General features: G+C 74.2%; 49 protein-coding genes (2 of these 49 cut by a window edge). 30 read left to right on the top strand and 19 right to left on the bottom strand.

Annotated features, from left to right (window positions below; genetic code table 11):
- The 5 genes from QOZ88_RS09460 to QOZ88_RS09440 all read left to right on the top strand — a co-directional run.
- Positions 1-339, top strand: partial view of an ABC transporter ATP-binding protein gene (locus QOZ88_RS09460; protein WP_305999531.1) — the end only. 564 nt of this gene lie to the left of the window's left edge; the window shows 339 of its 903 coding nt (coding positions 565-903); its start codon lies off the left edge, out of view; the stop codon is at positions 337-339.
- Positions 336-1,148: an ABC transporter permease gene (locus QOZ88_RS09455; RefSeq protein ID WP_305999530.1), complete on the top strand. Its 813-nt coding sequence runs from the start codon at positions 336-338 to the stop codon at positions 1,146-1,148. The genes QOZ88_RS09460 and QOZ88_RS09455 overlap by 4 nt, the downstream gene beginning before the upstream one ends.
- Before the next feature lie 504 nt (positions 1,149-1,652).
- A complete protein-coding gene (locus QOZ88_RS09450; protein ID WP_305999529.1) occupies positions 1,653-2,726 on the top strand; it encodes an adenosine deaminase in 1,074 nt (357 codons plus the stop codon).
- 3 nt (positions 2,727-2,729) lie between these two features.
- On the top strand, positions 2,730-3,422 hold the full coding sequence (locus QOZ88_RS09445; RefSeq protein ID WP_305999528.1) for an MgtC/SapB family protein: 693 nt from the start codon (positions 2,730-2,732) through the stop codon (positions 3,420-3,422).
- Positions 3,423-3,665: 243 nt separating this feature from the next.
- Positions 3,666-5,126 (top strand): DEAD/DEAH box helicase, encoded by a 1,461-nt coding sequence (locus tag QOZ88_RS09440; RefSeq protein WP_305999527.1) that lies wholly within the window; start codon positions 3,666-3,668, stop codon positions 5,124-5,126.
- A 109-nt stretch (positions 5,127-5,235) separates the two neighbouring features.
- Here the strand turns inward: QOZ88_RS09440 and QOZ88_RS09435 are convergent, their stop codons facing one another.
- From QOZ88_RS09435 to deoC, 5 genes are all read right to left on the bottom strand, one after another.
- Positions 5,236-6,582, bottom strand: coding sequence for a hypothetical protein (locus tag QOZ88_RS09435; RefSeq protein ID WP_305999526.1), 1,347 nt, complete (start codon positions 6,580-6,582; stop codon positions 5,236-5,238).
- Positions 6,583-6,637: 55 nt separating this feature from the next.
- Positions 6,638-8,044: a dihydrolipoyl dehydrogenase gene (gene lpdA, locus QOZ88_RS09430; RefSeq protein ID WP_305999525.1), complete on the bottom strand. Its 1,407-nt coding sequence runs from the start codon at positions 8,042-8,044 to the stop codon at positions 6,638-6,640.
- A 57-nt stretch (positions 8,045-8,101) separates the two neighbouring features.
- A complete protein-coding gene (locus tag QOZ88_RS09425; protein ID WP_305999524.1) occupies positions 8,102-8,974 on the bottom strand; it encodes an aldehyde dehydrogenase family protein in 873 nt (290 codons plus the stop codon).
- 73 nt (positions 8,975-9,047) lie between these two features.
- Entirely contained in the window at positions 9,048-10,448 is a 1,401-nt protein-coding gene (locus QOZ88_RS09420) for an aldehyde dehydrogenase family protein (protein WP_305999523.1), read from the bottom strand.
- 83 nt (positions 10,449-10,531) lie between these two features.
- The gene (deoC, locus tag QOZ88_RS09415) at positions 10,532-11,527 is read right to left on the bottom strand and encodes a deoxyribose-phosphate aldolase (protein WP_305999522.1); all 996 of its coding nucleotides are present in this window, start codon (positions 11,525-11,527) and stop codon (positions 10,532-10,534) included.
- A gap of 337 nt (positions 11,528-11,864) precedes the next feature.
- Between deoC and upp the strand changes: the two genes are divergently transcribed.
- Together upp and QOZ88_RS09405 are read left to right on the top strand one after the other, a co-directional pair.
- The gene (gene upp, locus QOZ88_RS09410) at positions 11,865-12,488 is read left to right on the top strand and encodes a uracil phosphoribosyltransferase (protein ID WP_091929166.1); all 624 of its coding nucleotides are present in this window, start codon (positions 11,865-11,867) and stop codon (positions 12,486-12,488) included.
- 2 nt (positions 12,489-12,490) lie between these two features.
- Entirely contained in the window at positions 12,491-13,381 is an 891-nt protein-coding gene (locus QOZ88_RS09405) for a Gfo/Idh/MocA family protein (RefSeq protein ID WP_305999521.1), read from the top strand.
- Between the two features lie 275 nt (positions 13,382-13,656).
- On the opposite strand, the gene QOZ88_RS09400 is transcribed toward QOZ88_RS09405, so the two are convergent.
- The 4 genes from QOZ88_RS09400 to QOZ88_RS09385 all read right to left on the bottom strand — a co-directional run bounded on the left by QOZ88_RS09400 (position 13,657) and on the right by QOZ88_RS09385 (position 17,542).
- The gene (locus QOZ88_RS09400; RefSeq protein ID WP_305999520.1) at positions 13,657-14,223 is read right to left on the bottom strand and encodes a dihydrofolate reductase family protein; all 567 of its coding nucleotides are present in this window, start codon (positions 14,221-14,223) and stop codon (positions 13,657-13,659) included.
- A gap of 66 nt (positions 14,224-14,289) precedes the next feature.
- A complete protein-coding gene (locus QOZ88_RS09395; RefSeq protein WP_305999519.1) occupies positions 14,290-15,921 on the bottom strand; it encodes a phospho-sugar mutase in 1,632 nt (543 codons plus the stop codon).
- Entirely contained in the window at positions 15,918-16,736 is an 819-nt protein-coding gene (locus QOZ88_RS09390; RefSeq protein ID WP_305999518.1) for an NAD-dependent epimerase/dehydratase family protein, read from the bottom strand. Before QOZ88_RS09390 ends, QOZ88_RS09395 begins: the two co-directional genes overlap by 4 nt.
- A complete protein-coding gene (locus QOZ88_RS09385; RefSeq protein ID WP_305999517.1) occupies positions 16,733-17,542 on the bottom strand; it encodes a purine-nucleoside phosphorylase in 810 nt (269 codons plus the stop codon). Before QOZ88_RS09385 ends, QOZ88_RS09390 begins: the two co-directional genes overlap by 4 nt.
- 123 nt (positions 17,543-17,665) lie before the next feature.
- Between QOZ88_RS09385 and QOZ88_RS09380 the strand changes: the two genes are divergently transcribed.
- Genes QOZ88_RS09380 through meaB form a run of 6 tightly spaced genes read left to right on the top strand, consistent with a single transcriptional unit; the run spans position 17,666 to position 26,870 of the window.
- Positions 17,666-19,162, top strand: coding sequence for a peptidase M16 family protein (locus tag QOZ88_RS09380; RefSeq protein ID WP_305999516.1), 1,497 nt, complete (start codon positions 17,666-17,668; stop codon positions 19,160-19,162).
- Between the two features lie 48 nt (positions 19,163-19,210).
- The gene (locus QOZ88_RS09375; protein ID WP_305999515.1) at positions 19,211-20,416 is read left to right on the top strand and encodes a glutamate--cysteine ligase; all 1,206 of its coding nucleotides are present in this window, start codon (positions 19,211-19,213) and stop codon (positions 20,414-20,416) included.
- Positions 20,413-21,756: an amidohydrolase gene (locus tag QOZ88_RS09370; RefSeq protein WP_305999514.1), complete on the top strand. Its 1,344-nt coding sequence runs from the start codon at positions 20,413-20,415 to the stop codon at positions 21,754-21,756. The genes QOZ88_RS09375 and QOZ88_RS09370 overlap by 4 nt, the downstream gene beginning before the upstream one ends.
- Positions 21,704-23,668, top strand: coding sequence for a methylmalonyl-CoA mutase family protein (locus QOZ88_RS09365; protein WP_305999513.1), 1,965 nt, complete (start codon positions 21,704-21,706; stop codon positions 23,666-23,668). The genes QOZ88_RS09370 and QOZ88_RS09365 overlap by 53 nt, the downstream gene beginning before the upstream one ends.
- Positions 23,665-25,872 carry a methylmalonyl-CoA mutase gene (gene scpA / locus QOZ88_RS09360; protein ID WP_305999512.1) on the top strand — a complete coding sequence of 736 codons (2,208 nt, stop codon included), beginning with the start codon at positions 23,665-23,667 and terminating at the stop codon, positions 25,870-25,872. Before QOZ88_RS09365 ends, scpA begins: the two co-directional genes overlap by 4 nt.
- Positions 25,872-26,870: a methylmalonyl Co-A mutase-associated GTPase MeaB gene (meaB, locus tag QOZ88_RS09355; RefSeq protein ID WP_305999511.1), complete on the top strand. Its 999-nt coding sequence runs from the start codon at positions 25,872-25,874 to the stop codon at positions 26,868-26,870. Before scpA ends, meaB begins: the two co-directional genes overlap by 1 nt.
- Positions 26,871-26,966: 96 nt before the next feature.
- Here meaB and QOZ88_RS09350 read toward each other — a convergent pair whose 3' ends face one another.
- Both QOZ88_RS09350 and QOZ88_RS09345 read right to left on the bottom strand, forming a co-directional pair.
- A complete protein-coding gene (locus tag QOZ88_RS09350) occupies positions 26,967-28,154 on the bottom strand; it encodes a hypothetical protein (RefSeq protein ID WP_305999510.1) in 1,188 nt (395 codons plus the stop codon).
- 62 nt (positions 28,155-28,216) lie between these two features.
- On the bottom strand, positions 28,217-28,675 hold the full coding sequence (locus QOZ88_RS09345) for a gamma-glutamylcyclotransferase family protein (protein ID WP_305999509.1): 459 nt from the start codon (positions 28,673-28,675) through the stop codon (positions 28,217-28,219).
- 114 nt (positions 28,676-28,789) lie between these two features.
- Here QOZ88_RS09345 and QOZ88_RS09340 point away from each other — a divergent pair, with 114 nt between their 5' ends.
- From QOZ88_RS09340 to QOZ88_RS09330, 3 genes are all read left to right on the top strand, one after another.
- Positions 28,790-30,193 (top strand): NAD(P)H-quinone dehydrogenase, encoded by a 1,404-nt coding sequence (locus QOZ88_RS09340; protein ID WP_305999508.1) that lies wholly within the window; start codon positions 28,790-28,792, stop codon positions 30,191-30,193.
- Positions 30,194-30,302: 109 nt separating this feature from the next.
- Complete coding sequence (locus tag QOZ88_RS09335; RefSeq protein WP_305999507.1) at positions 30,303-32,018, top strand: reprolysin-like metallopeptidase; 1,716 nt, start codon at positions 30,303-30,305, stop codon at positions 32,016-32,018.
- A gap of 141 nt (positions 32,019-32,159) precedes the next feature.
- Positions 32,160-34,829: a M66 family metalloprotease gene (locus tag QOZ88_RS09330; RefSeq protein WP_305999506.1), complete on the top strand. Its 2,670-nt coding sequence runs from the start codon at positions 32,160-32,162 to the stop codon at positions 34,827-34,829.
- Positions 34,830-34,859: 30 nt separating this feature from the next.
- On the opposite strand, the gene QOZ88_RS09325 is transcribed toward QOZ88_RS09330, so the two are convergent.
- The 4 genes from QOZ88_RS09325 to QOZ88_RS09310 all read right to left on the bottom strand — a co-directional run bounded on the left by QOZ88_RS09325 (position 34,860) and on the right by QOZ88_RS09310 (position 39,283).
- Positions 34,860-36,620 (bottom strand): acetyl/propionyl/methylcrotonyl-CoA carboxylase subunit alpha, encoded by a 1,761-nt coding sequence (locus QOZ88_RS09325; RefSeq protein WP_305999505.1) that lies wholly within the window; start codon positions 36,618-36,620, stop codon positions 34,860-34,862.
- Between the two features lie 82 nt (positions 36,621-36,702).
- Positions 36,703-37,311 (bottom strand): Maf family protein, encoded by a 609-nt coding sequence (locus QOZ88_RS09320; RefSeq protein ID WP_305999504.1) that lies wholly within the window; start codon positions 37,309-37,311, stop codon positions 36,703-36,705.
- On the bottom strand, positions 37,308-37,514 hold the full coding sequence (locus tag QOZ88_RS09315; protein ID WP_305999503.1) for an acyl-CoA carboxylase subunit epsilon: 207 nt from the start codon (positions 37,512-37,514) through the stop codon (positions 37,308-37,310). The genes QOZ88_RS09320 and QOZ88_RS09315 overlap by 4 nt, the downstream gene beginning before the upstream one ends.
- 140 nt (positions 37,515-37,654) lie before the next feature.
- Positions 37,655-39,283 carry an acyl-CoA carboxylase subunit beta gene (locus QOZ88_RS09310; protein WP_305999502.1) on the bottom strand — a complete coding sequence of 543 codons (1,629 nt, stop codon included), beginning with the start codon at positions 39,281-39,283 and terminating at the stop codon, positions 37,655-37,657.
- A gap of 184 nt (positions 39,284-39,467) precedes the next feature.
- Between QOZ88_RS09310 and QOZ88_RS09305 the strand changes: the two genes are divergently transcribed.
- The 5 genes from QOZ88_RS09305 to QOZ88_RS09285 all read left to right on the top strand — a co-directional run bounded on the left by QOZ88_RS09305 (position 39,468) and on the right by QOZ88_RS09285 (position 46,431).
- Positions 39,468-40,373 (top strand): biotin--[acetyl-CoA-carboxylase] ligase, encoded by a 906-nt coding sequence (locus tag QOZ88_RS09305; RefSeq protein WP_305999501.1) that lies wholly within the window; start codon positions 39,468-39,470, stop codon positions 40,371-40,373.
- Between the two features lie 73 nt (positions 40,374-40,446).
- Positions 40,447-41,640 (top strand): acyltransferase family protein, encoded by a 1,194-nt coding sequence (locus QOZ88_RS09300; protein ID WP_305999500.1) that lies wholly within the window; start codon positions 40,447-40,449, stop codon positions 41,638-41,640.
- A 31-nt stretch (positions 41,641-41,671) separates the two neighbouring features.
- A complete protein-coding gene (locus QOZ88_RS09295) occupies positions 41,672-42,247 on the top strand; it encodes a PH domain-containing protein (protein WP_305999499.1) in 576 nt (191 codons plus the stop codon).
- A gap of 78 nt (positions 42,248-42,325) precedes the next feature.
- Positions 42,326-43,474 (top strand): exonuclease SbcCD subunit D, encoded by a 1,149-nt coding sequence (locus QOZ88_RS09290; RefSeq protein WP_305999498.1) that lies wholly within the window; start codon positions 42,326-42,328, stop codon positions 43,472-43,474.
- On the top strand, positions 43,471-46,431 hold the full coding sequence (locus QOZ88_RS09285) for an SMC family ATPase (RefSeq protein WP_305999497.1): 2,961 nt from the start codon (positions 43,471-43,473) through the stop codon (positions 46,429-46,431). The genes QOZ88_RS09290 and QOZ88_RS09285 overlap by 4 nt, the downstream gene beginning before the upstream one ends.
- Positions 46,432-46,438: 7 nt before the next feature.
- Here the strand turns inward: QOZ88_RS09285 and QOZ88_RS09280 are convergent, their stop codons facing one another.
- The gene (locus tag QOZ88_RS09280; RefSeq protein ID WP_305999496.1) at positions 46,439-46,933 is read right to left on the bottom strand and encodes a hypothetical protein; all 495 of its coding nucleotides are present in this window, start codon (positions 46,931-46,933) and stop codon (positions 46,439-46,441) included.
- A 30-nt stretch (positions 46,934-46,963) separates the two neighbouring features.
- Positions 46,964-47,629, bottom strand: a complete 666-nt coding sequence (locus tag QOZ88_RS09275) for a hypothetical protein (RefSeq protein ID WP_305999495.1) — start codon at positions 47,627-47,629, stop codon at positions 46,964-46,966.
- 176 nt (positions 47,630-47,805) lie between these two features.
- On the opposite strand from QOZ88_RS09275, the gene QOZ88_RS09270 reads away from it, so the two are divergent.
- A complete protein-coding gene (locus tag QOZ88_RS09270) occupies positions 47,806-48,855 on the top strand; it encodes an N-acetylneuraminate synthase family protein (RefSeq protein ID WP_305999494.1) in 1,050 nt (349 codons plus the stop codon).
- A complete protein-coding gene (gene neuC / locus QOZ88_RS09265) occupies positions 48,852-49,991 on the top strand; it encodes a UDP-N-acetylglucosamine 2-epimerase (protein ID WP_305999493.1) in 1,140 nt (379 codons plus the stop codon). Before QOZ88_RS09270 ends, neuC begins: the two co-directional genes overlap by 4 nt.
- 7 nt (positions 49,992-49,998) lie before the next feature.
- Here the strand turns inward: neuC and QOZ88_RS09260 are convergent, their stop codons facing one another.
- The gene (locus QOZ88_RS09260) at positions 49,999-50,703 is read right to left on the bottom strand and encodes an acylneuraminate cytidylyltransferase family protein (RefSeq protein ID WP_305999492.1); all 705 of its coding nucleotides are present in this window, start codon (positions 50,701-50,703) and stop codon (positions 49,999-50,001) included.
- Positions 50,700-51,188, bottom strand: a complete 489-nt coding sequence (locus tag QOZ88_RS09255) for a GtrA family protein (RefSeq protein ID WP_305999491.1) — start codon at positions 51,186-51,188, stop codon at positions 50,700-50,702. Before QOZ88_RS09255 ends, QOZ88_RS09260 begins: the two co-directional genes overlap by 4 nt.
- Before the next feature lie 71 nt (positions 51,189-51,259).
- On the opposite strand from QOZ88_RS09255, the gene QOZ88_RS09250 reads away from it, so the two are divergent.
- From QOZ88_RS09250 to QOZ88_RS09220, 7 genes are all read left to right on the top strand, one after another.
- Positions 51,260-52,471, top strand: a complete 1,212-nt coding sequence (locus tag QOZ88_RS09250) for a 5-(carboxyamino)imidazole ribonucleotide synthase (protein ID WP_305999490.1) — start codon at positions 51,260-51,262, stop codon at positions 52,469-52,471.
- Between the two features lie 10 nt (positions 52,472-52,481).
- Positions 52,482-52,988 (top strand): 5-(carboxyamino)imidazole ribonucleotide mutase, encoded by a 507-nt coding sequence (gene purE / locus QOZ88_RS09245; RefSeq protein WP_305999489.1) that lies wholly within the window; start codon positions 52,482-52,484, stop codon positions 52,986-52,988.
- A gap of 23 nt (positions 52,989-53,011) precedes the next feature.
- Positions 53,012-53,665: an LbetaH domain-containing protein gene (locus QOZ88_RS09240; protein ID WP_305999488.1), complete on the top strand. Its 654-nt coding sequence runs from the start codon at positions 53,012-53,014 to the stop codon at positions 53,663-53,665.
- Between the two features lie 35 nt (positions 53,666-53,700).
- A complete protein-coding gene (locus tag QOZ88_RS09235) occupies positions 53,701-53,832 on the top strand; it encodes a hypothetical protein (protein ID WP_305999487.1) in 132 nt (43 codons plus the stop codon).
- A 65-nt stretch (positions 53,833-53,897) separates the two neighbouring features.
- Entirely contained in the window at positions 53,898-55,052 is a 1,155-nt protein-coding gene (locus tag QOZ88_RS09230) for an acyl-CoA dehydrogenase family protein (RefSeq protein WP_305999486.1), read from the top strand.
- Positions 55,053-55,300: 248 nt separating this feature from the next.
- Entirely contained in the window at positions 55,301-55,894 is a 594-nt protein-coding gene (locus QOZ88_RS09225; protein ID WP_305999485.1) for a hypothetical protein, read from the top strand.
- On the top strand, positions 55,891-57,671 hold the 5' portion of the coding sequence (locus QOZ88_RS09220) for a hypothetical protein (RefSeq protein ID WP_305999484.1). It continues 952 nt past the right edge of the window; only the first 1,781 of its 2,733 coding nucleotides appear in the window; the start codon lies at positions 55,891-55,893; its stop codon lies off the right edge, out of view. The genes QOZ88_RS09225 and QOZ88_RS09220 overlap by 4 nt, the downstream gene beginning before the upstream one ends.

Below are 57,671 nucleotides of genomic sequence, written 5' to 3'. Positions count from 1 at the left end.
TTCTGGTCGCTGATCCGGTCGCTGCGCGAGCTGGGCACCACCATGCTGCTCACCACCCACTACCTCGACGAGGCGGAGGAGCTGGCCGACCGGGTCGGCGTCCTCGCCCACGGCCAGCTCGCCGAGGTCGCCGTCCCGACCGCGATCGGCGGCCGCGGCACCGCGCCCGCCGTCGTCAGCTGGACCGAGGACGGCGCCCGCCGCACCGCCGAGACCGCCACGCCCACCGCCTTCGTCGCCGAGCTCGCCGCCCGCTTCCCCGGCGAGGTGCCCGACCTCGCCGTCAGCCGGCCCACCCTCGAGGACGTCTACCTCAAGATGATCGGGGACCGCTCGTGAGCACCACCTCACCCGAGCGGGCCGCCCTGCCTTCGGTCACCCGGGTCTCCCGCACGCGGGCGGGGGTGGAGCTCAAGGAGTTCTTCCGCCAGCGCGAGTCGGTCGTCTTCACGCTCGTCTTCCCGGTCATCCTGCTGCTCGGGCTGGGCGCGGTCCTGGACTACGACCTGGGCTCCGGCGTGGACTTCCCGCAGTACTTCATGGCGGGGGTCATCGCTGCCGGCATCGTGGGCGCGAGCCTGCAGAACATGGCGATCCACATCGCCGGTGAGCGCTCCGACGGCACGCTCAAGGCGCTGGCCGGCAGCCCGATGCCCAAGACCGCCTACTTCGTCGGCAAGGTCGCCCAGGTCGTCGCGGTGACGATCGCGACGATCGTGCTCCTGCTGATCGTCGGCGTGCTCGTGTTCGGCATCGACCTGCCCACGGGTGCGGGCTGGCTGACCTTCGCCTGGGTGACCGTGCTGGGGGCGGCGGCCTGCACGTTGCTCGGCATCACGGTCTCCTCCCTGGCCCGCAACTCCCGGTCGGCCTCGGCGACGATCACGCCGATCGCGCTCGTGCTCGAGTTCATCTCCGGCGTCTTCATGCCCTTCGACCAGGTGCCCGGGTGGCTGCAGGACGTCGCCGCCGTCTTCCCGGTGAAGTGGCTGGCCCAGGGCCTGCGCTCGGTGTTCCTGCCCGACGCGCTCGCCGCCCGCGAGCCGGCGGGCTCCTGGGAGCTCGGCACGGTGGCGGTCGTCCTCGGCGTCTGGTGCGTGCTGGGCCTGCTGCTCTGCGTCCGCACCTTCCGCTGGCAGGACAGATGACCGGTGACACTGCGGTCCTCCGGACCGCACCGCGGCCAACGGCCGTCCCCCCCCGTTGCGCTGAGCCCTTCCCTCGTCCCTGCGCGGAGACCTCCGGCCCCCACTCGGCACGACACCGCGGCCAACGGGCCGTCCCCCCGTTGCGCTGAGCCCTTCCGTCGTCCCTGCGCGGAGACCTCCGGCCCCCGCTCGGCACGACACCGCGACCAACGGCCGTCCCCCAGTACGGCAACAGGTGGGCGGACCGGTTGCCCTCACCGACCAACGGAGTGCGCTGACGTCCAGATCTGGTCCTTGAAAGCGAGCGTCATCGCACATCGTCCCGTGCCCGATCTCATGAGGAGGCGCACAGGTCAGACGGCTGGTTCGAGCGTCGGCTCGGTCCGGATGTCCCACATCCACGTGTTGCCGCACAGGCCCCCCGCGCTGCTCCACGTCGTTCCTCGGGGGACCTCCGGACCCCGCTCGGCACGACGCCGATCGGTGGGTCGGTAGCTTTCCCATGTGCCTGCACCGCTGAACCCCGAGAACGTCCGTCGCGCCCCGAAGGTCCTGCTGCACGACCACCTGGACGGCGGGTTGCGGCCGCAGACGGTGCTCGACCTGGCCGACGAGGCCGGCTACCGGGAGCTCCCGGCGTCGGACGCCGCGTCGCTCGGGCGCTGGTTCCGCGAGGCGGCGGCCTCCGGCTCCCTCGTGCAGTACCTGGAGACGTTCGCGCACACCGTCGCCGTGATGCAGACCCCTGACGCCGTCGCACGCGTGGCCCGGGAGTGCGCGCTCGACCTCGCCGCCGACGGCGTCGTGTACGCCGAGGTGCGCATGGCCCCCGAGCTGCTCACCGGCGGGATGCCGATGGAGGCGGCGGTCGAGGCAATGCTCGACGGCTACGCGCAGGGCAGCCGGGACGCCGCCGCCTCGGGCACCCCCATCCGCATCGGCACGCTGCTGTGCGCCATGCGGCAGGATGACCGCTGGGAGGAGGTCGCCGACCTCGTGGTCCGCTACCGCGACGCCGGCGTCGTCGGCTTCGACCTGGCCGGCCCGGAGGACGGGTTCCCGCCGGACCGCATCCCCGCCGCGCTCGCCCTGCTGGACCGCGCGGGGGCGCACCGGACCGTGCACGCGGGGGAGGCAGCCGGCATCGCCAGCATCGTCGCCGCGCTCGACGGCGCCGGAGCCGAGCGGCTCGGCCACGGCGTGCGGATCGCCGACGAGGTCGCCGCGGACGGCACGCTCGGCCCGGTCGCGCAGCGGGTCCGCGACGGGCAGGTCACTCTCGAGGTGGCGCCGTCGTCCAACGTGCAGACCGGGGCCTACCCCTCGCTGGCCGAGCACCCGGTGGACCGCCTGCACCGGCTCGGCTTCGCCGTCACGCTCAACACCGACAACCGGCTGATGAGCGGGGTGTCGGTGACCAGCGAGGTCACCGACGTCGCGACGACGTCCGGCTGGACCTGGGACGACGTGCAGACGGTGACGGAGCGTGCGCTGGCGGGCGCCTTCCTGACGGACGACGAACGCCGGCGGCTGCTGGACGACGTCGTCCGCCCCGGGTACGCCGCGCTGCGGGGCTGACCCGTGGAGGTCCTGCTCGCCGAGGCGACCGGGCAGTCCTGGGACCGGCTGGCCGACCTCGGGGTGGCCTTCGCGCTCTCCGCGCTCATCGGGTTCGAGCGCGAGCTGCGGCACAAGGCGGCCGGTCTTCGCACGCTCACCATCGTGGGGTTCGCCGCGGCGCTGTTCATGGTGATCAGCCGCGCGGAGTTCGGCGACTCCCGCATCGCCGCCCAGGTGGTGTCCGGGCTGGGCTTCATCGGCGGCGGCCTGATCTTCGTGCGGCGCGACGCCGTCCGCGGGTTGACCACCGCGGCCGTCGTCTGGCTCACCGCGGCGGTCGGGATGGCCGCGGGGGCCGGGCTGTGGGCGTATGCCGCCGTCGCCACCGCCGGCCACCTGCTGATCGCCTACGCCTTCACCCCGCTGGCCCGGCGGCTCTCGGGGCGCGCGGCGCAGGCCTACCCGCTGGTGCTCACCTACCGGGACGGGGAGGGCGTGCTGCGCCGGGCCCTCGCCGAGTGCACGCAGCAGGACTTCACGGTTCGGGACCTGGCGACCTCCCTCGAGACCGAGCAGCGCAGCGGTGTCCCGCAGGCCACCGTGCGGCTGACGCTGGAGGGGGCGGGCCCGGTCACGGCGCTCGCCGCGCGGCTCGCCGACCTCGACGGGGTGCTGGCGGTCTCGGCCGGGCAGCAGGACGAGGACGCCGACTGACCCACCCGCGGGTGGGAGCCGTCACGCCCGTTCGCGGGAATGGCGCCGTGATCTCCGCTGCTACGGTAGAGGCACCGGCACAAGGCCGGTCATCCTCCCGGACGGTCGGTCCGGGAACGAGCGCATCCGTGCAGATCCCGCGCCCCTCGGGCGCAGCTGATCGCCAAGTAGGACGCCGGCACTCGCCGGGGCTCCTCCTCTTCCACGGGACGCGCTCCGAGCAGTATCGGAGCCCCACCCCGCATGACGTTGATCCACCCTGCCCCGATCGAGTCGAACGAGGCCGAGACCACCCCTGTCGCGGCGCCCGAGGCGCCGGCCGGCCCCACCTTCGGCCAGCTGGGTCTGCCCCAGCAGCTGGTGACCGCGCTCGAGCGGCGCGACATCCGCCGTCCCTTCGCCATCCAGACCTCGGCCCTGCCCGACGCGCTCGCCGGGCGCGACGTGCTCGGCAAGGCCGCCACCGGCTCGGGCAAGACCCTGGCCTTCGGGCTGCCGCTGCTCGCGCGCCTCGGCGCCGAGGTGAAGCACGGCCGCCGCGCTCCGCGCGGGCTGGTCCTCGTGCCCACGCGCGAGCTCGCCCAGCAGGTGCACGACAACCTGGCCCCCCTCGGCCAGGCGACCGGCGTGCAGCTCGCCACCGTCTACGGCGGCGCGCCCATGTACCGCCAGATCCAGCAGCTCCGCCGCGGCGTGGACGTCATCATCGCCACCCCCGGCCGGCTGCAGGACCTGATCAGCCAGGGCGAGGCCACCCTCGCCGAGGTCGTCATCACCGTCCTCGACGAGGCCGACTTCATGGCCGACCTGGGCTTCCTGCCGGTCGTCAAGGAGCTGCTCGACCAGACCGCGGCCGACGCCCAGCGCCTGCTGTTCTCCGCCACGCTCGACGGCGAGGTCGACGCCCTGGTGCGCCGCTACCTCAAGGACCCGGCGCGGCACGAGGTCAAGCGCCCCGGGGACGACGCCCCGCCGGCCGAGCACCGCGCGTACACGCTGGCCTTCCGCGACAAGGTCGGGCTGGCCAAGGAGCTGGCCCGCCGGCCGGGCCGGACGCTGATCTTCGTCCGCACCCAGCTGGGCGCCGACCGCCTCACCGAGCACCTGCTCGAGGCGGGCGTCAAGGCGGCGGCCATCCACGGCGGTCTCCCGCAGTCCGCCCGCAAGCGCGCGCTCGAGGCGTTCACCGACGCCCGGTCGCCGGTGCTGGTGGCCACCGACGTCGCCGCCCGCGGCATCCACGTCGACGACGTCTCGCTGGTCGTGCACTACGACCCGCCGGCGGACTCGAAGACCTACCTGCACCGGTCGGGCCGCACCGCCCGCGCGGGTGCCGCCGGTGTGGTCGTGTCGCTGCTGCTGCCCGACCAGGTCGGCCAGTCCAAGCGGCGCTTCCGCCAGGCCAAGGTCGACCCGGCGCTGCGCCGGGTGACCCCGGGTGACCAGGAGATCGCCGAGCTCGTCGCCAGCGGCGTGCACGTCGAGCCGGTCGAGCGCCCGGTCCGCGACTCGCGTCGCGCCGGTGGTCCCGGTGGCCGTCCGCGCCGCGAAGGCGACCGGCCGGGTGGCGGTTCCCGCGGGGGCCCGCGCCGCTCGTACGGCGACCGCAACCGCTCCGGCGGTGAGCGGTCCGGCCGCCCCGGCGGCGGTGACCGCCGGTTCGGCGGCGAGCGCTCGGGTCGCCCCCCGCGCACCCGCGACTGACGCGCTCGCACCGTCCTGGCTCAGCTCACGGGGTCCTGGCTCACTGTCGATCGTGAGCCAGGACCCTTGTTGATCAGGCGACCTGATCAACAAGGCGGAGGGGGCGGGTTCAGTCGCGGTGGACCAGCGCGCCGTCGACCGCCGCCACGACCTCGTCCCAGTCGGTGCGCAGCCGAGCGGCCTCGCCGGCGTCCAGGGGCTGTTCGGGCTGCCGGTCGGCGCGGGTCAGCGCCCGGCCGAGCGGCGCCGTCGGGGCGAGCAGCTCCTCCACCCGGGTCAGCCCGGCGTACTCGGCCAGGTCGCGCACGCCCTCCGCGGGCTGCACGAGCGCCCGGTGGGGGACCAGCCCGGCGGCGCCGTCGGCGACCTCGGCCAGCACCTCCGAGAGCTCGGTGAGGTCGTAGCGGTCCTGCTCGGCGGGCAGCGGTGGCGTGTCGGTGTCGGCGACCTCGGGCCAGGAGGCGATCTCGACCAGGTCGTGCCGCTCGTTGCCGGCGCAGAAGCGCGCCAGGTCGGCGGGGGTGTCGAACAGGAACACCTGGCCGTCGCGGCCGAGGAAGCGGGCGACGTCGTCGACGTAGCAGCGGAGGGTCACCCCCGAGCCCTCGGGGACGACGATCTCCACCGGCAGGATGCCGACGGCCTCCCAGAACTCCGCGGCGGCGGCGACCGCGGCAGGCGAGGCGGTCACCCGGCTGCCGCGCGCGATGGTGCTGACGCCCGGGCCGCCGGACACCGACGCGGCGGTCGCACCGGCGGGCTCGGCGACGTCGACCCGCCCGGCCGGCTCGTCGTCGTCGGCGGCCATCTCGTCGTCGCCGGCCTCGGAGGCCGACGGGTACTCCTCGACCGTGGCCGTCCCACCGCCGGTCCAGTCGAAGTGGTCGGAGAGCTCCTCGACCACGTCCTCCCACAGCTCGTCGAAGACGCTGCCGACACCGATCCAGGCGTCCTCGCCGGAGCGCCCGGCGAACGCCTCCACGCCGAGGCCCAGCGAGCCGATCTCGGGCTTGGCGGCGAACTCGGCGACGGCCTCGAACTGCTCCTCGTCGTCGTCCTCGTCGGTGGTGTCCAGGCACTCGGCCAGCCGGCTGACGATGTCGACGGTCGCGGCGAGCTCCTCCACCGCCCACCGGTCGGGGTTCTCGGCGGCGATGTCGTACACCCCGTCGAGGTCGTAGCGGTGGTCCTCGTCCGGGGTCAGGTCGGCCGCCGCCAGCCCCGCGACGACCGGCCACACCGGGTGGTCGGCGAGGTCGTGGTCGGTGCGCGTGCGGCAGAAGGCGGCGAGCTTCGCCGGCGTCGGGAAGAGGTGGACGGTCGCCGTGTCGTCCTCGGTGGTCCCGAGGAACGCCTGCCACTCCTCGCCGTCCTCCTCCCACGGCGGAGCCCACAGGGTGTACCCCGTGCGGTCGTCGAGGGTCAGTGCGATGGGGACGATGCTGGGCCTGGCCACCCGCCCATCCTGCCCTGTCGGCCCGGAGGCGCACCTCCGGGCCGCGCCGCGGTCCTCAGAGGTTGATCATGTGGCCCGCGAGGCCGTGGATCGCCTCCTGCAACCCCTCGCTGAGCGTGGGGTGGGCGTGCACGTTGCGGGCGAGCTCGGTGGCGGTGAGGTCCCACTTCTGCGCGAGCGTCAGCTCCGGGAGCAGCTCGGTGACCTCGGGGCCGACCAGGTGCCCGCCGAGCAGCTCGCCGTAGGTCTCGTCGGCGATCAGCTTGACGAAGCCGCCCGGCTCGGCGAGGCCCTGCGCCTTGCCGTTGGCGGTGAACGGGAACTGGGCGATCTTGATCTTCCAGCCGCGCTCGTCGGCCAGCTCGCGGGCCTGGGCCTCGGTGTAGCCGAAGCTGGCGACCTGCGGCGAGCAGAAGGTGGCCCGCGGCATCATCACGTAGTCCAGCTCCATCGTCTCCGCGCCGGCGATGGTCTCCGCGGCGACGACGCCCTGGGCCTCGGCCACGTGGGCGAGCATGAGCTTGGCGGTGACGTCGCCGATGGCGTAGACGTGCGGCACGTTGGTGCGCATACGGTCGTCGATGGCGATCGCGCGGACGCGGTCGGTCAGCTCGACGCCCAGCTTCTCCAGGCCGTAGCCCTCGACGCGGGGGGTGAACCCGATCGCCTGCATGACCTTGTCCGCGTGCAGCTCGCGGGTGCCCTTGGCGTCGGAGACGGTGACCGTGACCTGGTCGCCCGTGTCGTCGATCCGCTCGACCCTGGTGGAGGTGAGCACCTCGACGCCGAGCTTGCGGTAGGCCTTGGCCAGCTCCTTGGAGACGGCGGCGTCCTCCAGCGGCAGCACCCGGTCGGCGTACTCGACGAGGGTGACCTGGACGCCGTAGTTGCGGAGCACGAAGGCGAACTCCACGCCGATCGCGCCGGCGCCGGCGATCACGATGCTCTCCGGCAGGTCGCGGCTGAGGATCTGCTCCTCGTAGGTGACCACCCGCTCGGAGAGCTCCGTGCCCGGCAGGAACCGGGTGTGCGCCCCGGTCGCGATGATCACCGCGTCGAAGGTGACGGTCTCCTCGCCACCGGCGTTGAGCGCGACCTGCAGGGTGTGCGGGTCGGTGAAAGTGCCCCAGCCGTCGAACTCGGTGATCCCGTTCTTCTTCATCAGGAAGTGCACGCCCTTGACCCGGCCGTCGGCGACCGTGCGGCTGCGGTCGAAGGCGGCGCCGAAGTCGAAGGAGACGTCGCCGGAGATGCCGAACGTCTTCGCCCCGTCGCGCACCAGGTGGGCGAGCTCGGCGTTGCGCAGCAGCGCCTTGGACGGGATGCAGCCCACGTTCAGGCAGACCCCGCCCCAGTACTGCGACTCGACCACCGCCACGCTCTTGCCGAGCTGGGCGGCGCGGATGGCGGCGACGTACCCACCGGGGCCGGCACCGAGGACGACGACGTCGAAATGAGGCACGGGCAGAGGGTAGTGCGACCGCGGCCGGTGCCCTCCGCGGAGGGCACCGGCCACCGATCAGACACCCATCGGATGCCAGACCGTCTTGGTCTCGAGGAACGGCGTCATGCGGGAGAGGCCGGGGTCGGCGGTCCAGTCGGGCTCGGTGACCGGCGGCCGGACGACCCGCTTGATGGTGCCGGCGGCCTCCCGCTCGAACTCCATCGCGCGGCCGGCCGGGGCGCCGGTGAGGTCGATGGCGTCGACGTCGGCGTGCTCGGCCAGCCACGGGCCCAGCTCCTCGGCGTCGCCGGTGAGCAGGTTGACCACGCCACCGGGGACGTCGCTGGTCGCCAGCACCTCGCCGAGGGTGACGGCCGGGAGCGGCCGCTCCTTCGAGGTGACGACGACGGCGGTGCAGCCGGTGGCGAGCACCGGCGCGAGCACGCTGACCAGGCCGAGCAGGCTCGACTGCTGCGGCGCCAGGACGGCGACCACACCGGTCGGCTCGGGCAGGCTGAAGTCGAAGTAGGGGCCGGCGACCGGGTTGGCTCCGCCGAGGACGGAGGCGAGCTTGTCGGTCCACCCGGCGTACCAGACCCAGCGGTCGATGGCGGCGTCGACGGCGGCGCGGGCCTTGGACGACGACAGCCCCTCGCCGGCCGCGACCTCCTCGCAGAACTGGACGTGCCGGCCCTCCATCACCTCGGCCACCCGGTAGAGCACCTGGCCGCGGTTGTAGGCGGTGGCGCCCGACCACTTCGGGAAGGCGCCGCGAGCGGCGACCACGGCGTCGCGGGCGTCCTTGCGGGAGGCCCAGGAGGCGTTGGCGAGGAAGTGGCCCTTGGCGTCGGTGACCTCGTAGGTGCGGCCGCTCTCCGAACGCGGGAACGCGCCCCCCACGTAGAGCTTGTAGGTCTTCCGGACGGCGAGCCGGTCATTCCCGATCACTTGCTGTCAGCTCCTCTACCCACGGGTCGCTTCCGCGCGCGCTCCGCTCCTCGCTCGTTCCTCGCTGCGATGCTCACTTGCTGTCAGCTCCCGTCAGGTACGCGGCGAGCCCGTGCCGGCCGCCCTCGCGGCCGTAGCCGGACTGCTTGTAGCCGCCGAAGGGCGACGTCGGGTCGAACTTGTTGAAGGTGTTGGCCCACACCACGCCGGCGCGCAGCTGGTCGGCGATCTTGAGGATCCGCGACCCCTTCTCGCTCCAGATGCCCGCCGACAGCCCGTAGGTCGAGTTGTTCGCCTTGGCGACCGCCTCGTCGGGCGTGCGGAAGGTGAGCACGCTCAGCACCGGCCCGAACACCTCATCGCGGGCGATGCGGTGGGCGGGGGAGACGTCGGTGAAGACCGTCGGCGGGAACCAGTAGCCGCGCTCGGGCAGCTCGCAGGCCGGCTGCCAGCGCTGCGCCCCCTCGGCCTCGCCGATGTCCGACAGCTCCCGGATGCGGGCGAGCTGCTCGGCCGAGTTGATCGCGCCGATGTCGGTGTTCTTGTCCAGTGGGTCGCCGACGCGCAGCGTGCCGATCCGGCGCTGCAGGCTGGCGATCACCTCGTCGTGGACCGACTCCTGCACGAGCAGGCGGGAGCCGGCGCAGCAGACGTGCCCCTGGTTGAAGAAGATGCCCTGGACGATGCCCTCGACGGCCTGGTCGATCGGGGCGTCGTCGAACACGATGTTCGCCGCCTTGCCGCCGAGCTCGAGGGTCAGCTTCTTGCGGGTACCCGCGACCGCACGGGCGATGGATCGGCCCACCTCGGTGGAGCCGGTGAACGCGACCTTGTCGACGTCATCGTGCTCGACGACCGCCCGGCCGGTGTCCCCGGCGCCGGTGACGATGTTGACCACGCCGGCCGGGAGGTCGGCCTGGCGGCAGATCTCGGCGAACAGCAGCGCGGTGAGCGGGGTGGTCTCGGCCGGCTTGAGGACGACGGTGTTGCCGGTCGCGAGCGCCGGGGCGACCTTCCACGCCAGCATGAGCAGCGGGAAGTTCCACGGGATGACCTGGCCGGCCACGCCGAGCGGCTTGGGTGCCGGACCGAGGCCCGCGTGCTCGAGCTTGTCCGCCCAGCCCGCGTGGTAGAAGAAGTGCGCCGCCGCCAGGGGGACGTCGACGTCGCGGGACTCCCGGATCGGCTTGCCGTTGTCCAGCGACTCCAGGACGGCGAACTCCCGGGCCCGCTCCTGCAGCAGCCGGGCGATGCGGAACAGGTACTTGCCGCGGTCGGCGGGGCGCATCGGGCCCCAGGTCTTCTCGAAGGCCCTGCGGGCGGCGCGGACGGCGCGGTCGACGTCGGCCTCGCTGGCGGCGGAGACCTCGGTGAGCGCCTCCTCGGTGGCCGGGTTGACCGTCTTGAAGGGCTCGCCGGTGCCGTCGACGAACTCGCCGTCGACGAACAGCCCGTAGGAGGGGGCGATGTTCACGATCGAGCGTGACTCGGGGGCGGGGGCGTACTCGAATACGGACGTGGGCTGGGCCGGGCTGGGCGGGGAAGTAGGCATTGCGGTCAGTCCACCGTGACGTAGTCGGGGCCGGAGTAGTGGCCGGTGCGCAGCTTCTGCCGCTGCAGCAGGAGGTCGTTGAGCAGGCTGGACGCGCCGAAGCGGAACCAGTCGGGGTCCAGCCAGTCGGGGCCGGCCGTCTCGTTGATCATCACGAGGTGCTTGACGGCGTCCTTCGTCGTCCGGATCCCGCCGGCGGGCTTGAAGCCGACCTGGCGGCCGGTGGCGATGCGGAAGTCGCGGACCGCTTCGAGCATCACCAGGCCCACCGGCAGCGTCGCCGCCGGGTTCACCTTGCCGGTGGAGGTCTTGATGAAGTCCCCGCCGGCGAGCATGGCGATCCAGCTGGCGCGGCGGACGTTGTCCAGCGTCGTCAGCTCGCCGGTCTCGAGGATGACCTTGAGGTGCGCCTCCCCGCACGCCTCCTTGACCGCGACGATCTCCTCGTAGACGTCGAGGTAGCGGCCGCGGAGGAACGCGCCGCGGTCGATGACCATGTCGATCTCGTCGGCGCCGTTCTCCACGGCGTCCCGGACGTCGGCGAGCTTGACCGCGCGGCTGGCCCGGCCGCTGGGGAAGGCGGTGGCGACGGCGGCGACGTGGATGCCGGTGCCCTCGAGCGCCTCCCGGGCCACGCCGGCGAGGTCGCCGTAGACGCAGACGGCCGCGACCTTCGGGCAGCTCGGGTCACCCGGGTCGGGCTGGCGGGCCTTCGCGGCGAGGCTGCGTACCTTCCCCGGGGTGTCGGCGCCCTCCAGGGTGGTCAGGTCGACCATCGAGATGGCGGTGTCGATCGCCCAGGCCTTCGAGGTGGTCTTGATCGACCGGGTGCCCAGCTGCGCCGCGCGCGCCTCGGCGCCGACCTGGTCCACGCCGGGCAGGCCGTGCAGGAAGGCGCGGAACGCCGCGTCGGAGCGGGTCACGTCGTCGTACGGCGGCAACGGCGCGTGCACCGCGGGGGTCGCCCCGGGCAGCGCGTCGGGGTCGAGCACGTGGGTCATGGTGGCCATTCTCCACTGGCGGTGGCCCTCGACCGACCCCGCTCACCCGGCAGGAGGGCGCGGCGCACCGGGCGTCGTCCCGCCGGCGGACATCCGGGGCGGCGGGATGTCCGTGCGGGGGACACCGCCTCCCGCCATCGGGGGTGGGGCAGGGGCGCACCGCACCCGCACCGGGCGTCGTCCCTCCAGCGGACATTGGGGGCGGCGGGATGTCCGCGCGGGGGACACCGCCTCCGGCCGGCAGGGGTGCACCCGCGCAGTCCGGGGGCGTCGCGTCCGGGCGGCCGGTCCGGGCGGGAGCCCGTCCTGCCCCGCCGGTGCCGATACGGTGTCCGGCGTGCAGCTCACCGTCGTCGACCACCCGCTGGCCCGTGCCCGTCTGTCCCGGATGCGGGACGAGCGCACGGACAACGCCATGTTCCGCGCCGCGCTCCGCGAGCTGACGCAGATGCTGGTCTACGAGGCCACCCGCGACCTCGCCATCGCCGAGGAGCCGATCACCACCCCGGTCACCACGACCACCGGGTACCGGCTGGCCGCCCCGCCGCTGATCGTCCCCGTGCTGCGGGCCGGCCTCGGGATGGCCGACACCGCGCACGGGATGCTGCCGGAGTCGCAGATGGGCTTCGTCGGGCTCGCCCGCAACGAGGAGACCTTCCAGCCCGAGGCCTACATGGCCTCGCTGCCCGAGACCCTGGTCGGCCGCGACGTCTTCGTCCTCGACCCGATGCTCGCCACCGGCGGGTCGCTCGTGCACTGCTGCGAGCTGCTCACCGCCCGCGGCACGACGTCGATCACCGTGCTCTGCGCCCTCGCCGCGCCCGACGGGCTCCGCCGTCTCGAGGAGAGCGGCCTGCCGCTGCGGGTCTTCACCGCGAGCGTCGACGAGGGGCTCAACGACAAGGCCTACATCGTCCCGGGCCTCGGCGACGCCGGCGACCGCCAGTTCGGCGCGGTCTGACCGTGCGCTTCGGGGTCCTCGGCACCGGCCACTGGGCCAGGGCCGTGCACGCCACGGCGCTGGCCGCCCACCCGGCGGCCGAGCTGGCCGGGGTGTGGGGCCGCGACGCCGGGCGGGCGGAGGCGCTGGCGGCGGAGTTCGAGGTCCCCGGCTACGCGGACGTCGACGCGCTGCTGGCCGACGTGGACGCCGTCGCCGTCGCGCTGCCGCCGCACGTCCAGGCGCCGCTCGCGGTGCGCGCGGCCGAGGCGGGCAAGCACCTGCTCCTGGAGAAGCCGATCGCGCTGGACGTGGCCGCGGCCGACCGGGTGGTCGACGCGGTGCGCGCGGCCGGTGTCGCCTCCGTCGTCTTCTTCACCTTCCGCTTCCAGACGGCGACCTCCACCTGGCTCACCCAGGCCGCGCGCACCCGCCTCGCCGGGGGAGCGGGCTCCTGGCTCTCCTCGCTCGCCGGCACCCCCTTCGCGGCCTCGCCCTGGCGGCAGGAGCACGGGGCGCTGTGGGACATCGGCCCGCACGCGCTGTCGGTGCTGGTGCCCGCGCTCGGGCCGGTCGTCTCCGTCCAGGCCGGGGCCGGGCTGCTCGACACCGTCCACCTGGTGCTCACCCACGAGTCGGGGACGGCCTCGACGGTGACGCTGTCGCACACGGTGGCGCCCATGTCGGCCGGCATCGAGTTCTACGTGCACGGCGACGCCGGCCGGCTGGTCCTGCTGCCCGACCTCGAGGCCCCGGTCGAGGCGTTCACCGTCGCCGTCGACGAGCTGACCGCCGCCGCCGTCGCCGGTGGCATCCACCCGTGCGACGTGGGCTTCGGCCGGGACGTCGTCGCCGTCCTCGCGACGGCCGCCCGCGCGCTGGACTCCGGCCGCCGCGAGCCCGTCGGCGCCTGACGGGCCGCCGTCAGGGGCGGGTGAGTTCGGCAGCAAGGTGACTCTCCGGTGGGAAAGTCGGCCGACGGTCGCTCCGTGGGCCGGCAGCACCTGTTGCCACGCGGGTTGAGCCGCTCCACCGACCGTTGAGCCGCGCCCTGACGCGGCCTATCGGTCGGTGGAGCGGCTCAACGTTGCCTTCGTGCGCACCAAACGGCCCTGTCAGTGCCTTCAAAGAAGTGGCCTCGACCTCACTGGAGGTCGTTTCCCACCCTGACGTCACCTTGCTGCCGAACTCAGCGGCGGGTCACCCCGTGGCGGAGCATGACGGTCCCGTTGCCGAACCGGCGCGTCTCGAGCAGCTCCAGGGCCGTGAGGGCGTCGGCCTCCCCGAAGAGCCGCCGGCCGCGGCCGAGCAGGACCGGCGCCACGAAGAGCCGGTACTCGTCGACGAGGTCCAGCCGGCGGAAGGTCGCGGTGAGGTCCGGGCCGCCGAGCACCATGTCGCCGCCGGGGAGCTGCTGGAGCGCCCGGATCCCGTCCGGGTCGACCTCCCGCCGGACCTCGGTGGCCCACGGCACCTCGTCGCGGGTGCGGGAGAACACGATCTTCGGCATGGCCCGCCAGATGCCGGCGAACTCCTTCTCCGGCGCCGAGGCGGCCGGGTCCTCGTCGGCCGTCGGCCAGTGCGCGGCCATCAGCTCCTGGGTGACCCGGCCCTCGAGGAAGGCGCTCGCCGTCGCCAGCTGCGCGTTCATGTGGCTGTGCAGCTCCTCGTCGACGGAGTGCCAGCTGATGTCGTGGTCAGGGCCCTCGAAGAAGCCGTCGAGGGACACCGACAGGTGGACGACGATCTTCCGCATGCTTCCTCCGCTCGTGGCCGGACCAGGCAGGGAGGAGACCGCCCACGTGGGCGGAACTCATCGGTGTCAGAGCCCGAGCGCCGCCGACATCTCCGCGCGCAGCTGGTCGAGCTCGTCGGCACCGCGGCCGCGGGCGGCGATCAGCCCGGCGTCGTCGTGCACGGGGACGACCGTCTCCAGGTAGGCCTTGAGCTTGGGCTCGGTGCCGCTGGGCCGGACGATCACCCGCACGCCGTCGCCCAGCAGCCGGACGGCGTCCACCGGCGGCGTCCCGAGCGCCAGGTCGGCGGACTCCACGGGGCGGCCGAGCAGCGTCGCCGGCGGGGCCGAGCGCAGCCGGACCATCGCCCCGGAGATGACCGAGAGGTCCTCCACCCGCACCGACAGCTGCCCGGTGGCGAACAGCCCGTGCTCCCGGGCCAGCTCGTCCAGCCGGTCGAGCAGCGTGCGGCCGTCGGCCTCGAGCTCCGCGGCCAGCAGCGCGATGGCGAGCGCGGCGGAGATGCCGTCCTTGTCCCGCACCACCGACGGCGCCACCGAGTAGCCCAGCGCCTCCTCGTAGCCGTACACCAGCGGCGCCGCATCCGAGCCGGCCCGCATGATCCACTTGAAGCCGGTCGGGGTCTCCTCCGACGGCACCCCGTGCGACTCGGCGACGACGTGCATCAGCGAGCCGCTCACCAGCGACGACGCGTACGTCCCGCGCACCCCGCGGCGCAGCAGCCAGTCGGCCAGCAGCGCCCCCACCTCGTCGCCGGTCAGCTGCCGGCCACCGACCACCACCGAGCAGCGGTCGGCGTCGGGGTCCTGTGCGATCGCGACGTCGGCACCGGACCGCTCGGCCAGCGCGGTGAGCAGGTCCACCGCCCCGGGCTCCTCCGGGTTCGGAAGGGCGACCGTCGGGAACGCCGGGTCGGGGCGGTCCTGCTCGGGCACGCCGGCCGGTTCCGCGAACCCCGCCGCGGCGAACACCAGCCGGGTCGTCGACGCGCCCACCCCGTGCATGGCGGTGTAGGCCACGCGCAGCGCCGCCCGGTCGGCGGCCGGCACCCGCTCCGGGTCGAGCGCCCGCACCACCGCGGCCACGTACCCGGTGAGGACGTCGTCGCCCAGGACCCCGTGCCCGCCGGCCAGCGGGATCTCCCGCGCCGGGCCGACGGCGGCGATGGCGGCCTCGATCTCCCGGTCGGCCGGCGGCACCAGCTGGGCGCCGCCCTCCAGGTAGAGCTTGTAGCCGTTGTCCTCGGGCGGGTTGTGGCTGGCGGTGACCATCACGCCGGCCACCGCGCCGAGGTGGCGGACGGCGAAGGCCAGCACCGGGGTGGGCAGCGGCCGCGGCATCAACTGCACCCGGAAGCCCAGGGCCGAGAACACCTGGGCCGAGAGGGAGGCGAACTCGTCCGACCGCCGCCGGGCGTCGAAGCCGATCGCGACCGTCCCGCCGCCGTGGCCGGTGTCCAGCAGGTACCGGCCCACCCCGGCCGCGGCGCGCAGCACCACGGCGGCGTTCATCCCGGCCGGCCCGGCCCGCAGCGGGCCGCGGAGCCCCGCCGTCCCGAAGGTCAGCGGGCCGGCGAACCGGCGGGCGAGCTCCGCGGTGTCCCCGGCGTCGACCAGCGCCAGGATCTCGGCGCGGTCGTCCTCGTGCGGGTCGGCCCCGGCCCAGGCGCGGGCGGTCTCGAGCAGGTCCTGCATCATGCCGTGAAGTGCTCCGCGTCGAAGTCGGCGGTCGTGTACTCGCCCCCGACCCGGCGGTGCACCGGGTCGGCGAGGTCGGGCTCGCCGTGGGCGGCCACCAGTGCGGCGGCGTACCCCTCGGCGTCGTCGGTGGACCGGTAGCCCAGCGCCTCGGCGGCGGAGAGGTCCCACCAGCGGCGGGCGTTGTCCGACACCCCCCACACCACGCGGAAACCCGGCGACGGCGCCCGCAGCGCGGCGTCGACCAGCGCGACGGTGTCGGAGGGGGAGAGCCAGGTGGAGAGCTGGCGGGTGGTGGTCGGCTCGGCGAAGGCGCTGCCGATCCGCAGGCAGACGACGTCCAGGCCGTAGCGGTCGGCGTACAGCGAGCCCAGCGCCTCCATCGCGACCTTCGAGACCCCGTAGTAGGTGTCCGGGCGCGGGGGCGCGTCCTCCTCGCGGAGCAGGCCGTCGTCGGGACGCTCGGTCCAGCCCGACGCGTGGTTGCTGCTGGCCAGCACGACGCGCGGGACGCCGGCCTGCCGGGCGGCCTCCAGCGCGCAGTAGGTGCCCTCGATGTTGGCGTGCGAGATCGCCGCCCAGGTCGACTCCCCGGAGATGCCGGCGAGGTGGACGACGGCGGACGCGCCGCGGGCGGCGCCGGTCATCGCGGCCAGGTCGGTGGCGTCGGCGACGAGGTGCTCCTCGCCGGGCCGGGGCTCGGGCACCGCGACGACGTCGAGGCTGCGCACCGCCCAGCCGCGCTCGGGGAGCCCGCCGCGCAGCACCGTGCCGATCCGCCCGGCCGCGCCGGTGACCAGGACCGGACCGGTCACGGCAGCCGCCCGATGAGCTCCACGAGGAACTGCCCGAGCCGTCCCGCGGCCGCCCGGCCGGCGGTGATGACCTCGTCGGCGTCCAGCTTCTCGCCGGTGACCCCCGCGGCGGCGTTGGTGACCAGCGAGAGGCCGAAGACCTCCAGGCCGGCGGCGTGCGCGGCGATCGCCTCCAGCGCGGTGGACATGCCGACCAGGTCCGCGCCGAGCGTGCGCAGCATCCGGATCTCGGCCGGCGTCTCGTAGTGCGGCCCGGGCAGCGCGGCGTAGACGCCCTCGGTCAGGCCCGGGTCGAGCTCCCTGGCGATCGCGCGCAACCGCGAGGAGTAGAGGTCGGTGAGGTCGACGAAGTGCGCGCCCACGAGCGGGGAGCGGGCGGTCAGGTTCAGGTGGTCGGAGATGACGACCGCCTGGCCCACCCGGTGCTCGGGGGCCAGCCCGCCGGCCGCGTTGGTGAGGACGACCGTCTTCACGCCCGCGGCGGCCGCCGTCCGCACGCCGTGGACGACCGGCTCCACGCCGCGGCCCTCGTAGAAGTGGGTGCGGCCGAGGAAGAGCAGGACCTTGCGGTCGCCCACGCGCACCGAACGGACCTGGCCGCCGTGCCCGACCGCGGTGGGGGCGGCGAACCCGGGCAGGTCGCCGATCGCCACGGCGGCGGCCGCCTCGCCGAAGGCGTCGGCCGCGGGGGCCCAGCCGGAGCCCATGACGACGGCGACGTCGTGCGGGCCGCCGAGCGCGGTGGTCAGGGCGTCGGCCGCCTGCGCGGCCAGGGCGGTGGGGTCGGTTCCGGGGAGCTCGCTCACGCGGGGACGCTAGCGCAGCGGGCCCTGGGCCGCCGTGGCACTCGTGCCCCACCGGTCCCTGCCGGAGAGCAGCAGCCGCGTGTCGGTTCCTCGCCGCACCACCGGATCAGCAGCATGTCGCCCGTGCAGCGCATCGACATCGACGGAGTCCCCGTGTTCGCCGCGCCCGGGCCCCAGCGGGTGACGGCCGCCCTGGCCTTCGGGGTGGGCGTCCGCGACGAGACCTACGCGACCCTGGGCGTCACCCATCTGGTCGAGCACCTGGTCATGGGGTCGCTGCCCAAGTCGCACCTCGAGTGCAACGCGATGGTCGACACCGAGATGACCGTCTTCCACGCCACCGGGCGCCCGCAGGCGGTGCTGGCCTTCCTCGCCGGCATCTGCGCCGCGCTCGCCGACCTGCCGGTGCACCGCATCGCCCAGGAGGTGGGCGTGCTGGAGGCCGAGAACTGCGCCGGCGCCCACCCGACGGCCGCCGCGCTCTGGGCCGCCCGCTTCCGGCTGACCGGCCCGGGGATCGCGCTCGCCGGCGGTGGCGTGCCGGTCGGGCTCGGCGAGGACGTCGTCCGGGCGCATGCCCGGCGCTGGTTCGTGCGCGGCAACGCCGCGCTGGTGTGGCACGGCGAGCTGCCGGCGGAGCTGCGGCTCCCGCTGCCCGAGGGCCCGCGGCCCCAGCGGCCGGAGCCGGTGCGGCGCGAGCAGGCGGGCCCGGTCTGGATGCGCGGTCCGGTCGCCGGGGTCGGGCTCCTGGTGACCGCCGGCGACCAACGGGACGCCGCCGTCGGCGCCGGGCTGGACGTGCTCGTCCAGCGGCTGCGCGACGTCGCGCGGCACGAGCGCGGGCTGAGCTACCACGCCGACCTCGAGATCGCCGACATCGCCCCCGGTCAGCGCGAGGTCGCCGTGCTCGTGGACGCCCGCGAGGGCGAGGAGGGCACCGTGGCGCGGGTGCTCTGGGAGCAGTTCCTCGACCTCGTCGGGCACGGCCCGTCGGCGGCGGAGCTGGCGCACGCCGTCGAGGGGTACGCCGAGGACCTCGACAAGGGCGACGAGACGGTGCTGGGCGAGCTGACCAGGGAGGCCTTCTGCAGCCTCTTCGACCTGCCCTTCCGGTCCGGCGCCGACGGGCTCGCCGCCTGGCGCGAGGTCACGCCGCAGCAGGTGTCGGAGGTGCTGGGCCGCGCGGTGCCGACGGCGGTGCTCGTGCTGCCCGAGGGCGCGGACCCGGGCCCGCTCGCCGGGGGGATCGAGCCCCGCACCCTCTGCAACCACGTCCCCGAGCTCCCGAAGGGCACCACCTTCCGGCCCCCCCTGCTGGTCCGGGCGCTCACCAGGGAGGCGCGGCTGCGGCTGGTGGTCGGGGACGACTTCCTCGCGCACGGCGACTCCGACGGCGACGGGCACGTCATCCCCTGGGCGCAGGTGGAGGCGGCGGTGCCGGCGGCCGAGGGGGAGGGCGTGTTCGTCGTCGGGCGCAACCTCTGCGGGATCGACGTCCACGAGAACCTCTACGGCCGCAAGGCGGTCGACCTGGTCCGCGCCCGGCTGCCGCGTTCCGCGTGGGTCGTGCCGGCGCCGCGGGCCGGCGAACCCGGCAACGCCGTCCTCGCCGGGAGGTGAGGGGGCGCCGCCGGGTGGGCGAGCGTGGTCGTCCCTAGACTTCCGGAGGTGGAGATCCCCTTCCGTAGTTCGGGCCGCGCCAGCCTCGGCGTGGAGTGGGAGCTGCAGCTCGTCGACCGGGAGACCCGCGAGCTCGCCCCCGGCGCCGTCGAGATCCTGGAGGCGCTGCGCCCCGAGGGAGCCGAGGAGCACCCGAAGGCCAAGCACGAGCTCCTGCAGTCGACCATCGAGATCATCACCGGCGTCTGCACCACGGTGCGCGAGGCCAAGGCCGACCTGGCGGGCACCCTCGCCGAGGTCGTCGCCCAGGCCGACCGGCGGGGGCTCGGGCTGCTCTGCGCGGGGACCCACCCGTTCACCGACTGGCAGACGCAGGAGATCTCGCCGAAGCAGCGCTACCAGGAGCTGGTGGAGCGCATGCAGTGGCTGGCCCGCCGCCTGCAGATCTTCGGGGTGCACGTGCACGTGGGTGTCCGCGCACCGGAGAAGGTCATCCCGATCGTCAACGCGCTGTGCCAGTACGTGCCGCACCTGCTGGCGCTCTCCTCGTCCTCCCCGTTCTGGGTCGGCTGCGACACCGGCCTGGCGTCGGCCCGCACCAAGATCTTCGAGGGCATGCCCACCGCCGGGCTGCCCTTCCAGCTCGACGGCTGGGGCGAGTTCGAGGAGTACATGGAGACGCTGATCTCCACGAAGAGCATCGAGAGCGTGCGCGAGGTCTGGTGGGACATCCGGCCGCACCCCGACTTCGGCACCGTGGAGCTGCGCATCTGCGACGGCCTGCCCACCCTCGACGAGATCGGCGCCGTCGCCGCCCTGGCCCAGTGCCTGGTCGAGCAGTTCGACACCCAGCTCGACCGCGGCTACACCCTGCCCCGCCCGGAGGAGTGGGTCGTGCGGGAGAACAAGTGGCGGGCGAGCCGCTACGGCCTGGACGCCGAGATCATCGTCGACGAGCAGTACGCCGTCCGGCCGGTGCGCGAGGCGATCACCGAGCTGGTCGAGGAGCTGATGCCCACGGCCAAGCGGCTGGACTGCGAGGCCGAGCTCTCCGACGTGCTGCGCATCCTCGAGGTCGGCGCCTCCTACCAGCGGCAGCGGGCGGTGGCGCGGGAGCACGACGGCGAGCTGGCGCCGGTCGTGGACGGCCTGCTGGCCGAGCTGCGCGACGGCCTGCCCTCCTCGGGCCCCGCGGGCCGGCCCGACGGCCCGGTGCCCGGTCCGGCCGAGTGCGCGGGCGGGCACGCCGCATGACCCCGGTCGTCGAGAAGCTCGCTGCGGCGGTCGACGAGTGGGTCGCCGCCAACGGGTCCGCGCTGTCGGCCACCCGGCGGCACCTGCACGCCCACCCCGAACTCGGCTACGCGGAGTTCGAGACGACGTCCTTCCTCGAGGAACGGCTGCGCCACCACGGGCTGGCCCCGCGCCGGCTGCCCACCGGCACCGGGCTCACCGTCGACGTCGGGGCGGGTGGGGGGCCGGTGGTCGTCCTGCGGGCCGACATCGACGCGCTGCCGCTCAAGGACCTCAAGGACGTGCCGTACGCCTCCACCCGCGAGGGCCTGGCCCACGCCTGCGGTCACGACGTGCACACCACCGTGGTGCTCGGCGTCGCCGTCGCGCTCGCCTCCCTCGACGGGCTGCCCGGCTCGGTCCGCTGCGTCTTCCAGCCGGCCGAGGAGACGGTGCCGGGCGGGGCCACCGAGGTCGTCGCCTCGGGCGTCCTCGACGGGGCGTCGCGTGCCTTCGCGCTGCACTGCGACCCGTCCATCCCGGCCGGGAGGATCGGGCTGCGCACCGGCCCCATCACCGCGGCCTGCGACCGGATGGACGTCACGCTCACCGGGCCGGGCGGGCACACCGCCCGGCCGCAGATGACCGTCGACCTCGTCGATGCGCTCGGGCGGATCATCACCGACGTGCCGGGGCTGCTCTCCCGCCAGGTCGACCCGCGAACCGGGATGTCGCTCGTCTGGGGCGCGGTCAACGCCGGCGTCGCGGCCAACGCCATCCCGCAGCGGGGCACGCTGCGGGGGACCGTCCGGGTGCTGGACCGGGAGGCGTGGAAGGACGCCGAGGAGCTGATGCGCTCGCTCGTGGGGCGGGTCGCCGCCACCACCGGCGCCGACGTCGACGTCGACTACATCCGCGGGGTCCCGCCGGTGGTCAACGACCCCCGCGCCGTGGCGCTGCTGCGCTCGGCCGCGCTGGCCACCGTGGGTGCGGAGAACCTGGTGCTCTCGCCGCAGAGCATGGGCGGGGAGGACTTCGGCTGGTTCGCCGACGTCATGCCGATCGCGCTGGCCCGGCTCGGCACCCACGGCGGGGGCGCCCCCCTCGACCTGCACCGGGGCACCTTCGACGTCGACGAGCGCGCCATCGGCGTGGGTGTGCGACTGCTGGCCCGCACCGCGCTGCTCGCGCTGGAGGCCGACGCCGAGCCCGCCGCGACCGGCGCCCAGGCACCCGCGCGCACGCGCCGACCCGCGCCCGGAGACACTTCTGCCCGACGAGCCCTGGACGAGAGGCGGGAACCAGAGGATGAGTTCCACCGACCACCGGACCAGCAGCGGTCCGGGGAGCGCACCGGCTGACGCCGACGTGCCGGCCGAGCACGCGGTCCCCGAGGACCTCGTGCTCGCGGGCGAGTTCGACGCGGTGACCCGCGATCAGTGGCGGGAGCTGGTCGCGGGCGTGCTGCGCAAGACCGGGCGCGAGGAGCCTCCCGACCCGGCCGAGGACGCGCTGCGCCGGCCGGTGGCGCCGGGCGTGACGGTGGCCCCCCTCTACACCGCCGAGGACGCCGGCGACCTGCCCGCGGGCGTGGGCGTACCGGGCCTGCCGCCGTTCGTGCGCGGGGCGCGCCCGGCAGGCGGGCCGGCCGGCTCGCCCGAGGTGACCGCGTCCGGGGGCGCCGAGGGCGGTGCGTCCGGCGGATGGGACATCCGGCAGCGGCACGCGCACCCCGACGTCGCCACCACCAGGGAGGCGATCGCCGCCGACCTGGAGAACGGCGTCACCTCGCTGTGGCTGGTCCTCGGCGAGGGGGCGATCCCGGTCGACGCGCTCGGCGACGTGCTCGCCGACGTCTACCTCGACCTCGCGCCGGTGACCGTGCAGGGCGGCTTCGACGCGGCCGAGGCGTTCCTCGCGCTGGTGGAGGGTCGCACCGACCTCGCACCCGGCGGCTCGCTCGGGCTCGACCCGCTGGGCGTGGAGGCGGCCTCGGGGGAGCGGCAGGACCTCTCCGGCCTCGCCGACGTCGCCCGCCGCGCGGCGGCCCACGGTGCTGGTCGGCCCGGCCCCGCCCTGCGGACCGTCGTCGTCGACGGCACGGTCTTCCACGACGCCGGCGCGTCCGTGGTCGAGGAGCTCGGCTGCTCGCTGGCGGCGGGGGTCGCGTACCTGCGCGCGCTGACCGACGGCGGGCTCACCGTGGACGAGGCCGTCGCCCAGATCGAGTTCCGCTACGCCGCCTCGGCCGACCAGTTCACGACCATCGCCGCGCTGCGCGCCGCCCGCCGGCTGTGGGACCGCGTCGGCGAGGTCAGCGGCGCCTCGGCCGAGGCCCGTGCCCAGCGGCAGCACGCCGTGACCTCGTCGGTGATGACGACGAAGCGCGACCCGTGGGTCAACATGCTGCGCACCACGGTGGCCTGCTTCGCCGCGGGCGTGGGCGGCGCGGACGCGGTGACCGTGCAGCCGTTCGACGCCGCGCTGGGGCTGCCGGACTCCTTCTCCCGCCGCATCGCGCGCAACACCCAGAACCTGCTCGTCGAGGAGGGGCACCTGGGCCGCGTGCTCGACCCGGCCGGCGGCTCCTGGTACGTGGAGTCGCTCAGCGACGAGCTCGCCCGCGCGGCGTGGGAGTGGTTCACCGAGATCGAGCGGGCCGGCGGGCTCTCCGCGGCGCTGGCCTCGGGCCTCGTGCGGGACCGGATCGGGCAGGCCTGGGACGCGCGGGCGGAGCGGCTGGCCACCCGCGCCGACGCGATCACCGGCGTCAGCGAGTTCCCCAACCTCACCGAGAAGCTGCCCGCCCGGCAGCCGGCCGCGGAGGTGCTGCCGGCCACCGGCGGGCTGCCGCGGGTGCGCGCCGCGCAGGAGTTCGAGGCGCTGCGCGACGCCGCCGACGCGACCGCGACCCGGCCCGCGGTCTACCTGGCGACCCTCGGACCGATCGCCCGGCACACCGCCCGGGCGACCTTCGCGGCCAACCTGTTCCAGGCCGGTGGCCTGGCCACCCCGTCCGGCGACGACGCCGCCGGGCTGGCCGACGCGGGCACGGCCGTGGCCTGCATCTGCGGCACCGACAAGGACTACGCCGAACACGCGGCCGGGCTGGCGGCGGAGCTCAAGGCAGCCGGCGCGACCTCCGTGTGGCTGGCCGGCAAGCCCGACCTCGCCGTCGAGGGTGTCGACGGGTACGTCTTCGCCGGGTGCGACGCCCTCGCGGCGCTGCGCACGGTGCACGCCGAGCTGGGTCTCGAAGGAGTGACGGAATGAGCGGCATCCCCGACTTCGGATCCGTCGAGCTGGGCGCCCCCTCCGCGGGTGCCTCGGCCGATGACTGGGCCAAGGCGTTCGAGGAGGCGACCGGGCGCGGCGTCGAGGAGGCGGCCTGGGAGACGCCGGAGGGCATCGCCGTCCCGCCGCTGTACACCCCGGCCGACCTGGAGGGGCTGGACTTCCTCGGGACCCTGCCCGGGCTGCCGCCGTTCCTGCGCGGCCCCTACCCGACGATGTACACGACGCAGCCCTGGACGGTCCGCCAGTACGCGGGCTTCTCCACGGCAGCTGCGTCCAACGCGTTCTACCGGCGCAACCTCGCCGCCGGGCAGAAGGGCCTGTCGATCGCCTTCGACCTGCCCACCCACCGCGGCTACGACTCCGACCACCCCCGCGTGCCCGGCGACGTCGGCATGGCGGGTGTCGCGATCGACTCGATCCTGGACATGCGGCAGCTGTTCGACGGCATCCCGCTGGACCGGATGAGCGTGTCGATGACGATGAACGGCGCCGTGCTGCCGGTGCTCGCGCTCTACATCGTGGCGGCCGAGGAGCAGGGGGTGGAGCCGGGTCAGCTGACCGGCACCATCCAGAACGACATCCTCAAAGAGTTCATGGTGCGGAACACCTACATCTACCCGCCCAAGCCCTCGATGCAGATCATCAGCGACATCTTCGCGTTCACCTCGCAGCGGATGCCGAAGTTCAACTCGATCTCGATCTCGGGCTACCACATCCAGGAGGCCGGGGCGACGGCCGACCTGGAGCTGGCCTACACGCTCGCCGACGGCGTCGAGTACCTGAGGGCCGGCCAGGCCGCCGGGATGGACGTCGACGCGTTCGCGCCGCGGCTCTCCTTCTTCTGGGCCATCGGCATGAACTTCTTCATGGAGGTCGCCAAGCTGCGGGCCGGGCGCCTGCTGTGGGCGAAGCTGGTGAAGGAGGCGGGCGCGCAGAACCCCAAGTCGCTGTCGCTGCGCACCCACTCGCAGACCTCGGGCTGGTCGCTGACCGCGCAGGACGTCTACAACAACGTCGTCCGCACCTGCCTGGAGGCGATGGCCGCCACGCAGGGCCACACCCAGTCGCTGCACACCAACGCCCTGGACGAGGCGCTCGCGCTGCCGACGGACTTCTCCGCCCGCATCGCCCGCAACACCCAGCTGCTGCTGCAGCAGGAGTCGGGCACCACCCGCGTCGTCGACCCGTGGGGCGGCTCGGCGTACGTGGAGAAGCTCACCTACGACCTGGCCCGCCGGGCGTGGGCGCACATCCAGGAGGTCGCCGAGCACGGCGGCATGGCGCAGGCCATCGACGACGGCATCCCGAAGCTGCGCATCGAGGAGGCGGCGGCCCGCACCCAGGCCCGCATCGACTCGGGCCGCCAGCCGGTGATCGGCGTGAACAAGTACCGGGTCGACGCCGACGAGGCGATCGAGGTGCTCCGCGTCGACAACGCCGACGTGCTCGCCCAGCAGAAGGCCAAGCTGCAGGAGCTCCGGGCGTCCCGGGACGACGGTGCGGTGACCGAGGCGCTCGGCCGGCTGACCGAGGCCGCGCGGGCCGCCGCCGAGGGCCGCCGCGGCAACGACCTCGACGCCAACCTGCTGAAGCTCGCCGTCGACGCCGCGCGGGCCAAGGCCACCGTCGGGGAGATCTCCGATGCGCTGGAGGTCGTCTACGGACGGCACGCCGGGCAGGTGCGCACCATCTCCGGCGTCTACCGCGACGAGGCAGGAGCATCCGGGCCGATGGAGGAGACGCGCCGGCTGGCCGAGGAGTTCGCCGAGGCCGAGGGCCGCCGGCCGCGCATCCTGGTGGCCAAGATGGGCCAGGACGGGCACGACCGCGGGCAGAAGGTCATCGCCACCGCGTTCGCCGACCTCGGCTTCGACGTCGACGTGGGCCCGCTGTTCCAGACCCCCGACGAGGTCGCGCGGCAGGCGGTCGAGGCCGACGTGCACGTCGTCGGCGTCTCCTCGCTCGCCGCCGGCCACCTCACGCTGGTGCCCGCGCTGCGCGACGCGCTGGCCGGGCTCGGTGCCGACGACGTGCTGATCGTCGTCGGCGGCGTCATCCCGCCCGACGACGTCCCGACGCTGAAGGAGATGGGCGCCGCGGCGGTCTTCCCGCCCGGCACGGTCATCGCCGAGGCGGCGCAGGAGCTGCTGCGGACGCTGTCCGGGCGTCTGGGGCACTGATGCCGCGGGACGTCGACGTCCCGGCGCTGGTCGAGGGGGTGCTCGCCGGGGACCGCCGGGTGGTGGCGCGCGCCATCACGCTGGTCGAGTCGCGGCGTGGCGACCACCGGGAGAAGGCGCAGGAGCTGCTGGTCGAGCTGCTTCCGCACGCCGGGGGCGCGCGCCGCGTGGGCATCAGCGGCGTCCCCGGCGTGGGGAAGTCGACCTTCATCGACCAGCTCGGGGTGGATCTCACGGCGGCCGGGTCGAAGGTCGCGGTGCTCGCCGTCGACCCGTCGTCGGCCCGTTCGGGCGGCTCGATCCTCGGGGACAAGACCCGGATGGCGCGGCTGGCGGTCGACCCGCACGCGTTCATCCGGCCCTCCCCGACGTCGGGCACGCTCGGCGGGGTGGCTCAGGCGACCCGCGAGTCGATGGTCGTCGTCGAGGCGGCGGGCTACGACGTCGTCCTGGTGGAGACCGTCGGCGTCGGCCAGTCGGAGATCACCGTCGCCGAGATGGTCGACTCGTTCCTCTTCCTGACCATCGCGCGCACCGGCGACCAGTTGCAGGGCATCAAGCGCGGCATCCTCGAGATCGCCGACGTCATCGCCGTCAACAAGGCCGACGGGCCGGCCGCCGCCGACGCCCGGAAGGCCGCACGGGAGCTGTCGCAGGCGATCCGGCTGCTGCGCGGGCGCGGGAACGGGTGGGACGTCCCGGTGCTCACCTGCGCCGGGCTCACCGGTGAGGGCCTGGACGAGGTGTGGGCCAAGCTGGTCGAGCACCAGGAGCGGGCGAAGGTCTCAGGGGAGTTCGACGAGCGGCGCCGCGCCCAGCAGGTGCGCTGGACCTGGCAGCTGGTGCGCGACGGCCTGGAACACCAGCTCCGGGCGCACCCCGGCGTGCGGGCCGCCGTCCCCGACCTGGAGAAGGCGGTGCTGGCCGGGGAGCTCACCCCCGCGCTCGCCGCTAGGCGACTGCTGGATGCGTTTCTCGGGGAGCCCGGCCACAGGTAGCAACCGAAGGCGTCGAGACTGCGAGGTATCGACGAGACAGTTGAAGCACCTCCCTCCGCCACGGTGGCGGCCGCTGAGTTGACAGGGGTGCGCCTGTCAGGCGCCGCTCATCGCGTCGAACCAACGACGTACTCGGTTGCCGGCAGGTGTAGGCGGAGGCGCGTCCACGTCGGTCAGGCGATCAGTCAGACGCTCGATGGCCTTCTCGAGGTGTCTCTGGACCGTTGCGTGCACGGCACAGCTGAACGTCACCTGCGGGAGCACGATCGACGCATGGTGGATGCCAGGCAGGCTGAGCAGGGGAGGGGCGAGGAAGATCAGGGCGGTCCAGATCGAAAGTATCCATCTCGCAGAGGTCTCCATGGAGGAATCAGCGGCGAACTGAACGACCGCGTAGATCCCGAAGCCCAACCAGGCCGCCAGGTAGACCACGTGCAAGCTCGCGCTCACCAGGCTCCGGTCGACGAAGTCGTTGATGCAGAAGCACACCAGTGCGACGCCTACCGAGCTCACGGCCAGTCCGACACCGACCACAGCCAGGCAACCCAGCGCTCGGGACAGGATCGGCGCATCGCCCAGCACGAAGGCGACGCCTGCCAGCGCCGTCAAGGCAGTGGTCATGGCGAGCGCGGGCAGGAGCCACCGCCGCCCCAGGCCGGGGATGGGTGGTGGCTCAGTGCTTTCCGGGGAGCCTGCCCAGCGTCTCTGCGCGCTGCGGTAGCGCAGCAGCTCCCGGTTGAGCGATGCAAAACGTCTCGTCCGCTCGACGTGCGAGAAGTTGAAGTCGGTCGACGATGCGCTGACGGCCAGCACGAGCAGGGTTCCACTCAGGACGACGAACGGAATCCGGGCGAGCACCTGCGTCGCTGTCATGCCGGCCAGGAGTCCTATCCCCACGAGCGCGCACAGTGCTGCAGCAACCTCGTTGAGCTGGCGCCACAGCCGCTCGCGGGCGTACAGCCTGGCGTCGATCGCGTTGTTCAGAACCAGGCTTCGACCGGTGAGGCTGATGGCGATGATGACGCCGGCCAGCGCTGCGAGAGCGTTCGCCCCTTCGCCGATGCCGATCGAAAGGGGTATCGCCGCGAGTTGCTGGAAGTTCCTGCTTTCGAGGAAGCGCTCTTCCAGATAGGCGACCGAGCGAAGCCCGAGGAACAGGCTGTAGGCGAAGACGGCGGCACTGGCGACTCGCCGAGAGCCGCGCCATTGAGCTCGCTCGTGACGGAGGATCTCCTCAGCGGGAGGCGAGGTCGGTATGAGCGTCGGCGGGTTCGGCGGTGGCACTGCGGCATGACAACAGCCCAGCGCGCGGGCCGACCCCCGCCACGCCGGACTGGCCTCCGACGCTAGACGCCGGTGGAACGGCACTCCCGGGTGCGCAGCTCCCGGACGTAGTCGTCGGGAGCGCCGGCCGCCTCGGCGGCGTCGGCCATGGCACCCAGGTGCCGGGCCGAGGGCAGCCCGCCCTCGAAGGCGTCGAGCACGTAGACGTAGGCGACGACGTCGCCGCCCAGGGTGTGCACCCGCAGGTGCACCCGGCGATAGAGGCCGGAGTCGGCGCCCTCCCAGGCGTCCAGAGCCCGTTCGTCTGCCTCGGTGAGGTCGTAGAGGGCGACGAACACACCAGGCGAGTCGTCCTCCGCCGGGACGAGCGTGGCCAGGGCGCCCTCCCAGCCGAGCTCCTCGCCGCCGAACGTCAGCCGCCAGCCGCGGATCCAGCCGGTGCCGGAGTGCGGGGACGACGGACACCGGCGCAGCATCTGAGCCGGGTCCATGTTCGACCCGTAGGCGGCGTAGAGGCCCATCCCGGCGAGCCTAACCACGCGGCCCGGCCGGCCGGGAACGGGCGGTGACGCCGATCCGGGCCGCGCCGGGGACAATGGCGGTTGACCGACCGCTCGGCAACGGAAGATGGAGCCATGACCCGCATCGTCATCATCGGTGGTGGCCCGGCCGGCTACGAGGCCGCGCTGGTCGCCGCGCAGCTCGGTGCGCAGGTCACCGTCATCGAGCGCGACGGCATCGGCGGCGCCAGCGTGCTCACCGACTGCGTGCCCTCCAAGGCCCTGATCGCGGCGGCCGGCGCCATGACGTCGGTGCGCGACTCCGCCGTCCTCGGCGTGCACGGGGCGGAGCTCGCGACCGTGAGCCTGGACCTGCCGGCGGCCAACCAGCGGGTGAAGAACCTGTCGATGGCGCAGTCGGCCGACATCCACGCACGGCTGGACGCCGAGGGCGTGCGGATCGTCGCCGGGCGAGGCAGGCTCGCCGACGACGAGCCGGGCCTGGCTGCCCACGAGGTGGAGATCCTCGACGACGACGGCAACGTCCTCGATGAGATCGAGGGCGACGTCGTCCTCATCGCCACCGGCGCCGACCCGCGGGTGCTGCCCGGGGCCGAGCCCGACGGCGAGCGGATCCTCGACTGGCGCGACGTCTACGACCTGCAGGAGGCGCCGGAGCACCTCGTGGTCGTCGGCTCGGGCGTCACGGGCGCGGAGTTCGCCTCCGGCTACCTGGAAGCCGGCGTGCCGGTCACCCTCGTCTCCTCCCGCGAACGCGTGCTGCCGGGCGAGGACTCCGATGCCGCCGAGGTGCTCGAGCAGGTCTTCCAGTCACGCGGTGGCCGTCTGGAGCGCGGCCGGGCCGCCGGCGTCAAGCGCACCGAGAAGGGGATCGCCGTCGAGCTCACCGACGGGCGCTGCGTCGAGGGTTCCCACGCCCTGATGACCGTCGGCACCGTGCCCAACACCGCCGGGCTCAACCTGGAGGAGCACGGGGTGCAGGTCACCGAGTCGGGGCACGTCGTCGTCGACCGGGTCTCCCGCACCTCGGTCCCGGGCATCTACGCCGCCGGCGACGTCACCGGCGTCTTCCAGCTCGCCTCCGTGGCCGCGATGCAGGGTCGGATCGCCATGTGGCACGCCCTGGGCGAGGCGGTCGCGCCGATCAAGCTCAAGACGGTGGCCGCCAACGTCTTCACCCACCCCGAGATCGCGACCGTCGGCGTGCAGGAGAAGTCGCTCGCCGAGAACGCCGACGTCGAGGCGGTGCGGCTGCCGCTGGCGACCAACGCCCGCGCCAAGATGAGCGACCTGCACGACGGCTTCGTGAAGCTCTTCGCGCGGCGCTCCACCGGCGTCATCGTGGGCGGCGTCGTCGTCTCCCCGGGGGCCTCGGAGCTCGTCCTGCCGATCGCGCTCGCCGTCACCAAGGGGCTGACGGTCGACGACCTCGCGCAGACCTTCGCCATCTACCCGTCGCTGTCGGGGTCGATCACCGAGGCGGGGCGACGCCTGATGGGTGCCGACGACCTGGCTTGAGGTGATGCCCCGGGGAGGTCCGGGGCGGCTGCGGCGGGTGTGACGGGAGTTCGGCTCAACATCGCCGATCCGGTGCCGACGGAGCGCGGGGCCGCCGATCCAGGAGTTGATGTCTCCTGACCACGACCTCCGTCGTCCTCGCGGCCGCCGTCGTCCCGCCCGTCCGCTCGGGCTGACCGGCGCGGTCCTCGCCGCCGCGCTCGGCGTCGTCGCGGTTCCCGCCGTGGCCGCCGCGGACAGCGGGACGACGGACACGGTCCGGGGCGAGCTCGTGCACGTCTGGGCGGAGGGCTCCGAGGGGCACCGCGCCGAGGGGGATGACGCCACCCGGCTGAGCTGGGTGGCCACGGACGACGGCGCGGTGCGCGTCCCGGCCGAGCAGGTCGCCGACGTCCCGGCCGGTGCCACGGTGGAGCTCACCGTCGGGCGGGCGGTCGAGGACGAGGCGAGCGCCGACGGGCACGACCCCGCCCGCACGGTGCTGGAGAGCGACGTCCTCTCCCCGCCGCCGGACACCACGCCGGAGCCGCTGCCCGCGCCGCGGGGCGGCCTGACCAACGAGGTCACCGTGGTCCTGGTGGCGCCGGCGGGGACGGAGCCGGACGGCACGCGGCTGCGCGACGTCGTCACGACCGTCGACGGGGCGGTCGCCCGGTTCTGGTCCGAGCAGACCGGTGGTGCCGTCGCCCTCGGCGTCACCGGCCGGCACGACTGGATGCGGACGACGGCCGGCTGCGCGGACCCGCAGGCGCTCTGGGACGAGGTCGCCGTGGAGGTCGGGTTCGTCGCCGGCCCCGGCAAGCACCTGATGCTCCGGCTGAGCGGCGAGACCGCCGGCCAGCCGGCCTGCTCCTACGCGCTGGCCCAGGTCGGCGCCTCACCGGCGTCCGGCGGGCGTCTCTACGTGCGCGACGGCGGCGCCACCGTCATCGCCCACGAGCTCGGCCACAACTTCGGCCTCGGCCACTCCTCGGGGGAGCAGTGCGACGGCGCGGTCGAGGGCGGCTCCTGCCGCACCGCGGGCTACCGCGACTACTACGACGTGATGGGTGCCTCCTGGGCGCAGCTGGGTTCGCTCAACGCCGTCCAGGCCGCCGCGCTCGGCGTCCTCCCCGGTGATGCGCAGCGGACCGTCTCGGTGGGGGAGGGCGCCACGAGCGTCACCCTGGCGCCGCTGGCCGGCGGCACGGGTCTGCGGGCGCTCCGGCTCGTGGACGCCGAAGGGGTCGCCTACTGGCTCGAGTTCCGCTCCGCCACCGGGCGCGACGCCTGGCTCGGCACGCGGGACAACGTCTACCGCCTCGACGCCGGGGTGCTGCTGCGGCGGACGGGGCAGTTCCCCGACACCTCGCTGCTGCTGGACGGCACGCCCGGCCCGGCCGGTCGCTGGGAGGCCGATCTCCAGTTCGCCCTGCCGGCCGGGGTCGCGGTCCCGCTGTCCGGGGGGGACTTCACGCTGACGGTGCGCGGCGCGGACGCCGGCGGAGCGGTGGTGGAGGTGGTCCCGGCGGCCCGGCCCGCGACCGCGGCCGCCGCGGTGCCGGCACAGCCGGCGCAGGGCAGCAGCGCCGGGCGCGTTGCGGCCACCCCGGCCGGGAACGCAGAGCCGGCCGCGGGAGCCACCTCCGAGGGAACGGCGCAGGCACCGCTGCCGTGGGCGCCGGCGATCGAGCTCTCGGTGCCGCGGCCCGGCGTCCCGCTGGAGCCGGTCGCCGACAGCTCCAGCTCTTCCGGCGGGCTGCTCCTGCCGGGTGCGGGGGCGGTGCTCGGCGGATCCGTGCTGCTGGTGCACGTGACGCGCCGGCGTCGCCTGCGTCAGGGCTGAGGCCGCGGCGGTCGACGCCTCGACGGCTGTCGCCGAGTTCCACCGGCCGGCACGGTTCAGTTGTGCCCCGCACATGCCGATGCAGGCAGAGTCCCTTCGTCCTGGAGTCCTGCCGTGCGCACTGCCCTTGGGGCCTGGTCCATGCGACCGCTCGTAGTCATCACCGTCGGGATCGTGCTGCTCGGTGTGGCAGGCGTCCCGTCGTCGCGGGCGGAGGAGCAGCCGACGGCGGCCGGCGACGTCGTGGTCGGGGAGTTGATCCAGGCCTGGGCCGACCCCGAGCACGACGGCCCTGCTGCGGAGCAGCACGCCGAGCACCCCGATGACGGACTGCTGAGCTGGATCGACGTCGCCGGCGGCGACACGGTCCGCGTCTCCACCGGCGATGTCGACGACATCGAGGTGGGCGCGACGGTCGAGGTGACGGTCGGGGCCGAGGTCCGTGACGAGGCCACGGTGGAGCACGGCCTGGAGCCCGCGCGCGAGGTCGTGACCGCAGAGGTGGTGGCTCCGGCGGAACCCGCCGCCGCCACGGCCCCGCACACCAACGGCGTGACGGTGGTGATGGTGCAGCCAGGCGGCGCGCCGCGCGACGGCAAGCAGCTGTCCGACGTCGTCACCGCGGTCGACGGTGCCGTCCGGCAGTTCTGGCACGAGCAGAGCGACGGTGCCATCACCGTGGCGGTCACCGGGAGCCACGACTGGCTCAGCACGACGGCCGGCTGCAGCACGCCGTTCCAGCTGTGGGACGAGGTCGCGACCGCGGTCGGCTGGACCGGTGGACCGGGGCGCCACCTGCTGCTCTACGTCCCCTACGGCACCCCCGGCTGTTCGTACGGGCTCGGCACGATCGGCTCGGGCGTCGGCAGCGGCGGCCAGGTCTACGTGCAGGACACGGCCACGTCGGTGCTCGCCCACGAGCTGGGCCACAACTTCGGGCTCGGTCACTCCTCGGCGGTCCAGTGCGATGCCACGCCCGAGACGGCGCCCTGCCGGACGGTGTCGTACCAGGACATGTACGACGTCATGGGCATCTCCTGGGACCAGGTCGGCTCGCTCAACGCCCCGCACGCCGCCCGGCTCGGCTTCCTGCCGTCGGCTGCGCAGCGGTCGGTGTCCTCGACCGGCACCGGTGGCACCCACACGCTGAGCCCGATGGGGAGCCGCAGCGGGCTACGGGTGCTCGCGCTGACCGCGGGGACCACGCGCTACTGGGTGGAGTACCGCGCCGCCACCGGCCGCGACACCTGGCTGTCGGATCCTGCCGCCGCGAGCTACGGGTTGCAGCCCGGCGTCCTCGTCCGTCGTGACGGTCCCGGACCCATCAGCGACACCTCGCTGCTGCTCGACGGCACCCCGGCAGGCCAGGCGGCCTGGGACCAGGATCAGCAGACCGTCCTGCCTGCCGGGAACCGGATGCTGCTCGAGCAGGGGCTCACCGTCAGCGTCGTCAGCACCTCGTCGACCGGGGCGACGGTGAACGTGCGCACGGCGGCGGACGGACCTGTGGACGACAGCCCGATCGCACGTCTCTACTCGTCGCTGGGCGGCAGCAACGGCCCGCTCGGGGCACCCCTGGCCGCTGAGCGGTGCGGACTGCGCGACGGCGGGTGCCAGCAGTCCTTCGAGCGCGGGGCGATCTACTGGTCCCCGGCAACGGGTGCCAGGACGCTCACCGGCGCGCTGGGGGCCCGCTGGGCGGAGCTCGGTGCCGAGACCAGCTGGCTGGGCTACCCCACGGGGGGCGCCGTCTGCGGGCTGCGGAACGGTGGCTGCCTCCAGCTCTTCCAGGGGGGTGGCCTGTACTGGTCGCCGGCGACCGGCGCCCGGGCGGTGAGCGGTGGTCTCTGGGCCCGGTGGGGATCCCTCGGCTACGAGACCGGGCGGTTGGGCTACCCGACCGGGGACCCGGTGTGCGGGCTGCGGGACGGTGGCTGCCTCCAGCTCTTCCAGGGGGGTGGCCTGTACTGGTCGCCGGCGACCGGTGCGCGGTTGGTCAGCGGTGCTCTCTGGGCCAAGTGGGGGTCGCTGGGCTACGAGGCGGGCGGGCTGGGCTACCCGGCCACGGACCCGGTGTGCGGGCTGCGCGACGGCGGCTGCTTCCAGCACTTCCAGCGGGGTTCGCTGTACTGGTCCCCGGCGACCGGTGCGCACTCGGTGACCGGGGCGCTGGGGGCGCGCTGGGGGGCGATGGGCTACGAGTACGGCTGGCTCGCGTACCCGACGACCGACGCGATCTGCGGGCTGCGCGACGGCGGCTGCTTCCAGCTGTTCCAGGGGGGTGGGCTGTACTGGTCGCCGGCGACCGGCGCCCGGGCGGTGAGCGGCGGCCTCTGGGCCAAGTGGGGATCGCTCGGCTACGAAGCGGGCGGGCTGGGCTACCCGGCCACGGACCCGGTGTGCGGGCTGCGCGACGGCGGCTGCTTCCAGCACTTCCAGCGGGGTTCGCTGTACTGGTCCCCGGCGACCGGGGCGCACTCGGTGACCGGCGCGCTGGGGGCGCGCTGGGGATCGATGGGTCACGAGTACGGCTGGCTCGCGTACCCCACGACCGACGGCATCTGCGGGCTGCGCGACGGCGGCTGCCTCCAGCTCTTCCAGGGCGGGGCCCTGTACTGGTCGCCGGCGACGGGGGCCCGGTTCCTGTACGGACCCATCTATGCGGCGTGGGCCGCGACCGGGTGGGAGACCGGACCGCTGGGCTACCCGGTCGAGGACCCGCGCCCGGCCGGTGGCGGGCAGTCCCAGCGGTTCCAGGGCGGCGTCCTGACGCTGGAGATCCGCACCGGGCAGGTGCGGCGTACGGCGTGACCGCGCCCGGCGGTCACGCCGTACGCAGGGCTACTCGGCCGCGTCGGCGATCGTGCAGATCACCGCGCCGCTGGTGACCGAGGCGCCGACCTCGGCCGCCAGGCCGGAGATCGTGCCCGCCTTGTGCGCGGTGATCGGCTGCTCCATCTTCATCGCCTCGAGCACGACGACGAGGTCGCCGGCCTCCACGGTCGTGCCGTCCTCGACGGCCACCTTGACGATGGTGCCCTGCATCGGCGAGGTGAGGGAGTCACCCGAGGCCGCGGAGCCACCACCGCCGCCACCGCGCTTGCGGGGCTTCGCGGCCGCGGCCGGCGCAGCGCCGCCACCGGCGGCCAGCCCGGCCGGCAGGGACACCTCCAGCCGGCGACCGCCGACCTCCACCACGACGGTCTGCCGGGGGGCGTCCTCGGCCTGCTCGGCCGGGGCGGCGCCGTAGGGCGGGACCTGGTTGTCCCACTCGGTCTCGATCCAGCGGGTGTGCACCGTGAACGGCTCGGTGGTGAAGGCCTTGTCACGGACGACGGCGCGGTGGAACGGGATCACCGTGGGCATGCCCTCGACGACCAGCTCGTCCAGCGCGCGACGGGACCGCTGCAGCGCCTCCTCCCGGGTGGCGCCGGTGACGATCAGCTTCGCCAGCATCGAGTCGAACGCCCCGGCGACCTCGCCACCGGTCTCGACGCCGGAGTCCCAGCGCACGCCGGGCCCCTGGGGGATCTCCAGCCGCTCCACCGGGCCGGGGGCCGGCATGAAGTTGCGGCCGGCGTCCTCGGCGTTGATGCGGAACTCGATGCTGTGGCCGCGGGGCTCGGGGTCCTCGGTGATCTCCAGCGGGAGGCCCTCGGCGATGCGGAACTGCTGGCGGACCAGGTCGATCCCGCTGGTCTCCTCGGAGACCGGGTGCTCGACCTGCAGCCGGGTGTTGACCTCGAGGAAGGAGATCGAGCCGTCGGTGCCCACGAGGTACTCGACGGTGCCGGCGCCGTGGTAGCCGGCCTCCTTGCAGATCGCCTTGGCGGAGGAGTGGATGCGGGCGCGCTGCTCGTCGGTCAGGAACGGCGCGGGTGCCTCCTCGACGAGCTTCTGGTTGCGGCGCTGCAGCGAGCAGTCACGGGTGCCGACGACGACCACGTTGCCGTGGGTGTCGGCGAGCACCTGCGCCTCGACGTGCCGGGGCTTGTCCAGGAACCGCTCGACGAAGCACTCGCCCCGGCCGAAGGCCGAGACGGCCTCGCGGACGGCGGAGTCGAACAGCTCGGGGATCTCCTCCTTGGTGCGGGCGACCTTGAGTCCCCGGCCGCCGCCGCCGAACGCCGCCTTGATGGCCACCGGCAACCCGTGCTCCTCGGCGAAGGCGACCACCTCGTCGGCGCCCCCGACCGGGTCCTTGGTGCCGGGCACCAGCGGGGCGCCGGCCTTGGTGGCGATGTGCCGGGCGGCGACCTTGTCACCGAGGTCGATGATCGCCTGGGGCGAGGGGCCGATCCAGGTGAGCCCGGCGTCGAGGACGGCCTGGGCGAAGTCGGCGTTCTCCGAGAGGAACCCGTAGCCGGGGTGGATGGCGTCGGCGCCGGACTGCTTGGCCGCGTCGAGGATCTTGTCGATCACCAGGTAGGAGTCACCGGGCGTCGTGCCGCCCAGGGCGAACGCCTCGTCGGCGACGCGCACGTGCAGCGCGTCCCGGTCCGGCTCGGCGTAGACGGCCACGCTGGTCAGACCCGCGTCCTTGCACGCGCGGGCCACGCGGACCGCGATCTCGCCACGGTTGGCGATGAGAACCTTCTGCACCGGTGCTCTCCCTCTTCTGTGGGCCGGTCGTTCTGTTGTCGGTGCCCGCGCCGGGCGGGGTGCTGCGTCGACGCCGGTGTCTTCAGCGGCGCCAGAGGTCGGTGATGGCCAGGCCGCGCTTGCCGAGCTGGGTGCGGAGGACCGTCAGGGACAGACCCACCACGGCGGCCGGGTCGCCCTCGACGCGGCGCACGAACGGCGCGCCCAGCCCGTCGAGGGTGAACGCCCCCGCCACGGCCAGCGGCTCCCCGGTCGCGAGGTAGGCCTCCACCTCCGGCGGGGTCGGGTCGGCGAAGTAGACGACGGTGGAGGCCACCGCGATGTCGCGGCTGACCACGGCGCCGTCCCGGACGTCGAACAGCGCCTGCCCGGTGTGCAGGACGCCCGAGCGCCCGGCCATCCGGCGCCAGCGGTCCCGGGCCTCGGCCGCGTCCGCGGGCTTGCCCTGCGGCTTGCCGCCGAACTCCAGCAGGGAGTCCGCGCCGATGACGAGGGCGTCGGTCTCCCGCTTGGCGACCGCCGCGGCCTTGGCGGCGGCCAGCAGGGCGACCTGCTCGGCCACGCGCGGGGCCGGGTACGCCGACTCGTCGACGTCGCTGACCACGACCTCGGGCGACAGCCCGGCCTGGCGGAGGAGGGACAGCCGGGCCGGTGACGCGGAGGCCAGCACGAGCCGGCGCTCCGCGGTCACGAGAACCTCCCCGCGGCCCGCCAGCCACCCGGGCCGGCGCGGAGGGCGCTCCGGTGCGCGTCGCCGTAGGACGCCCACGCGCCGACCGGGGTGGGCCGGCGACGGGGGCGGCGCTGCGACAGCGCGGCGACGACGACCGTCAGCGCGGCCAGCTCCTCCGCCGACGGTTCACCCTTGACGACCCGCAGCAGTGGAGGCACCACGGCGGATGGGGACGGCACCTGGTCGTGTCGTCCGGAGTGGAGGCCCGAAGGGTCTCCGGGATCGGACGACGCAACGGCTCCGCGCGGCTCGGGGGACGGCACCTGATCGCGGTGTCGTCCGGAGGACGACGATGTCGTCGTCACAGCGGGATGTTCCCGTGCTTCTTGGGCGGCAGGGTCTGCCGCTTGTTGGCCAGCACCCGCAGCGCCTTGGTGACCTGGACCCGGGTGTGCGACGGCGGGATCACCGCGTCGACGTACCCGCGGTCGGCGGCGATGTAGGGGTTGGCGAGGGTGTCCTCGTACTCGGCGATGAGCTCCGCACGCTTGGCGTCGGGGTCCTCGGCCGCGGCCAGCTCCTTGCGGTAGAGGATCCCGACCGCGCCCTGCGCCCCGACGACGGCGATCTGCGCCGTGGGCCAGGCGAGGTTGACGTCGGCCCCCAGGTGCTTGGAGCCCATGACGTCGTAGGCGCCGCCGTAGGCCTTGCGGGTGATCACCGTGACCTTGGGGACGGTGGCCTCCGCGTAGGCGTAGATGAGCTTGGCGCCGCGGCGGATGATGCCCTCCCACTCCTGCGACGTCCCGGGCAGGAAGCCGGGCACGTCGACGAAGGTGAGCACCGGGATGTTGAAGGCGTCGCAGGTGCGCACGAAGCGGGCGGCCTTCTCGCTGGCGTCGATGTCCAGCGTGCCGGCGAACTGGGTGGGCTGGTTGGCCACGACGCCGACCGGCCGGCCCTCGACCCGCCCGAAGCCGATCAGGATGTTGGGCGCGAACAGCGGCTGCACCTCGAGGAACTCGCCGTCGTCGAGCACGTGCTCGATGACGGTGTGCATGTCGTACGGGGTGTTCGCCGAGTCCGGGATGAACGCGTCGAGCTCGTGGTCCTCGTCGGTCAGCGCATCCGGCAGGACGGTCTCGACCGGCGCCATCTCGATCGCCGGGAGGGGGTCGAGGTTGTTGCTCGGCAGGTAGGACAGCAGCGCCTTCACGTAGTCGAGCGCGTCGTTCTCGTCCTCGGCCAGGTAGTGGGCGACACCCGACTTGGTGTTGTGCGTCCGGGCGCCGCCGAGCTCCTCGAGCGTCACGTCCTCGCCGGTGACGGTCTTCACGACATCGGGGCCGGTGATGAACATCTGGCTGGTCTTGTCGACCATGACGATGAAGTCGGTGAGCGCGGGGGAGTAGACGTGCCCACCCGCGGCCGGCCCCATCACCAGCGAGATCTGCGGGATGACGCCGGAGGCGTGCACGTTGCGCTGGAAGATCTCGCCGTAGAGACCGAGGGAGACCACGCCCTCCTGGATGCGCGCGCCGCCGCCCTCGTTGATGCCGACGACGGGGCAGCCGTTCTTGATGGCGAAGTCCTGGACCTTGACGATCTTCTCGCCGTAGACCTCGCCGAGGCTGCCGCCGAAGACGGTGACGTCCTGGGAGAAGATCGCCACCGGCCGGCCGTCGACGGCGCCGTACCCGGTGACGACGCCGTCGCCGAACGGGCGCTTGTCCGCCATGCCGAAGTTCGTCGACCGGTGGCGGGCGAACTCGTCGAACTCGGTGAAGGAGCCCGGGTCCAGCAGCGCCTCGATCCGCTCGCGGGCGGTCATCTTGCCGGCCGCGTGCTGCTTCTCCACCGCGCGCTCGGAGCCCGCGTGGACGGCCTCCTGCACCCGGCGCTCGAAGTCGGCGAGCTTGCCCGCGGTCGTGTGGATGTCGACGTCGTCGGGGACGTGCTCCCCGGCGTTCTCCAGTTCGGCGGCACTCACGCGTCCTCGTTCTCCTCGCTGGCGCTCGTCGGCCGCCGTGGCGGCGCTGCTGTGCTCGGGGCGTGACTCGGATGCCGGGCCACGGGTTCCGTAGCGTAGGGGAGCGGCTCGCTCCCTTCCTTCGGGAGTCCCGCCGCCGGGCGCGAGCGCACACTCCGCCGCCGTCCCTGGCTACGGTCTCCCCGTGCCCGACACGCCCTCCTCGCGCTGGTCCGACCTCGACCGGCCCGCCCTCGACGCGGCCGCCCTGCAGGCGGCCCTCACCCGCGACACCGCCCTGTGGCGCACGGTCGAGGTGGTGGCGGAGGTCGGCTCCACGAACGCCGCGCTGGCCGCCGCCGCCGCGGACGGCGCCTCGGAGGGCACCGTCCTGGTGGCCGAGCACCAGGTCACCGGGCGCGGCCGGCTGGACCGGGTGTGGACGTCGCCGCCGCGGGCCGGCCTGACCGTCTCCTTCCTCCTGCGCCCCGACGTGCCCGCCGCACGTCGTGGCTGGCTGCCGCTGCTCACCGGGGTGGCGCTGGCCGAGTCGGTGCGGGAGGTCGCCGGTGTGCTCGCGACCGTGAAGTGGCCCAACGACCTGCTGGCCCGGGACGGGCGCAAGCTCGCCGGCATCCTCGCCGAGTCGGTCGGCGGGGGCGGGGAGCCTGCCGGGGTCGTCGTCGGCGTGGGCCTCAACGTCTCGACCACCGCGGCCGAGCTGCCCGCCACGGGTACGTCGCTGTCGGTCGTCACCGGCGGAGTCGTGGACCGCGCCCCGGTCCTGCTCGCGTTCCTGCGCGCGCTCGAGCGGCGTTACCGCGGCTGGGTGGCGGCCCTGGGCGACCCCGTCGTCTCCGGGCTCGCCCGGGACTACCTGTCGTGGTCCTCGACGGTCGGCAGCACGGTCGAGGTGACGATGCCGGACGGGTCGGCGCTCGTCGGCACCGCGCGGGCGATCGACTGGGGCGGCCGGCTGGTGCTGGACACCGCCGAGGGGCAGGTCGAGCTCGCCAGCGGCGACGTCCGGCACGTGCGCCGCCCCCGATCCGGCACGGAGGGGGCGGGTGGGGCGGACGGGACCGACACGCCCCCGGGTCCCCGTCCGTGACCCCGTCCTCGCTCCGGCCCGCGGCTAGCGTCCGCGCTCGTCCACGTGACGGAGTTCCCCGGAGGCGGCGACCATGGCCGGTGCGCATCAGGCGCTCCGCGGCGAGATCCGCGGGCTGACCGGGCTGCGGCTGGTCGCGGCCGTCTGGGTCGTGGCGCACCACTTCTGGCTGTTCTCGCCGGACCGGGACCTGCTCGCCCGCCTCGACCCCCTGCGGCCGCTGCTGGCGAGCGGCTGGCTCGGGGTCGACCTCTTCTTCGTGCTCAGCGGCTTCGTCCTCGCGCACAACTACGTTGCCGTCCTCGGGAACCGGTTCCGGGGCCGGGCCGCGGTCGACTTCTACCGGGCGCGGATCAGCCGGATCTGGCCCACGTGGATGGTCGTCCTGGGGGCGGTCCTCGTGGGCGGGCACGTGCAGCAGGCGCTGGTCGGCACCCCGGGCGGGAGCGCCGCAGAGGGGCTGGACGCCGTGACGCTGCTGCGCCAGGTCCTGCTCGTCCAGGTGTGGGACCGGCCCGACTACTCCGCCACCGGCCCGGTGGGGCCGGGCTGGTCGCTGAGCGCCGAGTGGCTGGCGTACCTGGCCTTCCCGCTCCTGGCGCTGCTCCTGCACCGGGTGCGGTCGCGGCGGCCGGTGGTGCCGGCGGCGCTCGCGGTCGCGGCGCTGGTGCCCTTCGCCGCCACCTGCCTGGTCCTCGGCACGCACGACTGGGCCTGGAGCTGGCTGCTGCGGCTGACCGGTGCCTTCCTCGCCGGCTCGCTGGCCGCGCTGGCCGTCGCCCGGGTCGACCGGGGCGCCGCGGTGGAGCGCGCCGCCGGGCGCACCGCCGCGGCGGTGCTCGCCCTCCTGCCCGTGGCCCTCTGGTGGGCCGGCGCCGCGGGGCAGGACCGCGCCGGCGCCGTCGCCCTGCTGTTCCCGGTGCTCGTGGGGGCGCTCGCCCTCACCGACGCCGGCCCGGCCAGGCTGCTCTCGACCCCGCTCGTCGTCCTGGGCGGCCGGATCTCCTTCGCCCTCTACCTGGTGCACATGGCGGTGTTCGAGACGCTCTGGACCCTCGCCGGCGCCGGATCCGCCTCGGCGGCCGGCGTGCTGCTGCAGCTGGGCGCGCCCTTCCTGGCGGCCTGGGTGCTGTGGCGGTTCGTCGAGGAGCCCGCCCGGCGCCGGTTGCGCGGGGCGCCCGCCCGCCGGTCCGCGGTGCCCGTCCCCGTGGCGGTCCCGGAGCCCCGGGCCGCCGCCGCGGACGCGCCGGTCACGTCGATGGCCTGACCCCGGGCCGGTTCGACGGCATCCTGGTGGGGTGCCGTACCCCGACAAGCTGCTCGCCGACGACGAAGAGGTCGTGCGCCACCTGCACCCGCACTGGCTGACCCTCGTCCGGCCGGTGCTCCTGTTCCTCCTCGTCGTCGGGAGCGCGTCGTTCGGCGCCGCCCTGGTGCCCCCGGGGCGTCAGCAGGGGATCTACCGGCTGGTGATCGTGGGCCTCGCCGTCCTGCTGCTGCTGTTCCTCGTCGTCGTGCCCCTGCTGCGCTGGCGGACGACGCACTACGTGGTGACCACGCACCGGCTGCTGTTCCGCGCCGGGATCCTGGCCCGCCGCGGCCGCGACCTCGGGCTGTCCCGGATCACCGATGTCTCCTACACCCAGACGCTGTGGGAGCGGGTCGTCAACTCCGGCACGCTCACCATCGAGACCGCCGGCGACGGCGGGCCGACGGTGCTGCACCAGATCCCCGACAGCGACCGGGTGCAGCAGCTGCTCAACGTCATGGTCGAGGAGGACGCCGAACGGCGGGCCCGCGAGAGCGCCGGGTACATCCGCGGCGACGAGGACTGGCCCCCGCGGGACGGCTGGGGCTCCACCGAGGTGCTCTGACCGGGCGACCGGATGTGACGGGGCCGTCACGGCGCGCCTCGGCCGTTCTGTCGGACCCCCTCCCTAGCTTCTGCGGTCATGCGGCTCCTCCACACCTCCGACTGGCACATCGGCCGCACCCTGCACGGCACCGACCTGCTCGCCGAGCAGGAGGAGGTGCTGGGCGGCCTGGCGGCCGTGGTCAGCCGCGAGCGGGTCGACGTCGTCGTCGTCGCCGGCGACGTCTACGACCGGGCAGTGCCCTCCGCCGATGCCACGGCGGTGCTGGACAGGGTGGTCGGCCGGCTGCTGGGCACCGGCGCGCGCGTCGTGCTCACACCCGGCAACCACGACTCGGCCCGGCGGCTCGGCACCTTCTCCGGGCTGCTGAGCGCGGCCGGGCTGCACGTGCGCGCGGCCACCGCGCGGCTGGACGAGCCGGTCCTGCTGGCCGACGAGCACGGCGAGGTGGCCCTCTACGGCATCCCCTACCTGGAGCCCGAGGTGGCCCGGCACGAGCTCGGCGTCCCCGGGGCCCGCGGGCACGAGGCGGTGCTACGGGAGGCGATGGACCGGGTGCGGGCCGATCTCTTCCTCCGACCCGGGGCGCGTTCGGTGGTGCTCGCGCACGCCTTCGTCGGCGGCGGGGTGGCCAGCGAGAGCGAGCGGGACATCTGCGTCGGCGGCGTCGACCTGGTGCCGGGCGCGGTGTTCGACGGCGTCGACTACGTGGCGCTCGGGCACCTGCACCGCCCACAGACCCTGAGTCCGCGGATGCGCTACAGCGGCTCGCCGCTGGCCTACTCCTTCGGCGAGGCCGGTCAGCAGAAGCAGGCCTGGCTGGTCGAGTTCGACGCCGCCGGGCTCGCCGGCGTGCGCGCGGTCCCGCTGCCCACCCCGCGGCCGCTGAGCGTGCTCACCGGCACGCTGGAGGAGCTGCTCGCCGACCCGGCTCACGCGGCGGCGGAGCAGCACTTCGTCTCCGCCCGGCTCACCGACCCGGCGCGGCCGGCCGATCCCATGCGCCGGTTGCAGGCCCGGTTCCCGCACTGCGTCCACCTGGACTGGACGGGTGCGGGAGCGTCGGCCGGCAGCGGGAGCTACCAGGAGCGGATGCGGGGGCGCAGCGCCCTCGAGATCGCCGGGGAGTTCGTCAGCGCCGTGCGCGGCGTCCCCGCCAGCGCGGCCGAGCGGGAGCTGCTGGCCCGGGCGCTCGGCGCCGCCGACCGCGAGGAGGCGGCCCGATGAGGTTGCACCGGCTGTCCCTGACGGCGTTCGGCCCCTTCGCCGGCACCGTCGAGGTCGACCTCGACGAGGTCGGCCGGGACGGGCTCTTCCTGCTCTGGGGGCCGACGGGCGCGGGCAAGACCACGCTGCTGGACGGGGTGGTCTTCGCCCTCTACGGCCGCGTCCCCGGCGCCCGCGGCGAGGAGAAGCGGCTGCGCAGCGACCACGCCGACGCCGCCACCCGCACCGAGGTCAGCTGCGAGCTCACCCTCGGCGACGAGCGGCTGCGCGTGGTCCGCCGGCCGGAGCAGCAGCGGCCGAAGAAGCGCGGTGAGGGCTGGGCGACCGAGCAGGCGAAGCTGGTGGTCTCCCGGCTCACCGACGGCGGGTGGGAGCCGGTCAGCACGCGCATCGACGAGGGCTCCGAGCACCTGCGCACGCGGCTGGGGCTCGACGTGCACCAGTTCTGCCAGGTGGTGCTGCTCCCGCAGGGTGACTTCGCGCGGTTCCTGCGGGCCGAGCCGGAGCACCGCACCGAGCTGCTCCGCACGCTCTTCGACGTCGACCGGTACGCCCGCGCGGAAGAGTGGCTGGCCGACGAGCGGACGGCGGTCCGCGCGGGCACGGAGGACGCCCGCCACCAGTTGGCCAACCTGCTCGACCGCGTCGCCCAGGCCGCTGATGTCGAGGTGCCCGAGGAGCTGGCCCCCGAGCTCGTGGGTGCGGGGGCCGGCGGTGGCGTCCTGCGCTGGGTGGCAGAGGTCCGGGCGGCCGCGGGAGCGCAGCTCGCCTCGGCCACCGCGCGGGCCGGGGCGGCCGCCGCGGAGGTGGCCTCCGCCGACGCCGAGCTGGCCGAGGCCCGCGCGCTGGCCGCACGGCACACCCGGCGGGACCAGGCGCTGGCGGAGCTCGTCGACCTCGAGCAGCGCGCGCGGGCGCTCGAACCCCTGCGGGCCGAGCGCGACACCGGTCGCCGGGCCGAACCGCTGCGCGACGTGCTGGACGCCGCACACGCGGCCGGGCGGGCGGCCGAGGGCGCCGCGGGAGGCCTCGCCGGTGCCGTCGCGGCGTGGCAGCCGGTCTCCCAGGGCCGGCCGGCCGACGGTCTGGTGGCCCGCGAGCTGCGCGACCGGGCCGCCGAGGCGCGGGCGCTGCTGCCCGAGGTGGACCGCGCGCGGGCGCTGGAGCGGTCCGTCGCCGCGCTCGCCCGGCGGGTCCGCGAGCTGACCGGGCGGTGCCGAGCGGGGGAGCAGGCCGCCGCCGCCATCCCGGAGCTGCTCGCCGCGCAGGAGCAGGAGGCGGCCCGCGCGCGGGCGGCTGCCGCAGAGCTGCCGGGTCTGCGCGCGTCGCTGGAGTCCGCGGAGGCGGCCCTCGTCGCCAGCCGGGCGGCGGCCGAGCTGGACGCGACGCTGGGCGTGCTCCGCGAGGACACCGCCCGGGCGCGGGATGCCCGGGCCGACGCCCGGGAGCGGTGGCTGGACCTGCGCGCCCGGCGGCTGGACGGCATGGCCGCCGAGCTCGCCGCCGGGCTCACCGACGGTGCCGACTGCCCGGTCTGCGGCGCCGTCGAGCACCCGCGCCCCGCCGCACCGGGTGGCGAGCGGGTCACGGCCGCCGACGAGGACGCCGCACGCGCGCTCGCCGATGCGGCGGAGGCGGCGCTCACCGCGGCGACCGGCCGGCTGGAGGCCGCGGAGCGCGAGCTCGCCGGCCTGCGGGCGCGCGCCGGCGAGCTGCCGTCGCAGCAGCAGGCGGCCCGCGTCGCCGAGCTGACCGCGGCCGTGCGCACCGCGACGGACCTGGCCGCAGGGCTCGCCCCGGCCGAGGCCCGCTTGCGCGAGCTGGTCGGCGAGCGGGAGGAGGCGGCCGCCCGCCTCGGCGCGGACCGCGAGGAGCTGCGTGCCCGGACCGCCGAGCACGACGCGCTGACCACCGGCCTCGCGGAGCTGACCGCCCGGCTGGCCGCGGCCCGGGGCGACGACGCCGACCTGGCGGCCCGGGTCACCCGGCTGTCGGCCGCCGCGGAGGCGTGCGAAGCGGTCGTCGCCGCCGAGGTCGAGAACCTGCGCGCCCGTGCCGAGGCCGAGGCGGCCCGCCGGGTGGCGGAGGAGCGGGCCGGGGTCGCCGGGTTCGACGACGTCCGCGCGGCGGAGTCGGCGCTGGCCGGCCCCGGCCGCCTGGCCCAGCTGGACCGGCAGCTCGACGGGCACGACCAGCGCGTGGCCGTCCTGCGCGCCCAGCTGACCGACCCGGAGCTCGCCGACCTCCCCGGCCGGCCCGACCTGGCCGCGCTGGAGGACCGCTGCGCCGGCGGCACCCGCCGGCGGGAGGAGGCGGTGGCCGAACTGGAGCAGGCGCGCCGCTGCACGAGGTCGCTGGAGGACCTGGTCGGGCGGGTGAGCGCGGCGGAGCTCACGCTCGCCGAGCTGCGCGCCTGGAGCGACCAGGTCACCGCGCTGGCCGACCTGACCCACGGCCGGGGGGCGAACGCACGCCGGATGCGGCTGCAGTCGTTCGTGCTGGCCGCGCGCCTGGAGCAGGTCGCCGAGGTGGCCAGCCGGCGGCTGCTGGACATGTCGGGCGGCCGCTACACGTTCCTGCACAGCGACGCGCAGGGCCGGCACGGCGCTCGTGGTGGCCTGGGGCTGGACGTGTTCGACGAGTACACCGGGGTCCGTCGGCCCACCAAGACGCTCTCGGGCGGGGAGAGCTTCATGGCCTCGCTCGCGCTCGCCCTGGGGCTCGCCGACGTGGTCACCGCGGAGACCGGCGGCGTCCGCATCGACACCCTGTTCGTGGACGAGGGGTTCGGCACGCTGGACGCGCAGGCGCTGGACGCGGTGATGACCGTGCTCGACGAGCTCCGCCGCGGCGGGCGCACGGTGGGCGTCATCAGCCACCTCGAGGAGCTGCGCACGCGCATCCCCACGCGGCTCGAGGTGGTCGCCGGGCGGAACGGCTCCAGGCTGGCCGGCTGACCGGCTGTCAGCCGGCCGGTGGCGCGAAGGTGCTGTCCTCCAGGCGGCGGATGCGCTCTTCGTAGGCGGAGAGCGTGGACAGGCGCGCACGCACCCGGGCGTGCTCCTCGCGCACGACCTCGACCAGCGACCGCGCCTCCGGCAGGTCCTGCCCGTCGGTCTGCACGACGACCGGCCGCGCCTGGCGCTCCAGCCGCTGCTCCAGGGCCGCGGCCTGCGGGGCCAGCCGTGAGATCTGATGGGCGTTCCAGGTGCTCTGCTCGTCGAGCCGACGCAGGCGTTCCTCCCCGGCGTGGGCCACCTGGTCGAGCCGGTCGACGCGTTCGGAGACGTTCTTCAGGTCGATCGCCGCGGCGAGCCGGTCGATCCGCGCGGTCAGCTCGTCCAGCCGGCGGGCGAGGTCGTCCTCCCGCGCGGCCACCGGGCGCACGGCGTCGTCGACGCGGGCCTGGACGGCCCGGGCGAGCCGCGCCTTGATGCGCTGCGGCAGCGGCAGCCTCATCGCTGTTCTCCTCGGCAGATCGTGGTCCGGTCAAGCCCAGACACGGGCCCGCCCCTCGTCCAGCCACCTGCGGAGCAGGGTGGCCTCCTCGCTGAGCCGGTGCTCGGCGGTGATGGTGGTCGTGCTGCCTGCCGCGTGCGACCAGCTGGTCTGCGCGGGGTCGTCGACGAAGGAGTAGCCCGCCAGCTCGAGGCGGGCGTCCGGGAAGGCATCCCGGGCCCACCAGGCGGCCATGGTCCCGGTCGTCGACCAGACGCCGTCGCGACGGCTGTCGAGACCGAGCTCGGCTGACAGCCGCAGGGTCAGGTCCTGGTTGGACAGGTGGACCTGCCCCAGATCGGTCGGCCACCAGTCGGGGAGCGCCTCGCGTTCCCAGTGCAGCCGGCCCGGTTCCACCAGCAGGTAGAGCCGGTCCTGGTAGTCCTCGAAGAACCAGCGCGTGGCCACCAGCCCGCGGTGGAAGAAGACGGTGTCCACCCGGCGGCCGTAGGTCGGCGGCTCGCCGGGCTCGTCCAGTCGGAAGCTGTTGACCCGGATCACCAGGTCGCAGGAGTCCACGGCGTCGGCGCGCTCGGCCGACGGCGCCAGCGGCTTGTTGCCGAGCACGGCGATCGAGCGGACGCGCCGTTCGCGGGCATACGTGCGCACCAGCTCCCGCACGTCGTTGCGGCGTCGCTCGTCCGCTGTCTCGCCCATGGTCCTCCTGCCGCTTCCGGCCGATCGTAGAACGCCGTTCCGGTGACCCCGGGGAGCGCGAGGCGCCCACCCGGAGGCCCTGGTGCTCGTGCGACGGGAGGGCACCCGTGTGCCGCACGCGTCGGCGTCGCCGCTCCCGGGCGACCGGTCGCGGACGGTCCTCTACCGTGGGTCGCATGTCGGCGCCTGCCCCGAAGATGACCATCGGAGCCCGTGAGATCGGGCCCGGGCACCGTCCCCTGGTCATCGCCGAGCTCGGGATCAACCACGACGGTGACCTGCACCGGATGCACCGGATGATCGACGACGCAGCCGACGCGGGGGTCGAGTGCGTGAAGTTCCAGTCGCACGTCGTCGAGGACGAGATGATCCCCAACGACGTCGTCCCCGGGAACGCCGACGAGTCGATCTACACGATGATGCAGCGCTGCGCGCTCTCCGCCGCGGAGGAGAAGGACGTCTTCGCGCACGCGCACGACCGCGGCATGCTCGCGCTCTCCACCCCGTTCAGCCGCGCCGCCGCCGACCGGCTGGCGGAGATGGACGTCCCGGCGTTCAAGATCGGCTCGGGGGAGTGCAACAACTACCCGCTGGTGCGGCACATCGCGTCGTTCGGCAAGCCGGTGCTCCTGAGCACGGGGATGAACGACGTCTCCACCATCCGCCCGTCGGTGGAGCTGCTCCGCGCCTCCGGCGTGCCCTTCGCGCTGATGCACTGCACGAGCCTCTACCCGACGCCGCCCGCCCAGGTGCGCCTCGGTGGGATCGCGGAACTGCAGGAGGCCTTCCCCGACGCGGTGCTCGGCCTCTCCGACCACACCACGTCGATCTACGCCTGCCTGGGCGCGGTCGCGGTCGGCGCCGACGTGCTCGAGCGGCACTTCACGTCCGACATGGCCTGGCCGGGGCCGGACATCCCGATCTCCAGCCTCCCGGCCGACTTCAGCCGGCTCATCGAGGGTGCCGACACCCTCGCCCTGGCCCGCGGCGGGCGCAAGGAGATCCTCCCCGAGGAGCAGCCGACGATCGACTTCGCCTACGCCTGCGTCGTGACCATCGCGCCGGTCGCGGCGGGCGAGCGGTTCGACGTCGACAACGTGTGGGTCAAGCGGCCCGGCACCGGTGAGCTGAAGGCGGTCGACTACGACCGCGTCCTCGGGCGCGTCGCCACCCGCGACCTGCCCTCCGACGTGCAGCTGTCCTGGGGAGACGTGTCCGACGGATGACCGAGCCGGCCCCTGCCCGCCGGATCATCGGGATCACCGGCACGCGCGCCGATTTCGGCAAGATGCGCGACGTCTTCCTCGGCCTGCAGGAGGCGCCCGACATCGAGTTCTCCCTCGTCGTCACCGGCATGCACCTGCTGCACCGCTACGGCTACACCGTGCGGGAGATCGAGCGCGCCGGGCTGCGGCACGTCCACCACGTCCCCAACCAGGTGGAGGACGAGCCGATGGCCCTGGTCCTCGCCAACAGCCTCAACTCCATCGCCCGGCTGCTGCTCGCCGAGTCCGCCGACATGGTGCTCGTGCACGGCGACCGCGTGGAGGCGCTGGCCGGCGGGCTGGCCGGCAGCCTCACCAACACGCGGGTCGCCCACGTGGAAGGCGGAGAGGTGTCCGGGACGATCGACGACTCCATCCGGCACTCGCTGACCAAGCAGGCGCACGTCCACTTCGTCGCCAACGAGCAGGCCTGCGCCCGGGTGCTGCAGCTGGGGGAGGACGAGGACCGCATCTTCGTCGTGGGCAGTCCGGAGGCCGACGCGCTCGCCGTCGCGGCGGCCAGCCCGCTGGGACCGGTGCGCGAGCGGTACGCGACGCCCGAGCCGCCGTACGGGATCATCGCCATGCACCCCGTCACGACGGAGGCCGGCACCAACCGCCGGCAGGCCGAGGAACTCGTCGACGCCGTGCTGGAGCTGGGGGGCTCCTGGGTGGTCATCGATCCCAACAACGACGAGGGCACCCCGGACATCCGGGCTGCGCTGGAGCGCCTGGACGGGCGACCGGGCATCGTGCGGTTGCCGTCGATGCGCTTCGCCGCCTACCTGACCCTGCTCCGGCACGCCGAGGTGGTCGTCGGCAACTCCAGCAGCGGGGTGCGCGAGGCCCCGGTGCTCGGGACCCCCGCTGTGGACGTCGGATCGCGGCAGAACGGGAGGTCCCCGGCGACCTCGGTCCAGCACGTCGAGGCGCGGGCCGGGGAGATCGCGGCCGCCGTCCGCCGGGCCAGGTCGCAGGGCCGGACCCCGGCGGAGGAGCACTTCGGCTCGGTGGGGGCCGCGGGGCGCATCGTGTCGCTGCTGCGCGACGACGCGGTGTGGGGGCTGCCGCTGCAGAAGCGGTTCGTCGACCGCTGAACCGCGCTCAGGCCTCGCCGAGGTCGCGCGCCGCCCGTCGGACCCGCTCGAGGTCGTCCAGGGTGTCGACGTCGATGCTCCGCTCGGCAGGCATCGGGACCGCTGCCACGTCGGGGACGATGACCGCGTCCGCGGCGCGCATGGCGCCCAGGGCGGTGGCGTAGACGGCGCCGTTGATCCGCAGCGCCTCGGGCAGCTCCTGCCGGGGGGCCTCCAGGTCCGGCCAGGTCCGGACCGGGCGGGCGGAGCCGTCCGGTGCGACCAGCAGCTGCTTGTAGGGGTGGTGCTCGGCGGGGGCCACGGTGAGGGTCGTGCGCACGTCGCCCAGCGCGTGCCGCTCGAGGACGGCGCGGACGTCGCCGGACGTCCGCAGCGGGGACGTCGGCTGCAGGAGGACGACCGTCGCATCGTTGGGCAGCTCGAGTGCCCGCGCCACGTGCAGCAACGCGGACACCGTCCGGCTGGTGCCGGTCGACAGCTCCGCCGGCCGCCGGACGACCGTCGCCCCCAGCTGCTCGGCCTCGGCGGCGATGTCCGGCCCGTCGGTGCTGACGACGACCTGCTCGATGCCGGCCTCCCGCGCGTTGCGGACGGCGCGCGCCACCAGGGACGAGCCCCCGACGGTCATGAGGTTCTTCCCCGGCAGACCCCGGGAACCGGCCCGGGCCGGGACGACCGCGACGGTCCGGCGGGCGGGCGCCGACCCGGTCACCGGACCTCCTCGGCGACCGGCGGCCGAGCGGGGGTCGGCGAGGCCTCGGCCACGAAGACATACCGCCGGTACGCGAGGAAGCGAACCACCGTGCCGAGCGCGATGGAGAGCAGGTTGGCGCCCTGCAGCACCAGGGCGCCCTCCTGCCCGAGCGGGTAGCGGACGAAGCCGATGACGGCCAGGCCCAGCAGCAACGCCGCGGCGTTCACGAGGAGGAACAGGGCGTACTCCCGCCGCAGGCCGGTGCGGGCGCGGTCGGAGAAGGACCAGAACCGGTGCCCGACGAAAGCGAGTGACATCGAGACGAGACTCGCCAGCAGCTTCGACGTCACCGCCCCGAGACCCACCTGGGCGTAGAGCAGCTGGAACAGGCCGACGTCGACCAGGAAGCACACCGCACCGACGACGCCGAAGGCGCCGAGCTCGCGCACCAGCCGGCCAGGGCCGTCGCGCAGGAGCCGGCGCAGCTGCGCGAGGGGGGCCACGCCCGCATCTTACGGAGGAACCGGCACGGCGATCGGGGCGTGCGCAGCTCCCGGCTAGCCTTCGGGGCACCATGTCTGCCGCCCTGCACCCGCACACCGGCCTGCCCGTCGTCGCCATGGTCGGCGGCGGCCAGCTCGCCCGCATGACGCACCAGGCCGCCGTCGCGCTCGGGCAGTCGCTGCGGGTGCTGGCCGCCAACCCCCAGGAGTCTGCGGCCCTCGTCGCGGCGGACGTCCGGTACGGCGACCACCGCGACCTGGGTGACCTGCGGGTGCTGGCCGACGGCGCCACGGTGGTCACCTTCGACCACGAGCACGTGCCCACCGAGCACTTGCGCACGCTGGTCGAGGAGGGCACCCGCGTCGCCCCCGGCCCGGAGGCGCTCGTCCACGCGCAGGACAAGCTGGTGCTGCGCCGCGCGCTCGCGGAAGCGGGGGAGCCCCAGCCGGCCTGGGCGGAGGTCCGGTCCGCGGCCGACGTGGAGGGCTTCGCCGACGCGCACGGGTGGCCCGTGGTGCTCAAGACCCCCCGCGGCGGGTACGACGGCAAGGGGGTGTTCGTCGTCGGAGACGCGGGAGCCGCCGCCGAGCTGCTGGAACGGCACGGCACCCTGCTGGCCGAGCAGCGGGTGGCCATGGTGCGCGAGCTGTCGGCGCAGGTCGCGCGGTCGCCGTTCGGCCAGGTCGCGGTGTGGCCGGTGGTCGAGACGGTGCAGCGCGACGGCGTCTGCGCCGAGGTGTACGCGCCCGCCCCCGGGCTCTCCGACGAGCTGGCCACGGCGGCCCAGGAGCTGGCGGTGCGGATCGCCGACCGGCTCGGCGTCGCGGGCATGCTCGCCGTCGAGCTCTTCCAGACCGCCGACGGGGTGCTGGTCAACGAACTGGCCATGCGGCCGCACAACTCCGGTCACTGGAGCATCGAGGGTGCGCGCACCAGCCAGTTCGAGCAGCACCTGCGCGCCGTGCTCGACTACCCCCTGGGCTCCACGGAGATGGTCGCCCCGGTCGTGGTGATGGCCAACGTGCTCGGGGGCGCGGCCGCGCAGGAGGGCTGGTCCGGGCCGGCGCTCGACGAGCGGATCCACCACCTCATGGCGCACTGGCCGGACGTGAAGCTGCACTGGTACGGCAAGACCCAGCGCCCGGGCCGCAAGCTCGGCCACGTGACCGCCCTCGGTGCCGACCTCGCCGAGGTGCGGGCGCGGGCGCTCGCCGCGGCCCGGTACCTCGCCGATGGCGTCGTCGACGCGGCCTTCGCCTTCGCGCACGACCCCGAGCACTGAGGAGCAGGGCATGAGCGACCCGGTCGTCGGCATCGTCATGGGCAGCGACTCGGACTGGCCGGTGATGCAGCCGGCCGCCGAGGCGCTCGCGGAGTTCGGCGTCGCCTGGGAGGCGCACGTGCTCTCGGCGCACCGCACGCCCCGCCGGATGCTCGACTACGCCGAGGCCGCCGCCGGCCGCGGGCTGCGGGTGATCGTCGCCGGCGCCGGCGGGGCCGCCCACCTGCCGGGGATGGTCGCTGCGGCCACGCCGCTGCCGGTGATCGGTGTGCCGCGTCCGCTGGACCGGCTCGACGGGCTGGACAGCCTGCTCTCGATCGTGCAGATGCCCGCCGGCGTGCCTGTGGCCACCGTGGGCATCGGCGGCGGCCGCAACGCCGGGCTGCTCGCGGTGCGCATCCTCGCCGCAGGCGACGCGGAGCTGCGGAGCCGGGTCGAGCGGTTCCAGGCCGAGCTCGCCGACAGCGTCGTCGCCCGGGATGCCGCGCTGACCGAGCGACTCCGCGCCGACCGGTGACCCGAGGAGGAGGGAGGACGGCGATGGGCCTGCTGACCACCACGGGGCACCGGCTGGTCGGGCGTGCCCGGCCGGCCCTCCGGCGCGCCGTGTTCGGCGTCCGGCCCGTCGACGAGCTGGCCGAGCAGCTCGGCCTGGACGGTGAGGACGTCGCCCTCGCCGAGCACTTCAACCGGTCGAGGGAGACCTTCCCGAGGCGGCTGCCGGGTCTCGTGCGCTGGCAGCGGGCGACCCAGCCGTGGCACTGGACCGATCGGGGCAACCGGCTGGCGCGCTACTACGTGCAGCGCTGGTGCGGCTTCACCGTCGGGCGGTACACCTACGGGTTCGAGCAGTGGATCGAGCACCCGCGGCCGGCGCTGGCGTCGATCGGGTCGTTCACCAGCATCGCCCTGGACGTGACGATCGCCGGGTTCAACCACCCGCTCGACCGGGTCACCACCAACCCCATCACCTACCTCCCGTCACGAGGCTTCGTCGACCACGACGGCGAGTCCGAGATGACGGCCCGGCCGAACAACCGGCCGGTGACCATCGGGGACGACGTGTGGATCGGTGGTCGGGTCACCATCGTGCGGGTGTGCACATCGGTACGGGGGCAGTCGTCGCCGCAGGCGCCGTGGTCACCCGGGACGTGCCGCCCTACGCCATCGTCGGCGGGGTGCCCGCTCGCCTGATCCGGTGACGGTTCCGGGAGGAGGTCCGCGAAGCCATGCTGCGCTCGCAGTGGTGGACCTGGCCGGACGACCTCATCCGGGAGCGCATCGCGGACTTCTCCGACCCCGAGTCGTTCGCCCGGCGCTACGGCGGACTCGAGACAGCGCCGGACCAGCCCCCGTCCTGAGACCTGCTCACCCGCATGGAGCGCCTCGCTACCGGCGGGTAGTCGGACGTCCTACGATCGAGCGCGTGGGTACGAACAACGGGCTGTACGCGCTGACCGAGGAGCACGAGGCGATCCGGGCGGCGGTGCGCGACATCGCCGAGCGGGAGATCGCCCCGTACGCCGCGGAGGTGGACGCCGAGTCGCGCTACCCGATCGAGGCGCAGAAGGCGCTGACCGCGGCGGGCTTCCACGCCACCCACATCCCCGAGGCCTACGGCGGTGAGGGTGCCGACGCGATCGCGACCTGCATCGTGATCGAGGAGGTGGCCCGCGTCGACATGAGCGCCTCGCTGATCCCGGCGGTCAACAAGCTCGGCTCGATGCCGGTAATCCTCTCCGCGTCCGAGGACCTCAAGCAGAAGGTGCTCGCGCCCATCGCCGCCGGCGAGGCGATGATCAGCTACGGCCTCTCGGAGCGCGAGGCGGGCTCCGACGCCGCCGCCATGAAGACCCGCGCCCGCCTCGAGGGCGACAGCTGGGTGCTGAACGGCACCAAGGCCTGGATCACCAACTCCGGTGTCTCCGAGTGGTACACGGTCATGGCCGTCACCGACCCGGGGAAGGGTGCCAACGGCATCTCCGCCTTCGCGGTGCACCGCGACGACCCGGGCTTCGCCGTGGGGCCCAAGGAGCGGAAGATGGGGATCAAGGGCTCGCCCACCTGCGAGCTCTACTTCACCGACTGCACCATCCCGGCCGACCGGATCATCGGCGCGCCGGGCACCGGCTTCAAGACCGCGCTGCGCACCCTGGACTTCACCCGGCCCACCATCGGCGCCCAAGCGGTCGGCGTCGCGCAGGGGGCGCTGGACGCCTCCGTGGCCTACGTCAAGGAGCGCAGGCAGTTCGGCAAGACCGTCGGCGAGTTCCAGGGCGTGCAGTTCATGCTGGCCGACATGGAGATGAAGATCCAGGCGGCCCGCCACCTGGTCTACGTCGCCGCGGCCGCGGGTGAGCAGGGCCGGTCCGATGTGACCCGGGTCTCGGCATCGGCCAAGGCGTTCGCCTCCGATGTCGCGATGCAGGTGACCACCGATGCCGTCCAGTTGTTCGGCGGGGCCGGCTACACCCAGGACTTCCCGGTCGAGCGCATGATGCGCGACGCGAAGATCACCCAGATCTACGAGGGCACCAACCAGGTGCAGCGCATGGTGATCGCACGGAGCCTGCTGCGCTGACCCACCTCCGGTCGGACGCCGGCGCGCGGCGTGTCCACCGGCGCGTGAGGGCGCCGGCCGGGGAGCTCAGCGGACGGGCTGCGTGCCTGTGCCCGATGACGCTCGCTCCAAGCCGTGTCCTCCCGCAGAGTGTTCGCCCGGTGACGTAACGTGCCAGCGCGGCCAGGTTGCGGATCCGACCCTCCGGGCCGCTGGCGAGGGCCGGCGATCGAGCGCCGGCCGGATCGTCGCTCGTCCTGGGAGTGTGGATGTCCTCGTCCGTGAAGATCGTGCGCTGGGCCGCGTTGGTGGCCCTGGCCGCCGCCGTGGTCGTCGGCGTGGCGTTCGCCGCCCGTTCGGTGGGCGGCTCCGACGCCTCGGGCGCTCAGCCCGCCGGCACCCCCGCGGCCGGTGCCCCGGCCACCCCGGAGGACGCCTCGGGGGGCGAGCAGGAACCGGCGGACACCGGCGGGCCGGCCGGCGCGGACGGCTCCGCCGACGCCGCCGGGGAGACGTCGCAGGCCCCGGCCTCGACCAGCGCCCCGCGTCCCGTCGGGGATCCCGTCGAGGTCCTCGTGCGGCAGACCTACTCCGGCTGGGACGCCGACTCCTCGGCGATCGTCGTCGGCGCGGTGGTGGCCGGCGTGATCGAGTCCGGAGGCACCTGCACCCTGACGGTGGCGCAGGGGCTCACCGAGCACACCGCCTCGTCCAAGGGCTCCGCCGACGCGAGCACCACGACCTGCGGGCGGATGTCGGTCCCCGGCGGGGACTTGGACGCGGGGGAGTGGACCGCGATGGTCAGCTATGAATCGCCCGCGGCCAACGGCGAGTCGCAGTGGTTCTCGGTGGTGGTCCCGTGACCCGCACCCGTCCGCTCCGCGCCGTCCTGCTGGCGGTGGGTCTCGCTGCGATGCTGACGATGCTGCTCGTCGGCGCCGAGCGGGAGACCCCTCCCGAGGGCTTCACGAACGCCGCGGACCTCGGCCGCTTCAACCCGGCCAACATCATCTCCGACGGGGTCTTCTACGACACGTCGTCGATGGACGTCGCCGAGATCCAGGCGTTCCTCGATCTGAAGGGGCGCAACTGCACGGCGGGTGACCTCTGCCTGAGCCGGTACGGGATGGCGACGTACACCCGGTCGGCGGACAGCAGGTGCCCGCGCACCTACACGGGCGCCAGCCGGGAGAGCGCCGCCTCGATCATCTCCAAGGTCGCCTCCGCCTGCGGCGTCAACCCGCAGGTGCTGCTGGTGACGCTCCAGAAGGAGATGGGCCTGGTGACGGCGAGCAGCCCCACCACCAAGTCCTACAACCGCGCCATGGGTTACGGCTGCCCGGACAACACCGGCGGAACGTGCGACGCCACCTACAACGGCTTCTACAACCAGGTCTACATGGCGGCCCGGCAGTTCAAGAACTACCAGGCGAACCCGACCAGGTACGGCTACGTGGCGCACATGAACAACTACATCGCCTACTACCCGAACAGGCCCAGCTGCGGTGGCCGGACCATCTACATCGAGAACCAGGCGACCGCCGGCCTCTACAACTACACCCCCTACGTGCCGAACCAGGCGTCTCTGAACGCCGGGTACGGGACGGGCGACAGCTGCTCGTCCTACGGCAACCGGAACTTTTACAGCTACTTCACCGACTGGTTCGGCTCGACCCAGCACAGCGGTGGGGCGTCGGTCGCCGAGAAGTACCTGGCCATGGGTGGTGCGAGCAGCTACCTGGGCGCCCCGACCGGGGACGTCACCTGCACGGCCAGGGACGGCGGGTGCCTGCAGCCCTACCAGGGAGGTGCCATCTACTGGTCCCAGGCCAGCGGTGCCCACGCCGTCCGCGGCGGGATCTACGCCAAGTGGGCCGAGCTCGGGTACGAGTACAGCCTGCTCGGGTTCCCCACGAGCGACGAGACGGCCATCCCCGGCGGCTACCTCAACCTGTTCCAGGGCGGGGCGATCTACTGGTCGCCGGCGACCGGGGCGCACTTCATCCGCGGTGGCATCTACGACAAGTGGGCCAAGCAGGGGTACGAGACCGGCTGGCTGGGCTTCCCCACGGGCGACGAGACCAAGATCCCCGGCGGGTACGTGAGCACCTTCCAGGGCGGGGCCATCTACTTCTCGGCGTCCACCGGCGCCTGGTCGATCCGCGGTCACGTCTACGAGGCGTGGGCACGCCAGGGTTACGAGGGCGGCCCGATGGGCTTCCCGACCAGCGACGTGCGGACGCTGCCGACCGGTGAGTTCAGCGTGTTCCAGGGCGGCGCCATCTACTGGTCGCCGACCGGGGGTGGGCATGCGCTGCGTGGTCCGATCTACACGGCGTGGGCCCGCTCCGGTTACGAGACCGGTGCCCTGGGGATGCCCGTCGGTGCCCGGACGTCCATCACCGGGGGCGCCTACCAGGAGTTCGCCGGCGGATCGATCTACGAGTCCGCCGCGCACGGTGCGCGGATCGTCACGAACCCGTTCCGGGACAAGTGGCTGGCCGCAGGTGGTACGACCGGCGTCCTGGGCTTCCCCGCCTCGGACGCGGGGCGCACGCGGACGGGGTCCTTCCAGGTCTTCGCCGGAGGCGCCGTGTACACCTCCTCGACCACGGCACCGCAGATCATCCGCGGTGCGGT

This window comes from Blastococcus carthaginiensis, assembly GCF_030731085.1.
Taxonomy (GTDB): Bacteria; Actinomycetota; Actinomycetes; order Mycobacteriales; family Geodermatophilaceae; genus Blastococcus; species Blastococcus carthaginiensis.
This window is presented reverse-complemented; position numbering and strand designations above follow the sequence as displayed.

Coding starts and splice junctions, on each gene's coding strand:
- QOZ88_RS09440 (WP_305999527.1), top strand. CDS start 3,666: ATGACGTTGATCCACCCTGCCCCGATCGAGTCGAACGAGGCCGAGACC.
- deoC (WP_305999522.1), bottom strand. CDS start 11,527: ATGACCCACGTGCTCGACCCCGACGCGCTGCCCGGGGCGACCCCCGCG.
- QOZ88_RS09400 (WP_305999520.1), bottom strand. CDS start 14,223: ATGCGGAAGATCGTCGTCCACCTGTCGGTGTCCCTCGACGGCTTCTTC.
- QOZ88_RS09395 (WP_305999519.1), bottom strand. CDS start 15,921: ATGATGCAGGACCTGCTCGAGACCGCCCGCGCCTGGGCCGGGGCCGAC.
- QOZ88_RS09370 (WP_305999514.1), top strand. CDS start 20,413: ATGACCCCGGTCGTCGAGAAGCTCGCTGCGGCGGTCGACGAGTGGGTC.
- QOZ88_RS09365 (WP_305999513.1), top strand. CDS start 21,704: ATGAGTTCCACCGACCACCGGACCAGCAGCGGTCCGGGGAGCGCACCG.
- scpA (WP_305999512.1), top strand. CDS start 23,665: ATGAGCGGCATCCCCGACTTCGGATCCGTCGAGCTGGGCGCCCCCTCC.
- meaB (WP_305999511.1), top strand. CDS start 25,872: ATGCCGCGGGACGTCGACGTCCCGGCGCTGGTCGAGGGGGTGCTCGCC.
- QOZ88_RS09345 (WP_305999509.1), bottom strand. CDS start 28,675: ATGGGCCTCTACGCCGCCTACGGGTCGAACATGGACCCGGCTCAGATG.
- QOZ88_RS09340 (WP_305999508.1), top strand. CDS start 28,790: ATGACCCGCATCGTCATCATCGGTGGTGGCCCGGCCGGCTACGAGGCC.
- QOZ88_RS09335 (WP_305999507.1), top strand. CDS start 30,303: ATGTCTCCTGACCACGACCTCCGTCGTCCTCGCGGCCGCCGTCGTCCC.
- QOZ88_RS09330 (WP_305999506.1), top strand. CDS start 32,160: ATGCGACCGCTCGTAGTCATCACCGTCGGGATCGTGCTGCTCGGTGTG.
- QOZ88_RS09300 (WP_305999500.1), top strand. CDS start 40,447: ATGGCCGGTGCGCATCAGGCGCTCCGCGGCGAGATCCGCGGGCTGACC.
- QOZ88_RS09290 (WP_305999498.1), top strand. CDS start 42,326: ATGCGGCTCCTCCACACCTCCGACTGGCACATCGGCCGCACCCTGCAC.
- QOZ88_RS09285 (WP_305999497.1), top strand. CDS start 43,471: ATGAGGTTGCACCGGCTGTCCCTGACGGCGTTCGGCCCCTTCGCCGGC.
- QOZ88_RS09280 (WP_305999496.1), bottom strand. CDS start 46,933: ATGAGGCTGCCGCTGCCGCAGCGCATCAAGGCGCGGCTCGCCCGGGCC.
- QOZ88_RS09275 (WP_305999495.1), bottom strand. CDS start 47,629: ATGGGCGAGACAGCGGACGAGCGACGCCGCAACGACGTGCGGGAGCTG.
- QOZ88_RS09270 (WP_305999494.1), top strand. CDS start 47,806: ATGTCGGCGCCTGCCCCGAAGATGACCATCGGAGCCCGTGAGATCGGG.
- neuC (WP_305999493.1), top strand. CDS start 48,852: ATGACCGAGCCGGCCCCTGCCCGCCGGATCATCGGGATCACCGGCACG.
- QOZ88_RS09250 (WP_305999490.1), top strand. CDS start 51,260: ATGTCTGCCGCCCTGCACCCGCACACCGGCCTGCCCGTCGTCGCCATG.
- purE (WP_305999489.1), top strand. CDS start 52,482: ATGAGCGACCCGGTCGTCGGCATCGTCATGGGCAGCGACTCGGACTGG.
- QOZ88_RS09240 (WP_305999488.1), top strand. CDS start 53,012: ATGGGCCTGCTGACCACCACGGGGCACCGGCTGGTCGGGCGTGCCCGG.
- QOZ88_RS09235 (WP_305999487.1), top strand. CDS start 53,701: ATGCTGCGCTCGCAGTGGTGGACCTGGCCGGACGACCTCATCCGGGAG.
- QOZ88_RS09225 (WP_305999485.1), top strand. CDS start 55,301: ATGTCCTCGTCCGTGAAGATCGTGCGCTGGGCCGCGTTGGTGGCCCTG.